This is a genomic window from Thalassoglobus sp. JC818, from assembly GCF_040717535.1.
Lineage (GTDB): Bacteria > Planctomycetota > Planctomycetia > Planctomycetales > Planctomycetaceae > Thalassoglobus.
This window is the reverse complement of sequence record NZ_JBFEFI010000002.1, coordinates 461,374-519,044: the sequence shown is the minus strand read 5'-3', so window position 1 is coordinate 519,044 and position 57,671 is coordinate 461,374. Positions and strand designations below refer to the sequence as shown.

The window sequence follows — 57,671 nt, the reverse complement described above, 5'->3', positions numbered from 1 at the left end:
GATCGCTCAGTCACAACATCGCCGGCATATTTCGTCGATTTCGCAACATGCCATGCAATCCGATGCATCCGGTGGCCAACTGATCGGACAACTCGGCTCGATGATGCGGCCGCTCAACCAGGAACAAGCTGCCCGACAACTTGCTGATCTGGCTCTTCAGTTTCGCATGAATGGCGAATGGGACCTCGCCGAGCAAGTCTACACCCAACTGCTGCAGGACTACTCGAATGAACCGTGTGCCAGACAATCGATCTTGTGGTTGGTCCCTTTCTGGACGAGTTCGGAGTTGGGCTGGCAACGTCTCAAGTCCATCTCGGCGACCGACATCACAGCTTCGACGGATCGTTCAATCCTTCAGGCGAACTTTCAGTATCTGTCTGAACTCTCAGATCGAGTCACAACACCTGACAGCATCGAAGAAGACCTGAAGCTGTTGCAAGACCCTTCCACACAAACCAGCCAGGCCCGCGTTCCAACTCTTGGAAATAGTCCGATGGCTGTTCTCGGCAATTCAGAGCGTGGGAATCAATTGCAAATGCGCCAGACGAGGTGGCAGGAATTGGCTGGAGTTGTTGCCGAAGCGGCCATGGAATCATCGCCGCAGTTGAACTCGGTCGACGACCTGCAATTCACGCTCGCTGCCCTCTACCGAAAGACGAACAAGAGCAAGCGAGCCGACGCGATTTACAATCGATATCTCCAGCGTCTGAATCCCGACGATCCATGGTATGTCGCTGCTCAGGGAGAAGCATCGCTTTTGAAGCGAGGCGCGCTTTCGCCGAAGCCGATGCTGAACTGCAAGATGACATCTTTCCCACCAGTGCTCGATGGAGAATTGACGGACCCCTGCTGGGCAGAAGCGATTGAAGTCCCGCTCGATTCCACTCATCAGGCGGAAGCATTCATTGGAACCGAAGGACAATCACGACGGACTCAGCGATCGCCACAGCTTCGCCCAATTGCTTTCTTTTCTCACGATGAAGAGTACTTCTATTTCGCGATGAGTATTCCGAAACACACGGAAGTTCCGTACGCAGAGACTCAAACCACTGGCCGTCCGCGAGATGGCTCGCTGGAACGATTCGACAGGATCTCGATTCAGATCGACACAGACCGCGACTACTCCACGTTCTATGAATTCGAAGTCGACCAGCGAGGCTGGACACGAGAGCGATGCTGGGACGATCTTGGATTCGATCCCAACTGGTTCGTCGCAACTCATCAGGACCGCGATAGCTGGACCGTCGAAGCAGCGATCCCTTTGAGCGAACTCGCGCCGCCAGAACTGACGTTCGGTCAGACATGGGCTGTTGGCGTCACACGAATCGTTCCAGCGAAGCAAGTTCAAACCTGGACCGGCGCCGGCGGAGAGATTCCGTTGGCTCCTAAATTCGGGCTAATGAATCTGATTTCCGCACCGGTCACGAACTAGAGCAAGTTGCTCTCTCCTGTGCACTCGCTTGACTTGTTTCACAAGTTGAAAGGCTGAGTTTGCTCGTGCGAGATCGTGCACACCAAATCAAAAAATGCTCTAACCAATGACTAATTGCATCGTCGCGAGCTGACAGTCTTCAGCACTTCTTAAAACGTTTCGGTCGCTTCACGAAAAAAACGCCGCAAACTGAATTTCAGTCTGCGGCGTGATTCAAACCCTCCGCCTGTTGGCGCAGGCAGGAACTGCTGCGAGAAGAGCGATGATCAGGTCATGTCAACATGCACCTTTAACGATCACGGCTCACGCGATGGGATGGTCCCCCGGCGAACGAGTTGCGGTAGGGTTTGTTCTCAGTCTGTCAGATCGAGGTTGCGCACAAACCATGTGACCAAAATCCGACAGAAATCTGTCTTAGGAATTGTATTCATCCGCCCTCAAAAACCAGTCAAAGTTCCTGGTGACGGGGCGAAGAAACATCGCTCTTTATTTCGGTTCTGTCAACGTGCATATTGACAGTTTGTCACAGAAATCTGGTGCCATCCGACAAAACATCTGACTCACTCACAATTTGTGAATTGGAAACAAACATTGTGAATCGTCTGAGTCCGCGAAACCGGCATTGACCAGTTTTGTTGATTCCCGATACAAGCCCACTACTGTCTTGGCAGACGGTACCCGTGCGGAAGTCGCATGATCCGCCGGTTCCTCCATCTCCTCACGAATGCACGCCCTCGAACCAACGGATTGGAACGAGCCATGACGCGAACGACATCGCTTTTTCTCGGACTCGCACTTCTCGCTGGATGCGGTGGTTCGGAGACTCCACAGCAGACTGTGGACTCTTCAGTCAAACCTTCCGCTGCACCAGCTGCAACTCCTGCCGCTGAGAAGACCGCAAGCTCCGCACCAGAGAAGAAGGTCGTCACTTACGATCAACTGATTCAGGCAGCAGACACGCTCATTGACAAGCGTGACGCGAAGAACGCAATCAAAATTCTGACCACTGCGATCAAAGCCAAGCCGACGCAACCGGAAGCTTACATCAAGCGAGCCGCTCTTCTGGCAGAGGCAAAACTCTTCAAGCAAGCGGTCGGCGACATGTCATCCGCCATCGGTGTTGATCCTGAGAACAGCAAGTACCGCAACACACGCGGCTACTTCCTGCTGATGCTGCAGGACTACGATGCTGCTGAACGTGACTTCAACAAAGCCATCGACATCGATCCCGAGTACCCACAGGCGTACAACAATCGAGGACTCGTGTTCATCGGCCAGAACGAGTACATCAAAGCACTCAACGATTTCCGAAAAGCCAGCGATCTGAAAGAAAACTACGTCGACGCGTTGAACAATCTCGGATTCGTTTTCCTTCAGATGGAAGAAGCTGACCCAGCCAAAGCTGTCGAGACGTTTACGAAAGTTCTCGAAATCAACGATGGCTACCTCAACGCCATCTCCAATCGCGGACGGGCTCACCTGGCACTGAAAGATTACGACAGTGCGATCAAAGACTTCAGCCGAGCAATCGAACTGCAACCACAGAATCAGCAGTATCGCATGCATCGCAGCGAAGCCTACCGTGCAGCTGGCCAGTTTGATCTCGCGAGAGAAGACGTCAATCAAATCGCACGCGAACGACAAATTGCAGAAGTGAATCACATGATTCGCAACAACCCACGCCGCAAAGAACTCTGGCTGACCCGCGCCCAACTTCTGTTGCAATCTGATCGCACAGAAGAAGCCAAAACCGCGCTCGACAATGCCATCAAACTCGACGGCACATTCATTCCCTCACTCTTGAGTCGTGCACGTCTTCACGAACTCGAGCAGGAATACGATCAGGTGATCGAAGTCTGTTCGAAGATTCTCGATCTCGAACCAAACACCGAAGCTCAGTCTCTGCGTGGTGACGCATACATGCTGGTCGGCAAAATCGACGAAGCAATCGCTGACTACGAAGCAGCCCGCCGGTTCGATACGAAAATCGTGGAAGCTTACCGAGCCCGCGCTGAACAGCGAGAACAAGCTGGCGAAACTGATCTCGCCAAAGCTGATCAGGAACGAGCTGACAGCCTCGAAACTCGCCTCACAGCGGGACCACCGACATCCACTGAAGACGCCAAACCACGTGAAATGGTTGTGCAACCTGTCAGCTTCGAACAGGTCGCTGAAGAAGAAGGCCCTGAGACCAAATAGTCTCTGCTTGGCCTACACCGGAATTTTCAATAGGCACCGCATGTTGTCGAACATGCGGCGCCTTTCTTTTTGGAATTCGGTCAACGCCACAACACTCAACAGACACAGCAAGTTGTAGACTGATCAAATCTCGATTATATAAATAGGTGATCCGTCGGAGACTTTCTGCCGGTCAAACCAAAACAGATCCTCAATTTATCACCAAAGTTTCCGTCCGTTCTTCCGAGACTGGAGCGGTCACTACTTCAAACAATTTGGACAGGCATGCGAACAATGCAAATGATCAAACTCTTCATCGCCACACTTATGATTCTGGTGATGCAGTCATCCGGTCAGGCGGCGGATCTGAAAGCACTGATCATCGATGGTCAAAACAATCACGGCGACTGGCCGAAAACAACTTTCATGATGAAGCAGTATCTCGAAGAAACCGGGCTCTTCGACGTCGATCTGGCACGGACGAAATACACCTGGAAGGGAGAACAACACCTGCCAGAGTATTCGATTCCAGGATTGGAAACCGAAGCATTTCCGGAACCGAAAACCGATCCCGACTTCAGCCCTGACTTCTCAAAATACGATGTTGTCGTTTCGAACTTCGGCTTCAACGCAGCTCCATGGCCAAAGAAAACCCAAGAAGCTTTCGAAGAATACGTGCGTAACGGTGGAGGACTGGTGATCGTGCACGCTGCGGACAATTCATTCGGAGACTGGACAGAGTACAATCAAATGATCGGCCTCGGTGGCTGGGGTGGCCGGGATGAGAAGTCCGGACCGTATGTCTACCTAAATGATCAGGGCGAAGAGGTTCGCGATGAGTCACCCGGACGCGGTGGAACTCACGGACCACAGCACGAGTTCTCCATCGTCATCCGCGATAACACTCACCCCATCACGAAAGGGCTTCCAACCGAGTGGCTCCACAGCAAAGATGAATTGTATTCCTTGCTTCGAGGCCCTGGTCAGCAGATGCGGATTCTCGCGACAGCTTACGCAAGTCCAGAATTTAACGGCACCGAACGCCACGAACCGATGCTGATGACAATTAAGTACGGCGACGGCAAAGTCTTCCACACCCCGATGGGACATGCGGACTACTCGATGGAGTGCGTCGGATTCAAGACCTGCCTGCAACGTGGAACCGAATGGGCAGCGACAGGCAAGGTCACTCAGGACATTCCCGACAACTTCCCAACTGCTGAATCCGTGTCAGCGGAGCCTTACGCCAAATAGTGCAGTCCAAATGCTCTAAGCGAATTTTCCTTGATGCTTTTTCAACGCTGCTCCGAGGAACTCACGGAAGAGCGGATGCGATTCCAGCGGGCTTGATTTGAACTCTGGATGGAATTGGACAGCCACGAACCATGGATGGTCCGGGACTTCGACGATTTCAACCAGATTTCCGTTCGGGCTGGTTCCAGTCGGCTTGAGACCAGCTTCAACGAAACGGTCTCGATAAGCAGGGTTGAACTCAAAACGGTGTCGGTGACGCTCTGAGATCTCACCGACGCCGTAGGCATCGATCGAGTGAGAGTTTTCGGTGAGCACACATGGTTGCGCTCCCAGCCGCATCGTCCCCCCCTTGTCCGTGATCGTTTTCTGCTCTTCGAGCATACAAATGACTGGATCGGGAGTATCTTCGGCGAACTCTGTGCTGTTGGCTTCGGTGAGACCGAGAACATTACGGGCGTATTCGATCACAGCACACTGCATCCCGAGACAGATCCCGAAGAACGGAATCTTTTTCTCACGAGCAAATTGTGTCGCCAGGATTTTCCCCTCGATCCCACGGTATCCGAATCCTCCGGGAATTAGAATTCCGTGAACGCTCCCCAGCAGATGTTCAAGATCCTGATGCTCACACTCCTCTGCTTCGATCCGCTTGATCAGAACGCGAGTTGAATGCGCGAATCCCGCGTGAATGAGAGACTCGTAGATCGATTTATAAGCGTCGCGATGCTCGATGTATTTTCCGACGACGGCAATCGTCACTTCATGCTGCGGATTGCGAACCCGATGCATCAGGTTTCGCCAGTCATCGATATCCAGATGCCCTCGCGACAAGCCGAGTTTCCGCAGAATCAGTTCGTCGAGTTTGTTCTCAGCCAGCCCGAGAGGAACTTCATAGATCGAAAACTCTTTGTCTGTTTCCTCAATGACCGCATCTGATTCGACATTGCAGAATAACGCGATCTTCTCGGCGTTCTCGCGCCCCATCGGCCGTTCGGTCCGAACGACGAGAACATCTGGCTGAATCCCGATCTGTCGCAGTTGACCAACGCTGTGTTGTGTCGGCTTCGTTTTCGCTTCGCGAGCTGCTTTCAGATACGGGACCAAAGTCAGATGGATGAACAGGCAGTTTTCCTTGCCAACATCGAGTGGAATCTGACGAATCGCTTCCAGAAACGGGAGCCCTTCGATATCGCCGACTGTTCCTCCCAGCTCAGTAATCACCACGTCGACATCGTCTGTCGCCAGTGCTCGAATGCTGGTTTTGATTTCGTTGGTGACGTGAGGAACAACTTGGACGGTCGCTCCGAGATACTCACCTCGACGTTCCTTCTCGATCACCGTGCTGTAGATTCGCCCGGTGGTGAAATTGGACTTCGCCGAGAGCGGACTTTTGGTGAATCGTTCGTAGTGTCCCAGGTCGAGATCGGTTTCCGATCCATCGTCGAGAACATAAACCTCACCATGCTGGTAAGGACTCATGGTTCCCGGATCGACATTTAGATAGGGATCGAGTTTTTGCATGCGAACTCGGAGTCCGCGACGCTCCAGGAGAAACCCGATCGAAGCGGAAGTCAGTCCTTTTCCGAGGGAACTGACCACACCTCCGGTGACAAAGATGTGCTTCGTCATTGTCTTACTTTTCCGTCAACAATTATGTGTCCACTGAGGGAAGCAGCCCCTCAGCCTAAGCCTGTCCGCGAACATGACATCTCGATACCGAAATGCCTCAATTGGACTCCGCACGTGAACGTTCCCTCGCGACGAACGCAGCATAGTCTGCAGCGGTATCAATTCCAACGGACTGGTGATGAACAACTTCGACAAGAATTGAGGCTCCCGCTTCCAAGGCGCGAAGTTGCTCAAGGCGTTCCAGCTTCTCAAGTTCTGACGGGGGAAGTTGCGTCAAGGCGAGCAAAAACTCTGGTCGATAAGCGTAAATTCCCAGATGAAGAAGCCACGGACTCCGACGGAAAGCGGCATCTTCCCCGGTCGGTGTCAGCAAATCAGACGGAGTTCCATCCCGATAAAACGGAATTGGCGATCGACTGAAGTAGAGCGCTCGGCCATCTGCTGCCCGAACAACTTTTACGCATCCAGTATCATTCAACGTCGCAATTGAATCGATCGGAGTCGCAAGAGTTCCCATTTCAACGCTCGGCGAGCGGTCCATCCTCTCCACAAGTGCATCAATACAGCTGGATTCCAATTCCGGTTCATCACCCTGAATGTTGATCACCAGCGAGACATCCTCAGAACACGCGCGGACAACCTCGGCGATTCGATCGGTTCCGCTGGGATGTTCTCCGGTCATCACGCATTCAGCACCGAAGTTCTGGCATGCAGTCACGATCGCTTCGTCATCAGCCGCGATGATCACTCGGTCGAGTCGCTCCGCTCGACACGCTGATTCCCACGCGTACTGAATGAGCGGTTTTCCGGTCTCCTGCAGAAGCATTTTTCCAGGCAATCGCGACGACTGCATCCTCGCTGGAATCACTCCAATCACTTGTGACATCTCATTCGTTCCGTCAATCATTCCCGAAACAGACCTGACAACTTTCAACACCGTTCACGGCAGACTCTCGCCAATCGACAACAAGACATCAAGCCGGAATCACATTAGACTTTACCGATCAATCCCGGTATCAAACGGGTACTGTATCAAACTGCAAAGTCTTGGGTTCCCCGAAGCAAGGTGACAAACGATGAGACGAATCCGACCGATGCTGATGTTCGGAATTCTATTGCTGACGACCTCTCTGTCCGCTGCCGAGGAACGCCCCAACATTCTGTTCATCCTCACCGACGATCAGGCTCCGTGGGCTCTCGGACTTTCCGGTCACCCTCACGCTCACACGCCGCATCTTGACGAACTGTTCCAGTCCGGAGCTTATCTTCCCAACAGCTTCACGGTCACACCCGTTTGCAGCCCGTCACGGGTCAGCACATTGACCAGCCGTTACGGAAGTGAAATGGGAATCACCGACTGGTTGAATCCGAGAGTTGAACCCGATCACGGGATCGAACCCGGAATTCCGACATGGCCGGAAGAGCTTCGAAGAACTGGCTATCAAACAGCTCTCATTGGCAAGTGGCACCTCGGGCTGCTCGACTCACAGCATCCCACCCAATTCGGATACGTCGACTTCATGGGCTTTCGTGGCGGCGGAACGTCTCCTTTCCGACCGACATTGGAAGTCGACGGTTCCACCCAGACAGTCAATGGCCTCACGACAGACATCCTCACCGACGAAGCCATTCGCTGGCTGCGATTGTACGACAAGAAGGATGGCCCGTTCGCGCTATCGCTTCACTACCGTGCTCCGCATGCCCGCTGGCTCCCCGTGCGAGATGAAGACTGGGAACCGTTTGATGGACTCGATCCGGAACTTCCTCATCCTGACTATCCCGACCTGAACGTTGAATACGTCAAGCGGCGAACCCGGGAGTATCTGGCGAGCGTGGCGGGAGTCGACCGAAATGTCGGCAAGCTTCTTGAAGAACTCGAACTCCTGCAGCTTCACGAAAACACCATCATCATCTACACCAGTGACCACGGGTACAACATGGGTCACAACGGAATCTGGCACAAAGGAAACGGACACTGGATCGTCAACACCCCTCCCCCCGCCACTGAAAACATCCCGCGTGGACAACGCCCGAATATGTACGATCACTCCATTCGTGTCCCAACCGCGATTTGTTGGCCAGGAGTCATTGAAGCAGACACCGTCATCGACGAAACCGTCTCAAATCTCGACTGGTTTCCAACCATCCTGTCCATGGCGAACATCCCTGTCAGCGACGATCTCATGCTCCGCGGCCACGATCTCACTCCGCTGCTGAAAGGCGACGAAGCGGAATGGGACAACGACTTTTACGGGGAATACACGACAAAACATCAATCACAGACTCAAATGCGGATGTACCGCACTCCGCGCTGGAAGCTTGTCCGAGATTTCCGAAACCCTGAACGAGACGAACTTTACGACCTCCAGAACGACCCCGAGGAACGAACGAATTTGTACGATTCTGACGACCCGAAAATTCAAGAGACCATTCGTGATCTGTCAACGAAAATGTCCCGCGAAATGCAGGCTCTCAACGACTCCGTCTGGTCGGAAAAACAGAATTGAGCTCGAAGCCAGTCTGAATGAGTGAAGTCCCAAGCATTCATTCTCCCAAATCGAATTGGCTTCTGTTATCTTTCAGGGACGCCGTTTTCTGCGGAAGTTTGCGACAGAAATTTTCCTTCGCACACCATTCTCACCTACAATTCCAGCAAGACAAATCGACTACCTCTCAGGAGAAACGTGTGGCCGACGAGAACAAAAAAGCTGCAAAATGCTTCCAGCATGGGAACAAAGCAATGCAAGCAGGTAACTGGGATATGTCCGTCCAGATGTTCAGTCAGTGCGCCAAACTCGTCCCGCACAATCTGACCTATCGTCAGTTGCTGCGGAACAGCACGAAAAAGAAGTATGACGAGAATGGGAAAGGGGCTGGAACGATTGCCAAAACGAAGCTCATTTCGCTTCGAAGCAAAGTCAAAAAGCTGAAGAAAGCTGAAGAGTGGGAAGAGGCCATGGCACTTGCCGAAGAGGGCCTCTTGTTGAATCCGTGGGACGCTCAATTGAATGTCGATGTCGCAGAATGCAGCATGCAACTCGACATGGGAGAGATCGCACGATTCGCTTACATGGAAGCAGTCAAAGCAGCTGAGAAGGACAAAGACATCCATCTCGCATTCGCTGAGTTGCTGGAAAATCGAGGCGAGTTCTCTGAAGCATTCAAAATCTGGGAACGCATCGGGAAAATCGACCCGAAAGATGTCAACGTCAGTCGCAAACTCTCAGCACTGGCAGCTCGTCAGGCCACTGCTGACGCGAACTTCGAAGGAGCTGAAACAGCGAGCGAGGCAGCTCTCCACAAAAACTTCGCCAAAGACTCTCGCTCCACTCATGGCCAGGAAGGTGATACCGAAACCGCACTCCGCCATCAAATTCGCCGCGAGCCTGAACAGGTTGAGAACTACATCAAACTCGCTCGACACTTGAAGCAGTCCAAGAAGTACGAAGAGTCTTACGAAGTCACAAAGACCGCGCTCGAAGTCTCCGGCGGCGATCCCGGCATTCGAGAGCAACTCGAAGACGCAGAACTGCTTCTCATGAAGCACAACGTTGATCTCGCCAAAGAGCGGGCAAACGAAACCGGCGATCCAGAACATCGCAAACAGGTCGCCGAACTCTCCAAAGAGTGGCGAGCCCGAAGAATCGAAGTTCTCTCCGCTCGAGAGCAGCGGCACACTCAAAACATGAACATCAAGATCGAACTCGCCGATCTGGTCATGCAGCTGCAGGAGTGGGCGCGAGCGATCCCATTGCTCCAGAAAGCGAGTCAGGACCCAAGACTGAAAACCCGCGCACTCGTGATGCTGGGCAAGTGCTTCATGTATGACAACAAAATGGCACTGGCAAAGGGGCAATTCGAAAGAGCTGTCCCAGGCCTGAATGCAGAAGCACAGCCGGAGACCTACAAAGAAGCTCATTACCTGCTGGCACGCGTCTGCGAAGAAACCGGCGACAACGAAAAAGCCATCAACCATTACGGGGAAGTGCTCGTCGTCGATTACGACTACAAGGATGCCAACGCGAGGATGGAGAAACTGCAAGCGAGTTAAATCAGCTCGTGCTTCGATGAGTGATTCGGGAAGACTCTCGATCGAACAGCGTTTCTGTCCGTGACTGAAAGGCGATTTGCGTCTTGCCCTGGATGCTGACAGAATCGAACACTCATCTACCAAGACAAAATGGCCGACCGCGTGCAACCTTATCCACTTCGCTTTATCAGGAACGTTAATCGAGGTCGCGAAATTGCGACCGTCCTGCTGAATTACGGATTCGGCGACGTTTTGGAGCGGCTCGGTCTGCTCAAGTATCTCAAGTGGGGCCGCCGCGTACTGATGCGGTCGCCCGACGAAGAGATCGAAGCCCTGACAACCGCTGCGAGGATTCGGCTCACCTTTCAGGATCTCGGTCCGACGTTCGTCAAGTTTGGCCAAGTCCTCAGCACTCGTCCCGACCTTGTCCCGAACGATGTGATTGCCGAACTCAAACAGCTGCAGGAGCAGGTTCCTCCTTTTTCTTCAGAAGAATCACACGCGGCCGTCCTTCGAGCATTCAAGAAGTCGACCGCTGAGCTGTACGCATCGTTCGAAGAGACTCCTCTCGCTGCTGGTTCGCTGGGTCAGGTCCATTGCGCAACCGACTTCAATGGGCGAAAGTTCGCGGTCAAAATTCGTCGCCCCGATGTTCAGAACGAGATCGAGCGCGACCTGTCACTCATGTTGGAGATCGCTCAGCTTCTCGAAAACCACATCCCCGAATCAAAAGCGTTTGACCCGGTTGGGCTGGTCAATCACTTCTCTCGCACTGTTCGACGAGAAATGAATTACCAGCGTGAAGCCCGCACGATGCGCGAGTTCAAGAAGCTGTTCGAAGAAGACTGCCGCTTAATCATTCCGGACGTCGATGAAGCCCGTTCGTGCGATACCATCTTGACGATGGAATTCATCGAGGGAGTCAACGTGACCGACGTCGATGCGATTCGGGCGCTTGGACTATCACCCTCAGATGTCGCGACTACCGGTGCTGACATCTTTATGAAACAGGCGTTCGAATACGGCATCTTTCACGGAGACCCACACCCCGGCAACCTTCGTGTTCATCCTTCCGGAGCCATCATCCTCCTCGACTACGGAATGATCGGATTTCTCTCGGAAGAGAAGCGAGATTTACTCATCGACCTGTTGCTTGCAGTAACTCGAAACGATGTTGAGTCCGCAGTGTCCATCATCCTCGAACTCGGCCAACCGACTCAGGAAGTTGAGGAACATCTTCTCAAGGCGGATGTCCGCGATTTCATCGACGCATATTACGGAGTCGACTTAGGGAAGCTGAACATCGGAAGCTTGCTGAACGACTTCGTCACGATTCTCGCCAATCACGGGCTGCGGTGCCCGGGTGATTTGATTCTTCTCATTCGCGCCATCGTGACACTCGATGGCATCGGCCGGCAACTCAATCCAAAGTTCAATCTGGCCAACGTGCTAGCTCCGAAGATCGAAACGATTGTCAAGAAGCGTTACGACCCAAAACGGATCGCGCAGCGGACAATCGCAGACATGAAGAAGCTCTTTCTGGTGGCCCACAACATCCCCATCCATCTCGGACGAACCCTTCAGAAGGTCAGCCAGGATGATTTGAAGGTACAATTTGAGCACAAGGGGCTCGATCGGTTGATCACAGAGTTCGATCGATCCAGCAACAGAATTGTTGTGGGAGTCGTCATTTCGTCGCTGGTCGTCGCTGCCGCACTCATCATCCGGACGACGAGCCAAGCGTCGCTTTGGGTCGCTGTCCCGATGTTCATGACCAGCGGATTCCTAGGCCTGTGGCTGGTCTGGGGTATTCTGCGAAGCGGACGGCTGTAATTCTAGATTGCAGATAGTCAGCAGGTTCAACTGACTTCGCAACATAAGTTGCGGATCAAATCAATTGCTGCAGTAGTCTGTTTCGATGTGCCGTTCGTGGTCGCGAATCTGCTCGACCTTCTCCTTTAAGCTGGAGACGTTCTGACGGAAATTCTCGACAGCCAGCCGAAACTGCTTTTGATGTGACAGCCAGGTTCGGCCGTCACGTTCTTCACTCATCAGTCGACTCAACTCGAGAATCGCTGCTTCGAGTTCCTGTTTGACTTGTTCAACAACTTCTCCAGCGATTCGCTCTCCATCTTTGGCGAGTCGATGCACAATCTCTCGATCTTCATACCGTTGCTGAGGAGTCAGAACGAGTTTCTTCTCGACCTCTTTGTTCTTTCTCTCGACGTCTTCCATGTTCACAAGTCGACCGAACGGGTTGTGACTCTGCTTGGCTTCATAGGCCTGCTCTTCGGCCTTCCTCAGCCCGACGACTGCTTTCTTGAAGTTCGGTTTGAGCTCGACCGCCCGCCGGTAATTCAGAATCGCCTGGCTGTGATTCTTCATCTCGATGAGAACATTGCCCAGATTGAAATATGCTTCCGCCATCTCGGGATCGAGGCGAATGGCTTCCTTGTAAGCAGAGACGGCCATCGAAAACTGATTCAACCCCTTATGAGCGATTCCGAGATTGTAATACGCTTCGGGAGAACGTCGGTCACGGGACAACGCACTTCGCAGAGTCTTCACCGCTTCCTGATAGTTCTTCATCTTGTTGTAGACCGCGCCAAGATTGATCATCGCAGCAGAGTTCTTGGGGTCTAACCGCATCGCACGTTGATAGAGTTGAATCGCCCGTTCGTAATCTCGTGTCAGAAAACAGAGGCCGGCGAGATTCTCGTGTGCGACGACCAGATCGGGATCGATCTCGATAGCTTCTTCCAGCAATTTGATCGCTTGCCGGGCGTTCTTTTCCGACAGGCACGCATTCGCCTGGGCACACAGATCTTCTGCCGTCGACATGACCCCACCCTAATCTTGATATTACGAAACCGGGTACGCAGTCCTTTCCTTCGGCCACGAGTAATCCCGCATTACACGCAGTCTCAAACGTCGAAGCTACTGGTCTTTCGAATGCATCTCGACGGGGTAACACTCAGCATCGTGCTCCCTGTGCACATGAGTGTGATGTCTACCGCGCCGAGAAACGCATCGTAGAATAAAAACTATACCCTGTTTGTCAGTACGAGTGCAAAGTCAATTACTGAGTTGCTGATCGCACCTTCCGATGAATCCCAGAGTTTGGAGAACCTGGAGCACTCTGAGTGATCGTCTTCGCCAACAGTTCAAGGCATTGTGCTAACGAGAACAATCTGTCGACACTCAACCCTGCGGGGTCGACTCTGTAGACGAACCGTCCTGCTCGACTTTCGTTGCATTCGAGGTGCCGTCAGAGTTTTTCTGATGTGGAACGAATTCTCCATCGAGTTGCGCGAGGGCATTGCGAGCAGCGCGTTGCTCGGCGACCTTCTTACTCGGTCCCCAGGCAGGAATAAATTCTCGATCTCCTACGACGGCTGTCACCTGAAAGCATTTCGAATGATCCGGACCTCGTTCGTCCATGACGGTATACACTGGAGTCTCCCCCAACGATTTCTGCATGCGCTGTTGAAAGAGACTCTTGTAATTCACCCCAATCGTCGACTCAGCAGCATTCGAAATATCTTCGTCGAGGACCCATTCGATGAACGAACAGGCCGCTTCGTATCCCCCATCCAGATAGATCCCTCCGATGATCGCTTCGAAAGCAGTTGCGAGCACGGAATTCGGAACCGACGAACTCGTTGTGATCCCTTTTCCGAGCACGAGGAAGTCATCGAGTTTCAATTGGCGGATCAATCGGGCGCACGTCGCTCGACTCACCACGACTGACTTGATGCGAGTCAGTTCCCCTTCTGATGACTCCGGAAATCGCCGAAAGAGTTTTTCGCAAACGGCAGCCCCCAGAATAGCATCACCCAGAAACTCCATCCGTTCATTCGATTCCAGCCGGGTGCGTGCTGCGGAAGCATGCGTTAAGCAGCGGATGAGCAATTCCTGATCCTCGAACCGGTATCGCAAGACATTCTGACAAGCTGCCAGTGCATCTGACTCAGGATCTTGAGGGGCCGGTTGAGAAGACATCAATCATCAACATCAAGAACGTTAGGATTGAGAAGCCAAGTCTATTTCGCCTTTAAGTAGACTGTCAATTCGGCAAGCATCGAACGTGCACAGCGCCTGCACTGGAGCCACTTAGCTCGACCGAAAGTTTTCGCTTTGCCCTTCTTGCGAATAAGGAATGATCATCTCCGCTTTCCAGTAACTCTTTAACCTTTCCACAAGATCGACAAAGTTGCCAACGTCCACTGGTTTGGTCAGCACGCCCTGCACGTCCATGGCCCCAAACTCTGCTCCGTCTGCAGGAGTCGTCTCGCCAGTCATGATCACGACGGCGATCCGCTTCAAGTGATCCGTCGATCTCATCAGCTGAAGAATTTGCCGACCGCTCAGCCCGGGAAGATTCAAATCGAGAAGAACAAGATCAGGTCGTGGAGCGAGTGAAAACCGGCCCTCCTGAAACACAAAGCTCTTCGCATCATCACCGTGACTCATCCACGTCAGACGATGTCGGATTCCGCTGCGATCCAATGCTCCGATCGCAAACTTGGCAGCAACGAGGCTGTCTTCGACCAGCAGGATTTCCATAGGACGACCGACGGCAGACTGCAGAGCTGCTGCTTCATCGCTGCTGTCGTGTCCTCCGAGAAATCCAGTCACTCTCGCCTCCTGAGTCCGGTCTACCCTAAATCATTGAGGATGTCATCCCAATGCGATGACGAAACTGGAGCCGGTTCAAAGGTCTCGTTTTCGGAAACAGTTCCGACTTCACGAGACTGGAATGCATTATATCCGTCGAAACGATACTCATGCAAAAGGGTATTGATCCGCATTTCGATCTTTGTCAATTCCGGTCCCTGCTCCGGAGTGACGAACGTGAATGCGCGCCCATGAAAATCAGAGGAGAGTCGACCAGTTCGGCCAACGCGGTGGATGTAGTCGTCTGCACTTTCCGGGATATCGAAATTCACGATGTGTGAAATCCCGGAGATGTCGATTCCCCGACCGACAACGTCCGTCGCGATCGCCAGTCGGACTCGACCATCGCGCAGCTGTTTCAGAACACGATCCCGGGTCTTCTGTGGAAGATCTCCATGAATCGCTGCCACGTCCGGCAGCTTCTTTTTGATCTTCGCATAGATCTCATGAGCTTTCCGCTTTGTCCGGCAGAAGACAATCGCCTGCGATGGACGCTCATTCAACAGCAGCTTGATCAGCAAACCGTATTTCTGTTCGTGCTCGACCGTGCAATAAAACTGCTCGATCGTATCCACCACAACGTGATCTTCTGAAAGATCGACGAGTGCCGGTTCTTTCATAAATCGTTGAGCCAGTCGCTGCACCGGTTCGGCCAGCGTCGCTGAGAGCAACAACGTTTGCCGGTCTTCAGGACAGGAACTCAGAATTCGTTCGATGTCTTTTCGAAATCCGATATCGAGCATTCGATCCGCTTCGTCCAGAACTGCGAAGCCCACCTTGCTCAAGTCAAGTTCTTTCCGCTGGAGAAGATCAATGACTCGACCCGGAGTTCCGATGACGACCTGCGGACACTTTCGCAGCGCTGAGATCTGCGGACCGAGCGGACGACCACCTACCACGAGCACGGTGTCGCAGTTGGATTTCCCAGCGAGCGACCGAAACTCGCGATCGACTTGTTCACTCAACTCACGAGTCGGTGCCAGAATAATCGCCTGGACGGCTTCGCTTCGACGCTCAAGCTTTTGAAGGATCGGCAGTGCGAAGGCTGCGGTCTTTCCCGTTCCCGTGCGTGCCTGCCCGATACAATCCACGCCAGTGATAGCGATGGGAATAAATTCCGCCTGAATCGGCGTGGGCTTCTCAAATCCGAGTGTATCAAGCGTTCGCAAAATCCGCTGATTCAGCCCAAGCCCTTTGAAGGAGAGTGATTCGACATCAGATGTCATACGTGCGTTCAACCAATTCAGCAACCGGCCAGTCTTGGAAACAGGTGACAAACCGCTGGTTGCACTAAAGAAAGTTCAATTACGACAACAGTTTACCGAATCATACGCGCGCGTGGCAAAAATCGCTATCGACCTGTGGAAATGTGCTAGGTTTTAACGTGAAACGATCTAGGTAAACCATCACAACAAGGACATATGAACAGCCGTCAACTGAGCGCTCGGATTGAATCGGTTTTAACGGACTTGCACACTCTACGTGCGGGAACATCTGGTCGAAACCATTCACACGAGCGATCCGAAGAACACCAGCTGCCTTCGTCGGTCCCAAACTCGCTGAGTCACCAGCTTGCCCGATGACAGATTCCCCCGAAAACAACGATCGATTCCTGGCCGCACAACAGCGTCTGCAGGACCTCCTCAATTCGGTGGAGTTGCAGTCGAGCTCTGAAGAGATTCTGCTGGAAGAGGGCTCCGGATTTTCGGAGATGTGCCCCTCTTGTGAATCAACAGAGGACTGGGGAACGAGTTCCTGGTGTCCAAATTGCGGCTACTATCCGAAGACTGGGAAATCCGTTTTTGACGATTCCGCAGTCGAAGGTCTCGAACTGGACCTTGATGACGGCGGAAGCGATCACGAGAACGAACTCGATGAGGATGAGTCCTCTCACATTCTGATCACCGGCATCATGCTGGGACTTTTGGCTTCAACCGGGTTGGGCGTTTACTTCTTCGCTCCGCAGCTTCTCCCAGAAGGGTTACGACGAAACGCCTCAGTTGCGGTCGTAGAGACCGACGAGCAACCGGTTGAAACGATTGAGGACCAACCGAGCGAAGAGCCCGTAATCACAGAAGTCGAAACAATCGCCCCGACAGAAGCCGAAATTGCCTCTGTAGATTCCGAAGATGACCCGTCACTGAGGGCTGAAATCGAAGATGAACAGCCCGGTTATTTCGAAACGTCGGAAGGGATCGTCGAAGACAAGATCTATCAGAATGACTACGCAATCATCGGCTATTCGACGAACGCAGACGGAGAGCTGCGATCCGTACTGCTGGCGGGCATTCACGCTCGGACTAAACGCCCCGCATTTGCTGGCAAATTCTCCATCAGTGTCCGCGACCCGAAATTCCTGACCGCGTTACAGGAGTCTCTCGACAATCATCGAACGAAGAAACCACCCGTCCCAAATCCGTACAACGCACGCTGGACGACTCCCTCGATCTTCTGCACGATCCACCACAACGGAGTCACCCCCGATGGACGAATCCTCGAGGGCCAAATGACTTCGTTTCGTGACCGAACTCTAATCCCGGCCAACAACGACTCAGAAACAGACACTTCAGCGCTGGGAGACTCGAGTGCCGGATCGCAAGCAAGCAAGACTTCCGAATCCTCGTAGGTAGAGACGACCGTTCGCTACTGCTGGAGTCGAGTACGAGTTGTCACCCGTCGGGCTTTTCCCGTACAGATGGAATTTCGGCGATGCATCGAGGACGACAACATCTCCTTCTTCTGAGATGCAATAGAGCTTGCCATCAATCAACACAGGCGAGCCACTGAAGTTTCCGCCGATCCGCTCCATCCATACGTTCTGCTCCAAGTCTCCGGACAGATCGATACAGCAGACAACGCCGCCATCGTTCCACAGGAACAGATGACCTTCGTGAATAATCGGAGTCGGCACGTACGGCAAATTGCGTGTTCGCATGTTGACGACTTCACCCTTGCCGTCCGCTTTCACAAGTGCCAGCGTCGTTCCACGTCCACCCTTTCCGCAAATCGCTGTCAGCAATCCTTCTCCATAAGCAGGTGAGGCCACCGTTCGATCGGGAAGTTCACCGGATGCCCACAGCTGTTTTCCGGTTTGTGGGTCCATTCCCGACAGCCCCAGCGCACCGCTCAAGCATACGAGTTGATCTTTTCCGTCGATGTTGACGATCAACGGAGTCGCGTAGGACGTCCTGCGGAAGTCACGTTCTGACTCCCACACCTGCTCGCCGCTGGCCACGTCGAGAGCGACGATTTTGCTCGGCCCCATCTGGTCATCAGGCACGATCACTTTTCCGTCGTAAACAATCGGAGAAACTCCCTGACCATGCTGGCTCGTGAACGAACCAAGATCGCGTGACCAGATTCGTTCTCCGGCGAAGTCGTAAGCCAGAATCGTGTAGTGATTGTCGTCGGCGAAGACCACAAAAACCCGCTCTCCATCGACAGCAGGAGTCCCTGAAGCGTAGCTGTTCTTCTTGTGAAGATGATTCGCAGCCAGTTGAATTGAGTCTTCCCAGCGAATCTCGCCAGTCATGGCATCAACACAAATGACGATGCGCGTTCCGTCGTCCAAGCCTGCCGTCAGAAACAGAGAATCATTCCAGATCGCAGGCGATGAGTGCCCTTTTCCGGGAAGCTCGACGACCCAGTCATAATCCTGCATTTCCCATTTCGTCGGGAAACCCTGCTGCGAACTCTTTCCCTCACCATTGGGGCCACGAAATCGGGTCCACTCCTCAGCTTCGACCGAAGTCGGTGCTGCGAAGATGACGAGCATCGTGAAGACAAGAACAGATGAGAACAGATTCGCGACACAAATACGGGGCATGGGAAACCTCATTCAAATAGTGCGCACAACCTCACGCATTGCACGTTAGGATCGACGTTGAAGCTGGAAGGCAATTCGGTCGAGAGCTTCGCCCTCTGAAATCCATCCAGCATCATGAATCTGAAGCCGTTACGCAATGATACCTATCAGAAAAATCGGTTCCCACAAATAGCAAGAGACGCGGCGTTTTGTACGCCGCGTCTCTTGAATTTCATGTTAATCACGATTTTCGAAACGACTCTTTCAAGGAAGCAAGCTTCGCGAAAGAGTGATGTTCCTACTCACCGTAGAACTTCGTCAGTTCATCCGTCGTCAGCGGTTCAGGGACAGATTCACTTGTCACCCGTGCTCGGAATCGCATATTTCCAGGAGTCTTGCTCGCGACGCGAACACGGAAGGTCGCAGTTTCTCCCGGTGCGAGTTCTGGAGTGGTGCGGAAGATAACTTCATTCCCTTCGCTCACATGAGCGGCCGGTCCTTCAGCATGAACAAACGCAGTTCCCTGTGCGAGTTCACAAGTCAGACCAACATCTTTCGCAGCTGCGGTTCCTTCGTTCTTGACTCGAACTTCGTAGACAGCTTCTGTTCCGACTTCGACAGGATCGTCGAGATCGACGACAGCCACCGACAGAGACGAAGCTCCTTCGATACGGCAATCGAGCTCGGCATCAGCCAGCGTTCCGTGCTCCGAAGTTGCACGAATGAGGTGCTTGAATGCTCCAGACTTTTCAGCCATCAGTGTCACGTTCAACTCTGCCGACTGTTTGACATCGAGACGACCGACAAACCAGATCAGCATTTTTGCATTGCGATCGAATTGAACTCCACGGTCCGCCGAGACGAACTTGAACCCGTCAGGAATCTTGTGCATCAACTGCACGTTGTTCGTGGCTGCCTGTCCGTCGTTCTTGACGGAGAGCTTGAAGGTTCCTTCGCGCCCCAAATATCGCAGACGAGGACCACTCACTTCAGCCATCAGGTTTGGTGCAATCACGTGGACCGCTGAGCTGATCTGTTCATCGAGGCCATTGTCAGCCACAGCATGAACCATCACATCGTGAGTTCCACCCGCAACAGCTGACATCGCCAGTCGAACATGACGTGATTCACCGGGATTCAGAGATCCGATCTCCATCAGCAATCGTTCACCTCGAATGTGCTCAAGCCCTTTAGGAATGAACGCTTCGACGCGAACGTTTTTCGCAACTCCGGTTCCTGGATTCGTAACGATCACAGAGTGAGGAACACTGTCCCCAACGTGAACTTCCTGAGGACCTGTCAATTTCAAAGCGAGCATCGGCTCGGCGACTTCGAAGACACCGCTTGCTGTGCCTGAGAAACGAACACTCGCATCGGCGTTGACGGCACCGCGTTGAAACGGAATCATCGAGACCTTGATGGTCTTTTGTTGTCCCGGCTTCAATTCCGCGAATTCCCATCCCAGGAATGTTTCACTCTGATCAGGTTTGGGTTCGGTATCAACTACGCGAACGTTCTGCGGCAAACGAGCCTGAACTTCAACTCGCGTCGCTGTCGCTTTTCCGTTGTTCGAGATCACGAGATCGCAGTCGAACTGTTGACCGACGTTGATTTCCGAGTTGGTCTTCCATTCGATCGTCAAGCTTGGAGTTTGCGGTCCTTGAAGATCGCGGCCAGTGACGACCGATGGAGTTCCAAATGTATTTGGAGCGACGGGAGCAGTCAGTGACCGTGCGGACGTTTCTTTTCGTTCCGGAGCCCGAGTGATCGTCAGCGAGCCTTTTGGAGTGGTCTTCGCAGGCACACTCATCTCTTCGGGAACAGCCGCTGCCGCCTCGGGTGAAGCAGTTTCGACACTCACTGGTTTGCCAGGAAATGGTCGGACGTCGCCCAACTCTCCGCTGACCTGTTGAATCGTTGGACCAGTTTCCGTTGCTTCAGCTTGAAATGCCGCTGGAGTGACTCCGCTGCCAGCAGAAGCGTCGACTGTTGTTTCGAAGGTAAATGCTGGTCGGGCAGGCTCTGCCTTCTCAGCTGTTTTCTGTGTGGATGTTCCAATCGCCTGACCATAGAAACCCGGAATTGGCGAAGCCTCTTCGGTGTTCACTGGCTTGGGACCGCCTGACTCTGCAACTGGAGTGGCTTGGTCCGATTCGGAATTGATGAATCGTAGCCCTTTCGGTGCGGGCTTGCCGGACTCGGCAGAAGGTCCGAATGAACTCTGGGCGTTGGCACTCGATATTCCCAACCCGAGAATGGCCAGTAAACATGCACTCCTTCGCATGACAGTCTCCGTAACGATGTGAGGGGGTCCAAAATGGATTGGAGCGATCGAAGACTCACTGAGCTGCGACAGAACGTCACTTTGACCGTAGGATGGGCGATTGGCTCAGCAAGAAGTTTGATTTCAAGATGCGTCAGTGACGCTGTGGAGCGCGGCACATGGGCTATCGTTGAAATCGACGATGTTCTTCCGTGAACATGAGGAAATTGGACGGGTTGTCCGGTTTTACGCGAAGTTTTTCCCTGATTTGCTCGGCGAGAGAACGAATTCGCTCAAGAGAAACGATTCTTCCGTTTCGAATCAAGATGAATGCATTTCTTCGCTGCGATCAGCGATCAGAATGGCAATTATTGCCTGAGAAATCAGCTTCGCAGCACTGAACAGCCCAGCCCATCAGTGCAGCGGAAACTCTTGCAGATTTACCGACGAGAGCTCGACGCGGTGACTGAATCGCGTCGTCGTTGAGAGCCGGCCTCGCCTGCCCCAAGTTGGTGGTTCAAAAACACTGGCCACACGCAGATGCTATTCGCTTCCGCCCTCTGCGTCGGCCTTCGGTGGCTCTTTGGGTCGGTTGTGCTTGTTCGGTATGAGTTGATCCAGCACACCGTTGACGAATTGGGCTGACTGAGCGTTCCCGAACTTCTTGGCCAACTCGATCGCTTCATCGATGACCACTCGCGGTGGAGTGTTCGTTTTCAACAACTCGAAAGCTCCCAGTCGAAGCACACTCCGATCTGTGGCAGCCATCCGGCTGATTCGCCAGTTCTGGGCGACAGCCTGAATTCTTTCATCGAGTTCAGCGCGACATTCCATCACTCCGCCGAACAGCGACCAAGCGAAGGTTCTCAGGTCCGGATCCTTCATACGTTCGGCGATCATCTCACGAATCGAATCCATTCCAATATCTGGATTCAGATCCGTCTGATACAGCATCTGGAGTGCAATTTGTCGGGATTTGCTGCGTCGAGCCATTCAGTTTTGCTCTATCGTTTTGTTTCTATCGGGTGGAATCAAAAGTTGCTGAAAATCGTGTGGTTCGCTGCCATCTTCTGCGTCATGGAGACCACGGCCAAAGACAGTTATCTCTTCGTGCGAGTGAGCTCGTCCTTCCGGTTTCGACCCGGCAGTCTGCCTGTTTCCCGCTCAGCGATTCGGTAAATCAGCGTGGAGGAATCAGTGTTGAGAATGTTTCCAAAGCGATCTTAATGTCGCATTTCATTTCCTGAGACATTCTTTGGTGTCAAAGATGTCCGAGACACGCTCCTGCACATCATTCCAACAATGAGTGTACGTGCCATGATCAAATGATCCGTTTCCGCCGACCGAGCGACTCGGCGCTGTCCAGGATGCCTGCCCCGTGGCTGTCGGAAACTCATGTAGTCGCCAGAAGTGCCCTTTCGATGGGACATTTCGTCGATTTGCTACAAACCTCTGAACACCAAAAGTCTGAACTCAGTCTTCCTGATTTCAGGGCGGACAAACTGCTGCCCGAGGTGTTCAGGAGATCTGTCTGAGGACGTCGAGTGTTTCGATCGCTGCCAGCGCAGCTTCGGCACCTTTGTTCCCTGCTTTTCCGCCAGCTCGGTCCAGAGCTTGCTCCATCGTACGACAGGTCAACACACCAAACAAGGTGGGGATTGAGAACTTCTGCGACACGTTCATCAATCCTTGAGCGACAGCATGATTGATGTACTCATGGTGATCTGTATCTCCCTGAATGACCGCTCCCAGAGCCAGCACGGCTGACACATCTCCTTTGGCAGCCAGCTTTTCCGCAACCACAGGAAGCTCGAATGCCCCAGAGACCCAGAAAACGGAAATCGAGTCTTCGGCAACTCCGTGCCGGGTCAGTGTGTCGATCGCTCCCGAGAGAAGTTTTCCCGTGACCAGATCGTTGAATCGGGACACAACGATTGCAAAACGGTCGTTAGAATCTGCGATCAGTTTCCCGGAAGTTTGCTGCACCATAATTTCCGCTTCGTCATCACAAAGAGAATTAAAGGCCGCATTCTAGGAGGATCACCTCGTTCGTACCACTATTCTTGTGTTCTCTGTTCGGTAACGCTCGAGGCGGATTCTTCCTTCGAGGAATCGTCGTCATCGAAGGCCATTTCCGCAGGCGGGTTCTCCTCAGGATCAAACTCGCTCGACCCATCTCTCAGGAGTTGACTCAATGATCGATACGAAATCACGGCATTCAAAGTGAGCACAAACGCTGCGCCGATCGCGAGATATGAAACGATCGACAGCGTATGAAACAGCAACAGCGACACAATGACTAAAACGAGCGTCACGCCCCAACCCATCAATGCCGTTTGCTTCCACTGCTCAAATCGCAAGCGTTCCCGGTCCGCCATTGAGTTCGCGACTGCTTGCCGGGCAGAGTGATTCGCGACAGCACGAAAGGAATCGAGTTTCTGACGAAGTTCCTTCCGATCTGAATCGGATGGCCGAGGACTGGCTGCTTTGTTCGTCGGTTCCCTGCGCTTTTGTTGTTCGGAATTTGCCTGACGACTGACCGCTTCCGCCTTTTGGGCTGACTCGACCTTGGATTTTGATTGAGTCGACTTGCTGGTTCTGGAGAGGAGCCGCTCCATGTAGGAGTCAATCGAGATTTCTTCCGAATCCTCAGCTGGAGCGTCCTCAAAACTCGATTCGTTTGACGAACTATCGTCTGAGCTCCGACTTTCAGTCTCTGAACTCGATGAATCATAAGCCGATGGCGAAACTCGATTCCCGGATGTACTGCTGCTGTCAGACCTCGGCGAAGCGGGATTTGCCCCCATTCCGAATGCCTGACTTAACTCCGCACGGAGTTCTTTTGCACGCACTTCATCGTCGCTGATCATTTCCTGGCCCTCAGTCGATTGTGTCTTCGAGGCATCATCGCGAGCATCGTCATCTGCCTCAGATTCAGCGAAATCGTAGATCAGCCCTGAGGCCTCCTGACCTTCAGATTCGTCGTTCGACTCAATTCCGTCCGTTGCATCCGCGAAACGTTCTGCAAATTCCGTAGCATCCGGAGAATTCACAGAGTCATCAACATCGTCGTCAGCTTCCGAATCCGAAGCCTGATCATGGACGACTTCAATCTGAGTTGAAGCGAGTTCCTCAACGAGACTCTCGAACTCATCGTCCTCCAAAATCGGACCACCTGCGACCGGCCCCGAAACATGATCCTGAGCTGGGCCAACATCAAATCCGTCCCACGAACTCGACCAGTTATTCTCTTCGGGAGATTGACCGTTCGCGATTTCATCTGCATCGACTCCCATGCGAAATTCCATTTCACCGAGAATCTGTTCACGTCGTTCGAGTTCTGCAACACGATGAGCAAGATGTTCTCGTGAGTGCTCTATACGGGCAGCGAGCTTTTCAATCTCAGTCTGTTCGACTCGCAGTTGATCTGCCTGCATCGCCAGAGTTGCCTGAGCTTCTTCGAATTCCGCACGCCAACCTGTCGGTTCAGAAGTTGACGCTTCACCAGCTCCGGACGCTTCGCTCGACAACTGCAACAACGCAGATTCTTTAGCTTCGAGTGTGTGACTCCAGTCGCTCAGATCAGCTGCGAACTTGGCGAGATCACCCCGTTCCTGTTCTAGCTTCCCTTCTGAGTCGGCAAACTTGTCAAGTTCTGCCCGCAGCAGTTGCTCCTCCTCTTTGAGAACTTGCTCGATTTCACCGAGTGTCCGCCGGTCACGGTGAAGCTCTTCCAGTTTTTGATCCAGATTCTCTCGTTCCGTAGCAAGCGTTGCACGTACTGCTTCCAGTTCGTCCCGCTCTGTGAGAACGGTCCACAACATTTCCTCCAATCGCCGTTGCTGAAAGGCGACCTCAGCCTGTAGCTGTTGTTCTCGCGATTCGAGATCTTGCGACTTCTCGACAGACGCGTTCTCGATTTCCCCTCGAAGCGACTCTTCCCGATCTTTCAGTTGTTGCATCGCTTGTTCGAGTTGATTGGCCTTCTCCGCCAACTCGTCCCGTATCGCTGCGAGTTGCTGTTGCTCATTTCCGAGAGCCTCAACTTCTGATTTCAATCGATTGCGTTCGTCCTCCAGTTCCTGCTTCGATTGATCAAGATTCAGTCGCAATTCTTCGAGCTGTTTTGCTTCTTCAGCCAACCGTTCTTCTTCGCGTTCGAACTCCATCTTCCGCTGCGAAGCATCTTGAAATGCTGCCTGCTGCGCTGTTTCAAACTCAACAAGCTGCGATCGGAGTTCGGCCTCTGATCTCTTCAGTTCACGAACCAGTCGAACGAGCGTCTGGCATCGACTTTCGAGCTCGACGTCGCGCGATGTGAGTCCGGAATCGCTGACGGAAGGCAAGACTTGTTGAGTGGCTTGCTGTTGTCGCTGTTCGAGGTCGCGCTCCGCCTCGCTGAGTTGCTTTTCACGTTGTTCGAGTTCAGCTCTCTCAGCTTGAAGCGTTTCCGATTGGCGAGTCAGTTCTTGTAATTGAATCTCGGCTTGAGTGCCTCGAGAGTTCAACTCCTCTTCTCGGCGAGAGAGTTCGACTTCGCGCTCTTGAAGATTTTGAAGAGCAACATCGATTTCGCTTCGGCGCGTTGTCCAGTCAGCCGCATCTTGATTCAAGCGACCTTCTTTCGCTTCGAGCGAAGCTTTCGCCTCTCGCTGCTCTTGTGCTTTCGCCTCCAACTCGGCACGGAGTGACTCGACCTCGGCCTTCTGTTTCAGGAATTCTTCACGCTGTCGAACGAGTTCCTGCTTCTGTTCGTCGAGTTCCGCTCTGACTTCTGAGAGTTGTCCGGCCTCTGACTGACTCTTCGAACGTTGCTGTTCGAAGTCCATTTCTCTGGAACTGAGAGCCTCTTCACGATTCGCGATTTCCTGTCTTGCAACTTCTAACTGAGCAAGCTGGTCCTGCAATTCAAGGCGTTGTGATTCGAAAGTCTTTCGCTCCGCCTCCAAGTCGTTTTGGTTTCGATCGAGTTGTTCCTGAAGGAGTCGCAGCTTCTCATGAGCCTCCTGAGTGTCATCTGTTTCTGAAACCTGCGAGCGACCCTCTTCGCCTGCTTCAAGCGGTTCATCTCGCTCGGGCTGAGGACTGACGATCGATTCGCTCTGCGCAGCTGAGCTCGTTCGCCCTGAAAAGAGAATGGACTTCAGGAGATCTCCGATGTCGGACGCCAGAAATCCGCCGGTCGGATTGTCACTCTCGCTGCTCTGTGCGGCTGGCCCTTCGACGAGAAACTCAATCGGACCAAGGGCAATTCGATCTCCAGCTGATACGGTCTCTTCGTTAACTGCTCCGTCGTTGACCCATGTCATCGGTGAATAGGCTTGCAGGATCGTGCGTTTCGCTCCAATCACAAGCAAAGCGTGCTTCTCAGCCACACCGTCGAAGTCAAAGACCAGATCGCAGCCTCGCCCTCTCCCGAGCAAATACCGACCGGGAGCCAGATTCACAGGATCGAGCTCCCAGTTCGAACGGAGCGGTTTCAAACAGAGGACTGCTGCATTCGAAGAAAGCTTGTCATGGTACGTAGCGGTTTTGCTGCTGGGGATGGAGGGGTGTGCCATTTATCGTTACTCCTGGGGTAGGGCGACATCGACGTACCGACTCCTCGCCGATCACTCTGAGAATCACCCTCAATGGCATATACCTCACGAAATTCATGCGGTCAAAACCCGGAACGCACCTTCGCAGCATCCTCGCAACGAATCATTTCGGCTTCCGATTTTGCGGTGTCGAATGCCCCAGAATTCGCGCAACCTTCGCATCCGCAGACTCGCGTGCAGCCCATTTAGATCGCAGAATCGATTCGTTCTCACTCAGATTGCCGCCGTTCCTCAAGTTTTCCGCGCTCAAATCGAATCGCGGACCGGTGGGTTGAAAGCATCCGAATCGTTGTGAGTGTCGCATGAATTTGCGAGACTTTAGCGATCAAACGGAACACCAAGGAAACATTCCTATGACGTGCACAAACCGAAGAATGATCGCAATTTGGGGCCTGTTGCTGATCGTTGCTTGGAGCCCGCTGGAGCTATTCGCACAGCCAGCACAAACGGACACTCCGAACGCCACGCAGCGTCCCGCGAATCGGGAAGCAGTCAAGGCTTTGAAAGACCTCGAATACGTCCCCAACGGGCACGAACGGCAGCGTCTCGATTTGTACCTGCCCGCGAACCCCAAAGCGGACAAACTCCCGCTGATCGTTTTCATTCACGGCGGGGCCTGGAGAGCGGGAGACAAAGCTGGCGGTCGCGGACAAGTTCAAGCCGCAGTTGCTTCCGGTGAGTTTGTCGGCGCTTCGATCAATTATCGCCTCAGCGGACATGCAATCTGGCCGGAGCAAATCAAAGACTGTCAGGCTGCGATTCGATGGCTGCGAGGAAACGCTAAGAAGTACGGAATCGATCCGGAGCGCATCGGAGTCATCGGAAGTTCCGCCGGCGGACATCTTGTCGCCATGCTTGGCACTTCCGGAGATGATGCTAACTATCCCGACCCGATTGGCGAGCACACGTCTGAATCGAACCGCGTCTCCGCAGTCGTCGACCTGTACGGACCCACGAATTTTCTGACGATGAACGATTTCCCCGGAAGAATGGATCACGATGCTCCGAATTCTCCGGAATCGCTGCTAATCGGTGCCCCAATCCAAGAGAATCCAGACAAGGTCCGCGCAGCTTCTCCTCTGAAATACATCTCGAAAGACGATCCCCCATTTCTCATCATCCATGGAACTGACGATCCCCTCGTTCCGATGGATCAGTCAGTCCAACTTGATCGAGCATTCGATGAAATTGGTGTCGAGTCGACACTCGTCCGTGTGAACGGCGGGGGCCATGGCGGATTTCAGAATCCGCAGATTCGAACAATGATTCTGGACTTCTGGAAAGCCAAACTGAATGGTGGCGAATGGGATGTCAAAGATTCCGAAATCGAGAACCAGGTTCGAGAGAACTGATTGTTCGAGTAGATTCCCCTTCCATTGTCCACTAAATTTCACGGATTCAGTTGTCTCGGAGGCCCTCAACCGGACGCTCAGCAGTTAAATCGCAAGAGAATTCCAGCCTCCGAAGTGTGAACGACTTCGCGAACAACGAAGAATCACACGACGAACATTCCGCATGAAGATTGCGGTCCACCCCAAGAGACTTCCCCTGCCGAATCGAAATCACCCAGCCTTTTGAGAAGCGATTCCTGAACTTTGAGTCGTTTTTGGGAACCGTTTCCTTCAGGTTTATCAGTTTGGTTTTGCAAGTTCGATTGAGCGAACTGCATAAAATCCAACCCTAATATTCCAAGCCAACCGACAGACCAGAGCTCTATGCTCTCAAAGCAGCTGGCACATCGATCCACCGACGCCGATCGGTTTACTGAGAGGAAATTCCACTGTGAACGCTAAAATCGTCCTCCTTCCCGGAGATGGAATCGGACCTGAAGTGATTGCCGAAGCCAAGAAAGTGCTTGAAGCAGTCGGCACAAAGTTCGATCACGATTTTCAGTTTGAATCGCATCCAATCGGTGGGATCGCGATCGACGAAACAGGCGATCCCCTTCCCGAGCCAACACTTGCAGCATGTCGAACCGCAGCTGGAATCTTGCTCGGTGCTGTCGGTGGTCCAAAATGGGACGATCCGAACGCCAAAACGCGTCCAGAAGCTGGCCTCTTGAAGATTCGCAAGGAATTAGGTCTGTTTGCGAATCTGCGACCAATTACCACTCACGAGTTTCTTATCGACTCGTCTCCACTGCGACGGGAAATTGTCGAAGGCACAGACATTCTGTTTGTGCGTGAGCTGACCGGCGGCATCTATTTCGGTCCATCCGGACTGGAAAAACACGACGACGGGACCGAAACGGCTTCGAGCACGATGGTCTACAGCACTCACGAAGTCGAACGTGTTGTTCGTATCGCAGCTGAGGCAGCACGCAAACGATCCGGCCGCCTGACTTCGGTCGACAAAGCCAATGTGCTTGAAGCATCACGCTTGTGGCGAAAAGTGGCCGAACGCGTTGTTCGCGAAGAATTCCCTGATCTGGAATACGACGTCGTCCTCGTTGATGCGATGGCAATGCACTTGATCTCCCGACCGTCGACGTTTGATGTGGTTGTCACCGGAAACATGTTCGGCGACATCCTCACGGATGAAGGCTCCATGCTTCCTGGATCGATGGGACTCCTCCCGTCAGCGTCTCTCGGAAGCGATGGCCCTGGGCTCTACGAGCCAATTCATGGATCAGCCCCGGATATTGCGAACAAGGGAAATGCGAATCCTCTGGCAACAATCTTGGCAGCCGCCATGATGCTGCGGCACTCGCTGAATCTCGAAGCGGAAGCAACTGCCATCGAAGCTGCGGTTGATGCCGTCTTGCGATCGGGAGCACGTACCAAAGATCTCGCACGCGGCGGCGAATCTTCGCTGACCACGATCGAGATGGGTGATCGAGTTTGCAAAGAGCTGACCGCGTAATTGAGGTCAGCCTGACTCTCATTTCCAAACTTACGGCTCGCGAACTGCCGAGCCCTTTCCAAAAGTTTGACATCGCTGAAGGAGTTTGAACGATGCACAACCGACTGCTAACCCTGCTTGCAATTGGACTCATTTGCTGGATGACAGGGTGCGACAAAGCATCAGAAGACCCCACTCCTCCGAGTCCGGAAGTCCCGGAAGCAGGGAGTGCAATTACCGAAGAACCAGAAGAAAGCGGAGCCCCAACGCCAGCTCCAGCGGGACAGAGTGAAGAGACAGGCGAAGAGTCAGGAAGTTCTGAGTCAGAGCCCGAAGCAACGTCTGATTCAACACCCGTCACACTCGAAACGATGAGTTGGGACGACACGCTGAAACTAGTCGATCAGGAGCAGGGAAAAGTCGTCGTCATGGACCTCTGGTCCACTTCATGCCCGCCATGTCTTGAAGAACTTCCTAACCTCGTCAAACTTTCCAAAGAATTTCCCGATTCCGTAACCTGTATCTCGGTCTCATTGGATTATGCTGGATATGAAGATGAACCTGTTGAAAGCTATCGAGATTCGGCGATGACCTGGCTGGAGAAGTTCAACGCCGACATTCAGAATATTCTCTGCTCGACCGACTTCAATATCATCTTCGGCGAGAAGATTCCCCATGCCTCGCTGCCGGTCGTATTCGTCTACAATCAGCAGGGAAAACTCACCGGACAATTCCCTGACCCCAAAGATCCGTCAGAGTTTACCTATCAAGAAGACGTCATCCCCTTCGTCAAGAACCTGATTGATCAGTAAAGTTTCCAAAGACAGCCCGAGTACAAACAGCCGATCTGAACTTTAGCCCCCCTGTCAGCGCAGCGTTGCGTTCTTGTTGAATTGGGTTGGTCGAGATTAACCAGTGATCCGAATGAGGCCTGTGGTGGTATCAACGAATCTCGAGGATCGTGTTTCCTCGCCTCCCTCGAGCCAGAATGACCACGACAGGTTCCATCGCTTCCTGCTGACCAATCAACAGCCGATCATGGGTGACCACGACCAATCACACCTTCCACCTCAGCATCGATCGATGAACTGGCGATCGAAGATTGCCTGGTGGTACGACCCGCGCCAATGGGTGCGAGCGATCCTGCTTCTGCGTGACACTCCGCACTCGATCGCCCTCGGAACAGCCATCGGAATCTTCATCGGGCTGACACCGACGTTCGGAATCCAGATGATTCTCGTCATCGCATTGGCATTCCTCACACGCAAACTCTTCCGATTCAACCGCTTTGCAGCACTCGTGGCGGTCTATGTCTCCAATCCCTTCACAATGCTTCCAATTTTCTGGTTCAATTACCGGGTCGGGGCGCTCTTCATTCACTCTGAACTGACTTGGGAAGAATTTTCAAAAGTCTTCCAATACAACGGAATGCGTGAGTGGTGGCACTCCTTCCTGAATGCGTTCCACCTCATCGGATTGCCACTCATTGTGGGTTCTCTGATCGTCGCTTCTGTGTTTGCAATTCCCACCTATCCGTTGATGAAACGTCTCCTGGAGAACGTTCAAAAACGTCGCAAACTGCACGCAGCCCGCAAACTCGTTCCCAGTGTCGACGCCGAATGTTCGACAGCCCCTTCCGAGTCGCCCAAACTTCCGCTCTCTTAACGCATCGTTCATGATGGTTGAGAACGAATTCCAAAACAAACTCTTCAGGAGCTTCCGCCTGAGATGTTTGAATTGGTTGACGTTCCGTTTGCTCGTGAGAATCGATGCATTCCCAAAATGAAGATGCTCAGAGCAAGTTGCTCTTTCCGGTGCACTCGCTTGTGTTGTTTCATCATCAACAAGGCTGTGATTGCTCGCGTGAGAGAGTGCAAATCAAACTTGAACATGCTCTAGAAAGAGGGTTCCATGAAGCCGTCGCAAGTCTCGTGCGATGTCGTTTGCCTCGGGCTGATCGTGGCGGACCATGTTTGTGCTCCGATCCGCAAAATCCCCGCACCGGGAGGATTAATCACGACCCCGGAACTGCGGCTGACGATCGGTGGCTGCGCTGCGAACGCCAGCACGGACATGGCAAGACTTGGGCTCTCTGTCGAACTCGTCGGTTGTGTCGGAGAGGACCCGTTCGGCAATTTCGTGATTGAAGAACTTTGCTCGAGCGGTGTGAACTGTGACCACGTCAAACGCCTCGCCAGTCACGCGACCGCCGCAACGATGGTCATCAATGTTCAAGGAGAAGACCGACGCTTCATTCACGCAGTCGGGGCGAATACACAACTCACCGGAAACGAAGTCTCGACCGACCTGCTGACCGGTGCGAAGGCACTTGTCGTGGGAGGCTTCGGGCTAAACTCGAGTCTCTCTGGTGAGAACGTAAGAGACCTCTTTTCTCGAGCGCGACAGTCATCGGTCGTTACGGTGCTGGACGTCGTTCTCGACGACGTCGACATGTGCCGAACAATGCTCAAGGACGCTTTGCCCGAGACTGACTACTTCCTTCCTAACTCCGATGAAGCCCGCCTGCTGACCGGCACTCCCGACATTCAAGAGCAAGCCCGGATTCTGCTCTACTGGGGAGCACGTGCGGTCGTCATTACACAAGGGGCTGGCGGTGTCGTCTTGGCGGACCAGACTGGAGCCGTGACCGAAGTACCGGCGTTCTCAGTCAATCAGGTCGATGGAACCGGGGGCGGAGACGCATTCGTCTCCGGGTTCGTCTACGCACTTTTGAATGGACATCCCCCGCAGATGTGTCTGCGCTATGGGGCTGCCATGGGAGCCAGTTGTGTCCAGCATTCGGGAGCAACGACTGGTGTTTTCAATGCACAGCAACTTGAAGACTTTATCTCCTCGCAAAACGAGGGCGGTGCTTGAAGGCAAACATCTTGACACCCATCAACGTTTTCCACTATTGAGACTCGCCCCCACCTCGGAGAGTCTGACATGAGCCGATGGATCATGATTCTTCTTGGGCTGAGCATGGTCATTTGCGGGATGACCGACACCTCTCTCGGAGGCGATTTGCAGCAAATCGAAGACTCAGTCGAAGGGAATTCCTCAAAAAACCGAAAACGCGATTCCGGGAACCCTGACGACTGCGCACCCTCTTCATCGGAGTGCGAGTCCGATTCCTGGACGACCCAGATCATCGTCGACGTCTTTGGCCCTCCGCTTTTCTACGCTGTCACTTCGCCGTGGTGGGTGCCGGCAGCGATCATTGAGGAGGACGGCTTATGCGAAGCTTCCTATCAGAAGTATCCTTACGCAGCAGAGGATAGCGGCTTCCTGCTGATCAATACCGAATCCCCGACGGTGAAACCGTTTACGTTACAGCTTGGCTCTGAATACGCCACCGATTTTTCAGGCTTGGAGCGAATTGGAAACCGGATTCAGTGGGACACCTCATCGCGCTTTGGCGTCGACACTGAATGGAACTATTGGAACGAGACGACTCCTCACGGCAACGACACATTGTGGAACGGCGACTTCAACCTCACCTACCGCTTCGCTCAGTCGGAATCGGTCCAAATGTACTCGGGGATCGGCGTCAACTGGTTGAGCGGAAGCAGCAGCGACGCTGGTGTGAACTTCACTTACGGCATCGACCTGTTTCCCAGTAACCCTTTTGTGATCCGCGGCGTCATCGACGCAGGGACGATCGGCGATGCTGACCTGTACCACGCAAAAGCTTCGTTCGGCTGGATTTACAAACACCTCGAAGTCTCAACGGGCTATGACTTTCTGCATATCGGGGATTCCAATCTTCAGGGAATCACACTGGGACTGACTCTTTGGTTTTAATCCCAGTTTGGGTGTTTCAAGAACTGACGTGCTTACGTTTATGTCCATTTACGATGCGTGCTGCCGCTGTCCCATCAGGCCGCATGAATGCGTCTTTCTGTTCCGTAACGAATAACTCGAAAAACCCATCTTCAACTGAGAAAACTTGAAATAAGTTGGCTCAGCGAATCGTGTTGCGTAGATCTCGTTAAGATCTCAGAACCGCAAACTCTCAATTATTGACTTTCCCCCAAATTCGACGAAAACTTCGACGCCCCTCCCGGGTTTGACTTGTAGGGCCCGATATCGTGGAGACTCTCCAGAGCCTCTCTCCCCCCGACATTCCATCCGACCCCTCTGACGCGCGGTAAGAGGCAAGGAAAATCGTCCAGACTTCGACCTGAATGCGACCTTCACAATCGATTCTCCGAAACATGTTTCTCCTTGCGCTCATCCTCTTCAGCGCAATCGGAGGTCTTTATTGGGTGGAAAATTCGCAACCACTGGCAGCTTCAAAGTCAGTTGGTGAGCGTACCCCTTCGTTCAAACTCGAACTGTTCGAACAGTTCGAGCAGACCGTCGACTATGTGACACTCGCCCCTCGCGCGCGCGATAATTTGAGCATTGAGCAATCAATGCAGCTCAAGCTTGCTTATCAATTCTTCAATGACTTTCTCGCCACTTGGGAATCAGACCCTGCCCTCTCTTTTGAAGTGGCCCGCGCCCATCAGCAGATCGGCAAAATCTGTTTCGCATCTCGTGACTACATTCTTTCGCTTGAGGCTTACGACGCTGCCCTGGCAGCCGTTGCAAACGAGAGCCATGACGATTTCAGCTCCCGCTACTTCACGGCCATTACGCGAATCCTGAAAACAACCACATACGCGATGACCGGTCGCGATGCTGAAGCACTGGAAAGCACGCGACTTGCTATCCAAGAGCTTCGATCACTCCTGCAGGAATCGCCCGACGACTACACCTTCACAACCTCCCTTGCCGTCGCTCTTCGAAATCAGGCCATTCTTCTCGAATCCGTCGGCCAGCCGTCCGGAGAGATCGCTGCTGATAGCGTTGCAGTTGCCGAGTACGCTGCTGAAATCGCCCCTAATCCGTTTCAGGCGATTGATCTGATTTTCAATGCGATGGGCATTCAGGCAGAGCTTGCTGTCAGAAACAACGACATCACCCAAGCCACTGAAACCGCTCGACGTGCGATTGACCGACTCAATGATTTCATCGCGATTATCCCCGATGTGAATCGTGACGGAGAAAATCTCTATCCGCTACAGCAGTACGAACGAACCTTGCTCAATTTTAAGGAGCTTCTCTACACCCTGAGCAAAACGACTGAAAGCGATCGCCCAACAGTCGCTGTCGGACTCAACTCTCCTCTTCACTCATGGCGTGCCTATTTAATTGCCCCAAGACCGGCAATCACACTCTCCACGACGCGTTTTCAGTCAGGGCAACTGTTCCCCGATCATGACCACCAGGACTTGCTTCTCCTCGCCTGGCATGACTGGTGTGCGAAAGAACTTTTAGAAGTCATCTCCGCCGCTCAGAACCATATCCGAATCGCAGTTCTCGTCTCGGATATGGAGACACGAAGATTCCTCGCGGGTCGATTGAAAGGCGGCATCAAAAGCCGCCGGATTCAACTCGTAAACGTGGAAACCGACACTCCCTGGATTCAGGACTATGGCCCACAATCTTTCCAAAGCGTCTACGGAGAACCGACCTGGTGTGATCCCAGCTACTCCAACGCACTCACGCGCCCTCACTACCTGGACGATGAAACTCCGAAGACTCTTGCAAGCTTCTACAATCTTCGACGCATCGAAACACCGGTGCTGCTTGAAGGAGGAGCCGTCGTCGGCAACGGGTCTGGTATCCTGCTCGTCAGCCAACAGATCCTCGATCGCAACGAGGGACTCGGCATCACTCGTGATATGGTCTCGCGAACGCTTCAACGAGTCTACGGTGGAACACAGATTCAATACATCGAGACATTACATCGCGACCCAACCTCTCATGTCGACTGGTTCGCGACGTTCCCTTCCACGGATACAGTCATTTTGGGAAGCTATGGCTCGGACGATCCCGAAAATCGAGCACTCCTTGATCGACACTCAGCTTTGCTGCGAACGCTTCAAACTCCGAGCGGTTCATTAAAGGTCAAACGGATTCCCATGCCTCCGCACAAAGCCGACTTCTTCGGCGGAAGCTATACGAACGTTGTCTATCTCAACGGGCTCGTTCTCGTCCCTTCATGGAAAAACGCACCGCGTTCGATGGAAGCCAGCGTTCAGGCAATTTACAGGGAAGTTCTTCCGGGTTGGGAAGTTCACATGATCGACTCCACCGCACTTGGTCGTCGCGGGGGAGCACTGCGATGCATGACCAAAACTGTCCGCGTGCCGGAGCGCGTTATCGACTCGCTGTTTGAAGAGAGTTAATCTCTCAAGTCGATCGTCTTCGAAAATCTTCATGGCTTCGCTTCAGATTTGATGTGAGCATTCTTTGCAAACGCTTCACTGAAGTTCCTTGGGCAGAGCGACAGGTCTCGATCGAACAAACAGAAGCTCGTCTACAATTCGGCCTTCGCTGCGCACCCTTGACCGTGGCCTATGCGAGTTTTCTATGATCTTGGGATCTCATTTCTTCTTGAAGCCGCTTGGACCATTCCGATGATCATTGATGCGCATCAACACTTCTGGCAACGCTCACTCCCCTTCGACTACGACTGGCTGGACACCCCGCAGCACAAGCCGATTAGTGGCGATTACCTTCCCGAAGACCTTGAGAAGGAGATGGCGAAAGTTGGCGTCGATCAATCAGTCTTCGTCCAGACGCAGCACAACATCGCAGAGAATCGCTGGGCACTCGAATTCGCCAATCACTATGACTTCATCGCCGGAGTCGTGGGCTGGGTCGATCTCGCCAGCCCGGACTGCGAAGAACAACTCGCGGAATTTCAAGAACACCCGAAGTTCGTCGGAATTCGACACGTCACCCAAGACGAACCCGACGACGATTTTATTATTCGTGAACCAATCAAACGCGGCCTCGCGGTTCTTCAGAAACATCAAGTCCCCTTCGACCTGTTGTTCTACGTCAAGCACCTCAAGCACGCGAAAACTCTCGCTGAAGAGTTTCCCGACTTGCCGATGGTCATTGACCATCTCGCCAAACCACGCATCAAGGAACAGGTCCTGGACGACTGGGAAGCCAATTTCCGAGCTGCTGCGCAATACGAGAACGTCTACTGCAAACTCTCCGGCATGGTGACTGAAGCCGACTGGAACGAATGGAAGGTCGACGACCTGCGTCCATACGTCGATGTCGCACTGGAATGTTTCGGCCCAAAGAGATGCATGTTCGGATCAGACTGGCCGGTCTGTGAACTCGCTGCGACATACTCCGAAGTCTTTCATGCATTGAGAGAACAGACCTCGCAGCTCAGCGACTCCGAACAAGCTGACATTTTCGGAGAGACGGCGCGTCGCTTCTATAAACTTGGCTGAACGGTTTTCCGACGCTCCGTTTTGCAGCTGCTTCCCGAATTCGAACTCACAGCGTGACTGGGTCGACTTCTGTCGTCGTCCAGAAGCATGCGCCAAAAATGAATTCGAAAGTGCCGGCTGACCGATCAGTTTCGATTGTCTCATACGGCTGATACACTACGGAACCTCAATAAGCTTTCCCCCACGGACGTGGCCCTGTGAGTGTTGAATCCCGGTGGATTCGACCACGCACAGCAACACTCAATGCACGGACCGGTTTTTCCTCAACTCACTTTCGAGCCTTCACCATGAAACTCGTCGTTTGGGGACTCGTCGTCCTCCTGATCATCATACACCAGGACTTTTGGCTCTGGGATGACCCCACCTTGCTGGCCGGGTTCTTCCCGATCGGCCTGGCTTACCATTTCGGAATCTCGCTCGCTGCAGCATTCACGTGGTATCTCGCAACTCTGTTCTGCTGGCCTGTCGAACTTGAGAGTTCAGAAGACAACACTACTGCGACCGGAGAGGGGGCTGCAGAATGATTCAGCTCATCATTGTTTGCATTTACCTCGTTCTCCTGCTCTTGCTGGGTGCATTCGCCAGTCGAATGTTCCGAGGAACAAGTCAGGACTACATGCTCGCCAGCCACTCGATCGGTCCGTTCCTACTTCTTATGTCGATCTTCGGAACGACGATGACAGCTTTTGCTCTCGTCGGTTCGAGTGGAGAAGCTTACAAGGAAGGTATCGGCGTCTACGGTCAGCTCGCTTCCTCGAGCGGAATCATTCACTCGCTCTGCTTCTTCCTGATCGGCGTCAAGATTTACTCCTTCGGAAAGAAGTACGGATACACCACACAGATTCAGTTCTTCCGCGATCGTTTTGAGAGCGACCGAATTGGAATCCTTCTGTTCCCAATCCTTGTCGGCCTTGTCATCCCTTACCTTCTGATCGGCGTCATGTCGGCCGGAACAGTCGTCTCGAACATCACCGAAGGTGCATTCACGAACATCTTCGCCAGCTACGACTACGGAGTTCCTCCGTGGCTCGCTTCTGGTGTGATCTGCATTGTCGTGTTGCTTTACGTCTTCTTCGGCGGGATGCGAGGAACAGCCTGGGCCAACGCGTTTCAAACCCTCGTCTTCATGGCTTTGGGAGTTGTGACGTTCTACATGATCTCATCACGCTTGGGCGGTCTCGAAGCAGCCAGTCAGAAAGTTGCCGAGAAGCATCCGACCAAGCTCATGCGAGCAATCGCCGAGGCGGAAGCGGACGACTACGAAACTCAGCTTGTGGAATGGAAGAAGCGCGCGGCCTACAACTACGCCGTCGATCACGGAATTCTGAAACTGACTCCTGAACAACTCGCAGAAGCTCACGAGTCAATGCGTCCAGGACCTCCCTGGCAACGGCAGTTCCTCGAGCGGATCGCTGAGTCCAACTTCGCATACGCTCACGACCTGATGCCGGAGTTGACTCCCGATCAATTGAAGATTGCTGAGATCGAACAAAACGACCGAGTCGTCCCCGATCCACTGCCCGAGAACTTTCTCGAAAAGCCGATGCATGATTTCCCCGAGGACAACTGGGCACCGAAAGCGATGGAGTACTTCTCAAGCATGATCGGTCACCCGAAGGAAGAGGGGAAAATGACCATCAAGCAGGCTCTCGGACGCTATCGTGCAATGCGCTGGGCTCCCGAAGCTCCTCGCGGCATGGATCAACTCGCGTTTTTGACCTACCTGTTCATTCCGCTTTCAGTCGGAATGTTCCCTCACCTGTTCCAGCACTGGCTCACGGCCAAAAGCGCGAACAGCTTTAAACTGCCGGTTGTTGCTCACCCGATCTTCATTGCCATCGTTTGGGTACCTTGTGTGCTCGTCGGTGTGTGGGCGACTTCAGCCTCAATGCCAGACAATCCGAACGTGGCACTCGTTCCGTCTCACTTCAATCCGAACGGCGTGTTGGCTTACATGGTCGGCCAGTTGACTGGGGATGTCCTCTCCGGATTTTTGACAGCTGGAATTCTGGCAGCGATCATGTCATCGCTCGACAGCCAGTTCCTCTGTATCGGTACGATGTTCACAGAAGACATAGCGATCCACTACGGCGGTAAGAACCGGTTCTCTGACAAACAGATCGTCCTCATGGCTCGGTCCTTCATCGTCGCGATCGTGTTCATCACCTACCTGTTCAGCCTTCTCGAAGTACGTCGAGTCTTCACTCTCGGAGTTTGGACGTTCAGTGGATTCTCAAGCTTGTTCCCATTGATCTTCGCCAGCTTGTACTGGAAGCGAATGACGAAAATGGGGGCTTACGCCTGCATCCTCGCTGCCTTCGGAACATGGGTGTACCTGTTCAAAGAATCGGGATACGGAGAAATTCCGGACTTCACCTACTTCCGGATGCAACCCGTCGTGACCATGATCGTCGCGTCAACTGCTGCACTCGTTGGCGTTTCACTTGTGACTCGTCCACCGAGCGATGAGACATTGGCCAAGTTCTTCCCCAAAAAGAAGGAAGCCTGAGTCTCATTCTGGCAGCAGCCAACTTGCTCCCCATGAGTGACTTCGCTGACCTCAGCGAGTCGCTTTGAAGGACAACTCAATAACGCTGAAAGGCCCCGCGCGACCAGTGGCACGGGGCCTTTCTCATTCTCAAACTACGCATTCGAGTAACTGACAATGTGGACGACCGTTGAAATTTCTGGACGACCGGCAGACGTATTCCTTCCTCAAACTGAAGCGGGTACAGAAGCACCGACATTCGCGGGAGCGGTGATCTATCTTCACGCTCATGGAGAAGAGAAGCTGTCGGAGAAACCGGAGTTCACCGAGATCTTTGAGCAGCACAAGTTGCCGATCGTTTGCCCTCGCGGAGCCAAATCCTGGTGGCTTGATGTCATCTGCAAAGACTTCGACGATGAACTCACCCCCATGGAATTCGTTCGACGCGATGTCACTGCCTGGATTGAAGAACAATGGGGGATCACCTCACCTCGCATCGCACTCCTGGGAATCAGCATGGGAGGCCAAGGGGCACTCAATCTTTCCTATCGACATGCTCTGAAGTTTCCGGTGGTCGTCGCCATTTCCTCTGCCGTTGAGCTGCACAAAGCATATGGATACGGGTACCCAATCGACCACATGTTCGAGAGCGCAGAAGACGCTAGACAGCAAGCTCCACTACTTCACCTACATCCGCTGAACTGGCCACGATTTCAATTCCTTGCGTGTGACCCCATCGACCCAACCTGGTTTGAAGGAAACGAAATTCTCGCCAGTAAGCTCGCTTCGTCCGGAGTTCCATTCGAGAACGACTTCCAAACGTCACTCGGTGGACACACTTGGGAGTACTTCACAGCCATGACGGCCAAAGGAATGACCTACATCTCAACGGCACTTCAGAAGCTGAGAACTTGAAGCAACTCTTCTCGATAGAGTCTGCGTCGTTGATCTTCGTGTCGACCGTTCAATCGACACTTCGAAGAACTGGTTTAGTGCTTGCTTAAGATCAGGCAATCGCCTGATCTCATGCGATGAGCGCAAAAAAGAACGAGCAAACCAGGATTCCCGATTTGCTCGTACTGAACATTCTGTTCCAGCTCGAAAGCTCACTACCGCTTCTTTGTAGCTTTCTTTTTGGTGGCTTTCTTTTTGGGAGCAGCCTTCTTCTTTGTGGCGGCTTTCTTCTTAGGAGCAGCTTTCTTTTTGGTAGCTGCCTTCTTCTTAGTCGCCGCTTTCTTTTTCGTAGCTGCTTTTTTGGTCGCTGTCTTCTTAGTTGCAGCTTTCTTCTTCGGAGCAGCTTTCTTTTTAGGAGCTGCCTTCTTCTTAGTGGCTGCTTTCTTCTTAGTTGCAGCCTTCTTAGTTGCCTTTTTCTTGGCCACGGAAACTCCTCCTTCCAAGAGTTTCAGGGTTGTGGAATCAAGCCGATGCTACTGGGCAAAAACGGTTGATATTTCCACGTTGCCGAATCCATCCCGATCCGCCAACCGTGGCGAACCGACTGTTGTCGTTCTGAACCAAGCTTTCAGAAATGAACTGAAACGCAAAGACATAGCGACAACAATGACTTGCGGCAAATGTTACGAAATCCAAAAAACCTTGCAACCCTGATTTGTACCGTTTTGACGACAACCATCACTCGCTGAACAGAAGAGATCACGCGTATTCGCAGCGCTGGCGATCAAGTTGAGTGCGCATTTGATCACAGACTGTCGTATTCGCCGAGTCACTCAACGCCGACTCATCCCGATCAGATTGATACACCGATGCTTTGAAGACAATCGAGCAAATACAAATGCAGCCCGTATGCGCCTGGCAACACGTTGATCGAACACAATTTGGCTGCATAAAAATCCACACAAAACAACACGAGCATCGCCGCTGAGAGTTGACGAAATCGCTTCACCGCTTCCACCAGATGTTGAACTCGATCAATTTCATTTCCGACTGTGAACGAAACCGACAATCACAAGCTGCACTCTGCGAAAGAAAACAAGCAAGCTGACGAACATCAATCAGCGCGACGTTGAACACTCATCGACCAATTTCTGCACTCAACAAATTTCAGCCGTCAAAAAACAAATTCCTAAACTCGACACTTTGTTCGAGACACGAAAGTCTCATGAGCAACGAAAGTCATCAGCTCTTGCAGAGACAAACTCGCAGACCTCGCCAATGACTTGAGCAACTCAGGCGATTGCATGCGCACGAAAAGCATCGTGCAGAAAGAGTCGATCAACTCATCGAAGTTGAAGCTGACTAGTCGCAGCGAGCGCACTGCTCAATGAGCTCAAGTTGCTACTCAAGGCGGAACAATTCTCGAGTGTTAGACGTTACCTGTTCGGCAAACTGATCGTAAGTCAGCCCATGCACGTCCGCAACACACCTGGCTGTGTGAACAACATTCGCTGGCTCATTCCGATTTCCTCGAACTGGAACAGGAGCCAAATACGGAGAGTCTGTTTCGACCAAGAGTCGATCAAGCGGAATCGACTTGGCTACGCTTCGCAGATCATCATTCTTCTTGAACGTCACCATACCTGCGAACGAGATATGCATACCCAGACTCAAACACTCTTCAGCTGTCGCTGTTGTCCCGCAAAACGAATGCATCACACCACGTAGCTGACGTCCCGCAGTGGTCTCTTTAAGTACTTCCACCACGTCATCTTCTGCATCTCGACAATGCACAATGAACGGCAAGTCGCGATCAATCGCCAATTCGATATGGCGAACGAAGTACTCCTTTTGAAGGTCCAGCGGCGCGTGATCCCAATAGCGATCGAGACCCGTTTCGCCAATCGCAACAACCTTGGAGTGACTCGCGAGAGACTCAATTTTTGAGAAGTCATCGTGCTGAGCTTCAGCAACGTAGTTCGGCTGAATTCCAACAACGGCGAACAGTTGTGAGTGCTGTTCCGCCAGACGAACCGCTGCTTCACTGGTGGATCGAGAGATCCCAATCGTGAAGATCTTTTCAACTCCAGCTTCGAGGGCCCTGGCAAGCACCCCATCCAAGTCAGTCTCAAACGACTGCTCGTCCAGATGGGCGTGTGTATCGATGAGCATGGTGCACTTCTCGAACCGGTCTTAAGAATTTGCACGAAAGTACACAGCGAACTTCGAAGCTGATGTGCAGGATGTGAACTCAACAGCGTCCCGCAGAATGAAGCCAATCTCGCTCCGAAGCGACCACTGTTTCAGTTCGACGAACTGACTTCGGAATTTGAGATCTTGAATTCGGAGAGCGACTTCACAACGTCTTTCTGTACGCCAATGGCGTCCTGCACAACGTCGAGGCACTCAGAATCGTCAGCCAATTGTGACAACGCCGATTCCAATTCACCCAGAACCGCAGCTTCGCTCTCGCGAAGTCGATTCAGAAAGAACCCCAGCGACACGAAATGGAGACTCGTGTATTCGTAAGGATAGACACCAAAGTCAATCGGGTGTTTGCGTTCTTTCAGAAACGCGACCATGCGTCCGACAACTTGTTCCTGACGACGGGCGGTCATCAGCAGGTGTTGCTCAGTGTCGAGATCGTTCAACGCTGCCCATGGCCATGATTCCGCAGCGTATTGCAGTAAGCTGCGATGCACCTGCACCAACAAATCATTCACAATTGAATTGGAAGAATCCATGCCATCATCTCATTCTGGTCGTGATCGACTGGCTTACTGAAACAGGGAGGCTGCAACGTATTTGGCTGTCGCAGTTAAGTCACCCTGAAGGGAAGACATTCCAAGAGCAAGAATTGGAATCGTGACCAGCAGGACATAGGCTCCGGCCATTCCGGGAACTTCCACAGGCGAAGCATCAGCTTCAGGCTCACTGATAAAGGCTGTCTTCAGAACGTTCAGATAATAGAAAAGACTGAACACAGTGTTGATCGCACCGAAGCCAAGAACAATCCACAAAAACCAGTGGGCATTGCCCGCTTGCAGTGCACTGTAGAAGATCATCATCTTAGCAAAGAAGCCACCAAATGGAGGCATTCCGACCAAGCTGAAAAAGCTGATCGCCAGACAGACACAAAGAATTTTGGTCGCTGCACTTCCGCTGACAATCCCTTTATAGCTTGAGATATCTTCGCGGAAAGTTTCATTCCTCAGAAGAGCGACAACCGCAAATGCTGAGAGATTCATGAACAGGTAGACCGCGACGTAGTACATCAAACCTTCCACGCACGTGGCTGCCTGACCAACTCCAACTTCCGACGTTGGCGAGTTCAGAATCACAAGCATGGCGGAAACTGCCATCACCATGTAACCGGCGTGAGCAATGGTCGAATACGCGAGCAGACGCTTCACATTGGTCTGACTGTAAGCCGCTAGATTTCCAAAGGTCATCGTGATAATGGAAATCGTTCCCAATGCGACACCGAACAGGATTCCAAGTTGAGAGAGCGACTCATCTGCTCCCTGGAATGCCAGAACAAATCGCACGAGCAGAGCCAAGGCAGCTGCTTTCGAGGCGACAGACAAAAATCCGCAAACTTCTGCCGAAGCCCCTTCGAATGCATCCGGACACCAGAAATGGAACGGGACCAGCGACAGTTTGAATGCCAGTCCGATCAGCACCATCATCATGCCCAGCACCAGTGTGAGGGCAGTTGTGTTCGACATCGTGAAGAATTCACCCTGCATCAGAATTGCAAAGCGTTCTCCAAGCTCAGGCATACTGGCTGTCCCGAGCAGGCCAGCGATCAACGAAATCCCGTAGAGCATCACACCAGCGATACCGGCTCCGTACACGACGTACTTCAGAGAGGCTTCCCCCGCCTGCTTGCGTCCCTTCTGGAAAGCAACCATGACGTAACTCGGGACACTCATCATTTCCACGGAGAGGAAGAGCATCAACAGATGATTCGCACCGACTGCCATCAACATTCCGACAGTGGAGCCAATCAACAGCGTGTAGAAGTCCTGACCATCTTCCGAATCTGGAATGCCAGTCAGAATTGTTAGAGCGATCACCAGAACCAAGAACAGCGTCAGCACGAGTCGGAAAAAGACTGCGAACTGATCGTGAACTAACAGCCCTGTGAAGTAAGGACCAATCTCACCCACACCTGACGGACTGAGTCTCCATTGGTCGAACAGAAATTCAAGACCACCGACACCAGCTCCGCCGGTCTTCAGATACATGAACTGCGCAAACACTCCGAAGAACGCGATCAGCGAACCGAAGAGAGCCACCCAGCATGTAGGAATCCGTTGATGCAAGTTCAGCATCCGCCACAGCAAGAGCAGCACGACGGTGGCGCACAACACGAGCTCGGGAGCAAAGATCTCCAATGAACGAGGGAGATCTTCTCCAAGAACGTGATTCAGAATCGAATGAACAGACATCGTTTGTTTTCGTTAAGGTGCGTCAACAGGATTCGAAGTGATGACCACGTTGTGGAAGACGAACTAGCGTGACAGCTGAGTGACAGCAGTCACAGTTTCCTGAACGGCCGCGTATCCCTCTGAGAGAGAAACCGTTAACTGGGCGATCGATGCATCCATCAAATTCAACACCAGCTGGTATGGGAAAATTCCGAGCAGAACCGCCAGGACAGCCAGCGATGCTGCAACTGTTGTTTCCCGGCTTGTGATCGGAACGATCTCTTCTTTGTGAGGACCTTTGTACTCTGGACCGAGGTAAACCCGTTGAATCGTCCAGAGAATGTAACCGGCTGTCAGAATGACCGCAGAAGCTGTGATGATCGCCAGAAGCGGGCTGTAGCTCCAAATGCTGAGCACCACGAAGACTTCCCCGATGAACCCACACAAACCGGGAAGTCCAAGACCAGCGAAGAAGATGATCACAGCCAGTCCACTGTACAACGGCATCAGCTGCATCAGTCCGCCGAATTTGTTCAGATCACGATGGTGAACTCGGTCGTAGATCACACCCACCATGAAGAACATACCGGCCGAAGAAATTCCATGACCGATCATCTGGAACATGGCTCCAGCCATTCCGAGTTGCCAGAAGTTCAGATTTTCAGTTGCACCAGTTTCGCTGATCTTCCAGACAGCCATACCAACGAGAACGTATCCCATGTGACTGACGGAGCTGTAAGCAACGAGTCGTTTGAAGTCTGTTTGAGCCATCGCGGCGAAGGCACCGTAAACAATGCTGAAGACTCCCAAAGCCACCAACGCGTAAGCTGCGTACTGTGTCCCGTATGGGCAGAGTGGCATAGCGATTCGCAAGATTCCGTAGCCACCCATCTTCAAGAGGACACCGGCCAGGATCATCGAGATTGGAGTTGGTGCTTCCACGTGAGCATCAGGCAGCCACGTGTGAACCGGGAACGAAGGAAGCTTAATCGCGAAACCGATGAAGAGCAGAATGAATGCAAAGATCTGCATTGTCGCATCGAACCCGCCAACCTTGGCGATCTCCGCCAACTTGAGTAGGTCGAAGATACTCTCGTTGCCAGCGATTTCTGAAGACGCACTGTTGAAGTAGAACATCAACATCGCGATCAGCATCAGCACTGATCCGAACAGCGTATACAGGAAGAATTTGATCGCAGCATACTCACGCCTTGGACCACCCCAGACGCCGATGAGGAAGTACATCGGCAAGAGCATGACTTCCCAGAAGACATAGAAAAGGAAGAAGTCGAGTGCGAGAAAGACACCCATCATCCCTGTTTCCAGGATGAGGAACAGCATGAGAAACCCGCGAACCTTAGTCTTGATACTCCAGGACGCCAGGCACGACAACATGCTGATCAAACCGGTCAACAAGACTAGCGGCAGACTCAGACCGTCGACCCCCAGCTGGTAGTTGATATTCCAGGTCGGAACCCAGGGGATGGACACAGCCATCTGGATTCCACCTTCCGAGCGATCGAACTGCTGAAGGATCAACAGAGTCAATCCAAATGTCACCGCAGTGATCACCAACGCAAAGTTGCGCATTGCGTCTTCAGCCTTCTTATCGAAGACCATCAGAAACAGCGCACCCAGCGTGGGCAGAAAGATCGTTGCGCTCAGTAAAAATGCTGGATTAGACATGGCTTGATTTATTCAGTGAATCTGGCAGACCGGAAGGTCGGAAGTAAATCGCAAACAACCTATCGAGGCAGGTAAGCAAACAACACAAAAAACAGCATCACAACACTGACAGCAATAAACATGACGTATTGACGGAGCCGCCCTGTCTGGACATACCGCAACGATCGTCCGACTGTTGAAGTCGCTTCTCCGACGGCATTCACCAGTCGGTCCACAACAGCTTCATCGAATCGTCGATCCCAATTGGAGATCGACACGACCATCCCGGCGAGAAATCCGAGGAAACGGTCGAGTACGCAGCGATCAAAAGCCGCTGCCCACGTCGCCACAACTATGGTCGGACGAACCCACATCCATTCGTAAAGCTCGTCGAACATCCACTTTTCTCGGAGGAACTCGTGAACGCCCCCGAACTGTTTTTGCATCGATGCGGTGTCAACGACACCAAGTCCGTAAAACAGATAGGCCAGGATTGTCCCACCGAATGCGACCAAGAGCGCGACAGCACCGGCACTCGCATGGAACTCATGAATCTGATGATGTCCCGGAAGGTTTAATCCGATGTGACCGGCTTCCATGGCACCTTCCGCAACATGGGCTGGCTCAGTCGTCAGAATCAATTGAGCCAGCGGACCGTTCTCGCCACCGATCGCACAAAACATCGCGAAGAACGACAACACCAAGAGTGGTGTGGTCATGACGCGAGGTGATTCGTGAGCGTGGTCGTAAACGTGTTGATCTTTTGGTTTCCCAAAGAATGTCATGAACCACATTCGGAACATGTAGAACGCGGTGATTCCCGCAGTGATCAATGGCACGAAGAACAGCAGCGAGTGAATTGGGTTCAGCGAGGAGAATGTCATTCCCGCAGCCACGATCGCATCTTTCGAGTGGTAACCCGAGAACGCAATCGCTCCCAGTTTCGGAATGCCGAGGAATGGAATCGCGAGTCCGCTAATCGCCACGACGCCGATGAACATTGTCCAACAGGTGATCGGCATTTTCTTGGCCAGGCCACCCATCTTCGTCATCTCTTGTTCGTGGTGACATCCGTGAATCACGCTTCCCGAACAGAGGAACATCAACGACTTAAAGAACGCGTGAGTGATCAGATGGAAGAGCCCAGCGAGCCATCCACCGACTCCCAATGCCAGCATCATGTAACCGAGCTGACTGATTGTTGAATAAGCCAGGACCTTTTTGATGTCGGTAGCAACCACAGCAATGGTCGCCCCAACGAACAATGTGATACAGCCGGTATACGCAATGACGAGCAGAACTTCCGGTGTGAACATCGGATAAAATCGACCGACGAGATAGACCCCAGCTGCAACCATCGTTGCAGAGTGCACGAGTGCAGACACCGGAGTCGGACCTTCCATCGCATCCGGAAGCCAGGTTTGAAGCGGGAACTGGGCACTCTTACCAATACACCCTCCAAAGATTCCCAAACCCGCTGCGACGAGAAGGAAGTACGGAATCGTTGGCTGATGGTTGCCACTCTGTGTGTGAATTCCCTGCTGAGCCTGGAGGACAACGACCTTTTCACGACCTTCGCCGTGTGTCTCAAGTTCGCCATCGGCATTGCGGACCATCTGGAACAGTCCCGCTGATCCGACTGTGTCTGGATTCGTTTCAGCGAACTGAAACACGCCGAACCAGGTCCAGAGAATCATCAATCCGATGAGAAACCCGAAGTCTCCCACGCGGTTCATGATGAAGGCTTTATTCGCAGCTGTGCTGGCCGACTTCCGCTCGACATAGAATCCGATCAGCAAGTAGCTGCAGACACCGACGAGTTCCCAGAAGATAAAGACCTGGAAGATATTCCCGGCCAGTACGAGACCGAGCATTGCGAAACAGAAGAGTGACAGGTACGCAAAGAAGCGATAGAAACGTCCGATGCGATGAAAATGCCCGCCATCATGAGTGTGCACGAAGTGGTCTTCGTAGTGTTCTGTCAGCTCATCGCTCATGTAGCCGATTGCAAAAATGTGAATGCAAGTCGCAATCAAGGTGACCATGGCAAACATCGCGACGGTCAAGCCGTCGATGTACCAGTCAAGAGTGATGTCGAGTGAGCCGTACTTCCCGAGACGGTAGAATGTTCCGGCGAAAGCTGTCTTGAACGGATCATTTGCATGGGAAACATGTCCCCCGTGGTGGTCGTCACCATGTTGATCATCGTCATGGTGAGCGTCTGCATGATCTCCATGAGCGTGTGAATGATCATCGTGATCATGGCTGTGAGCGTCATCATGCCCTGCTTCGGGAGCATCGCCTTCGTGATGAGCAACAACAGCTTCCGTATCTCCGAAGTGCCACAGGTTGAGGTCAGCTGCGTCAACCCAGGTGAAGAGAGCGACGAGACTCAACAGAAAACCAGATCCGATACAGCCGACTGCAAGATAGGCCGGTGTCTTGCTGGTTCGTTCGCTCCAATAGCCACCGAAGATTTCGATCACGAACCCCAGCAGCGGCAACAGCCAAGCTGCGGTGAGCAGCCACATCAGCAGATTGCCAACTTCACTATAAAATTCAGGAGACATCATTTGTCGCTGTGGTCAGTCGTTTTGGTGGTCAGTAAAAACTGTTTCAGTCGCAGGAACACTTCATCGCCACTACAGCTAAGCAATGACGGGAGTGCCTTGTCATCCTTGTAGATCGGTTGCCTGATCGATGTCGACGGTCATGTGATTGTTGTAGAACGCAAGAACAATCGCCAACGCCGCAGCTGCTTCGGCAGCAGCCAGAACGATAACAAACAAAGACATCACCTGCCCATCAAGCCCGAGCGATCCATACCGAGAGAACGCGACGAGATTGAGATTTGCCCCATTCAGCACAAGCTCAACGCCCATCAAAACACCGATGGCATTTCGCTTCGTGGTCATACACACCACACCGCAGACGAATAAGACCGCGGACACAGCGAGAAACATTTCCAGACCGACGTTTTCCACAATGTTCTCCCTCTGCTGTTAAGCATTCTCAACGTCGACACGTCGCTTGGCACGGGCCAGATAGGCAGCACCGACGAGGACAACCAACAGATGCACGGAAACGATCTCGAACGGCAACAGATATCCGGCACTGACTTCATGGTTGCCATGAGTATGTCCGTGATCGGAACCGTCTTCAGACTCCAGCGAAAGATCCTTGTCGAAACGCACGCCCAACAGCGCTGTTCCCAAACTTCGCGTTGTGTTTCCAGATTCGTCAGGATTGTAGCCACGCTCAATAGCGCCATCTTCGCCCTCATGAACATGACCATGATCACCATGGTCATGGGCAGCTTGATGTGCTGCATTCGCGAGACGCTCTTCGTTCGCCTGCCAGTTCACAGACAAAACTGTGGAAGCAACGAGAGCCAGAAAGGCCATCCCGATAATTCCTGCCTGAACAACTTCAGCAGGTTGACTTTTAATCGTTCCGTAAGGACCGCTTGACGTCAGCATCACCCCGAAGATCAGCAGAACAACTGTGCCGCCAACATAAATCAGAAGCTGTGTCGCTCCGACAAAATCGGCACCGAGCAGAAAGAACAAACCAGCCACTGAACTCAGAGAGATCACCAGCCAGAAAGCCATTCGCACGACATTTTGGCTCAGGACGACAGCCAGAGCGCCCCCGCAGGCAGCGAGAGCATAGATCGTAAACAGTACTGTCGACATTATTCTGCCTCTCCCGTTGAGAGACCCGCTGTCACGAGAGAGTCCCGATCATTCCATCGAATCATTGCCGTTTCGTCCCCCTCAACTTCAGCGGAAACCTGAGGCTCCCCAGAACGTGGCGAACGTGGCATCCGATCACCAACTGGTGACCAGATCGATGTTTGTCCGATCGCAGCTGCCAGAATCAGTGGCCACATCACAGCCCCCAGGAACAGGAAGCAACTCATCGGCACAAGATATTTCAAGCAGGTGGTCATCACCTGATCGATTCGTAGTCGTGGCAAAGTCCAGCGAATCCAGATCTGCACAAAGACCAGAATTGCCGCTTTCACCATCAGCACTTTCAACCCGAAGACTCGAAGAAGATAGTCACCGCCGACAGAAGTTTGAGCAGTCGAAAGCAACCAGTCATCAAGCGGAGGAATCCCCGTCCACCAGCCACCGAGGAACAGAAGTGCTCCCAGTGCACTAACGAAGAACATGCTTGCGTATTCAGCAAGAAAGAAGAACGACCATCGCATTCCGGAATATTCAGTATGAAATCCACCGACGAGTTCACTCTCAGCTTCCGCGAGGTCGAATGGGGCCCGCTTGTTACTGGCGAGTGTGACTGTGAAGAAGACAAAGAAGGCGAGGAACGCAAACGGGCTACTGAAAATCAACCAGTTTTGAATTCCGCCTGACTGCAGGGCACCGATCTCTCCGAGATTCAGAGTCCCAGCTACGACCACTGGAATGACAACGGTAATCCCCAGTGGAACTTCGTAGCTGACCATCTGGGCAGCTTCACGCATTCCACCGAACAGAGACCACTTGGAACCACTCGCATAGCCAGCGAGCACGATTCCCAGAACCTCCAAAGAGAGGACTGCCAGAGCGATAAACAACCCGGCATCCATTGCAACTGCGACGAGACCTGCACTGAATGGCAGGAACATGAATGCAGAAAAAGCTGCAATCACAACAATGTAAGGAGCCAGCCGAAACAGCATCACGTCGGCGGCATTTGGAGCGAGATCTTCTTTCTGAATCAGCTTCACACCATCGGCGAGAGACTGCAGCCAACCGAACCGGCCGCCGACTCGCGTCGGTCCCAATCGGTCCTGAATTCGACCGGCAACTTTTCGCTCTGCCCAGATAAAGACAAAGGCCGGAAGACCAAAGAAGAGGCCAACGAGTGTCGTATGGACAATCGCTGCCCAAACCGCAGCAGGCAACACAGACAAGGGCCAGAAACTGACCGAGTCAATCCAATTTTCGATTGATGTTGCCAAGAGAAAGGGATTCATTCAACGGTGCCTGTTCGAGTCCTGCAGCCACTTCGAGAAGGAAATTCTCTGCGTCAGCACGGATTCAGCGAGTCAATCTCCAACAGAAGTCCAGAGTTATGACAGATGCGACAGGTGACTTCAAGCGACCCTATCGCCGTTTCCGGTGTTGGGAAGAGAGTTTCCCAGACTCGCCCGAATCAAACACTACTGCTGAGGTTGGAAAGAATCTGCCCAGACCTTTTCAGCTGCCTCTTCACCACTTTTGATACAGTCTGGAATCCCGACGCCAATAAATGCGTTCCCCGCCAAAGCGATTCCCTGAAGCTCATCAACCTGACTGCGAATACGCTCAACCCGTTGCAAGTGACCAACTTCGTATTGAGGCATGGCACGATTGTATCTGACAATCTTCATGAAGTCCGGTCTTCCGCGCACTCCCAGAATTGACTTCAGCTCGATCTGAACTGTGTCCATGATCTGATCATCGGAAAACTCCACCTCGCCGGGCTGCATTGCTCCTCCGACGAAGGTGCGAAGAACGACTCGCCCATCAGGTGCGCGATCGGGAAACTTTCGGCTCAGAAATGAAACCGCGAGAATCCGCCTTCGCTCTCGATGCGGGATCACGAGCCCGAACGCATCAAGCGGATGCTCAATGTCGTCAAGCTGATGACCAGAAACCACAATCGCGCTACTCGCGTAGTCAATCTCACTCAAGCTTGAAGAAAGCTCCGGACTGGCTGACTCGAGAATTGATGCACTCAGATAGGCAGGCAACGCCATGACAACTGCGTCAAAGGTGCGAGGGGGCGATTCTTCAAACTCAATTCGAATTCGACCGCCATCCGGACGAACTTCGCTCACCTTAGTCCCCAGTTCAACCGTTGCTTTCTCTTCGACCTTCTCCAGCAAGGTGTTGAGCAAGTGCTGCATTCCATTCGCAGGAGTGACGAAGAGTCCGTACCTGGCACCACTCGCCGGACCGGAATCTTGCTTCTGCTTTCGAAGACCGCGAATTACGCTTCCGTACCGTGCTTCGAGTTCCAGAAAGCGTGGCAGTGTCGCCTGTAGCGAAAGCCGTTCCGGGTCAGAGGTATAAATCCCACCCACCATGGGCTGCACAATATTGTCGAGCAACTCTTGCCCGAATCGCCTGCGAACAAAACTCGCGAGGCTTTCATCTTCGTTACTGGCTTTTCGACGAACTAAGACCTCTTGCGCGACGCGCAGCTTGGCTGGCAGCGACAGCAGCGGCGACTTGATCATCGGCCACAACTCAGCTGGACCGAGCAATTGAAAGCCCGCCGGTGTTTCGATCGGTTTCCCCCGACGCAGAATCAGTGACCGGCGAAACTCAGAATTCGTCGAAATCAACTCATCCTGAATTCCCAGGCGTTCACACAAGCGAACTCCCCATGGCTTATTGGTGACGAACGAGTCCGCTCCTCTCTCAATTCGGTAGTCCCCGATCTGCTCGGTCCCGAATGCTCCTCCGATTCGCTCCGCAGCATCAAACAGCGTGAGTTTGACAGGTTGAGATTTTTCCTGACTCAGTTCAATCAGACGGTAAGCAGTCGCCAAACCGCTGATCCCCGCACCGATGATGGCGATTTCTTTCGCGGGGACGTCTGATTGTGAAGATGACGAAGAGTCCGAGTCGTTCATGGAAGTTTCAGTTCGTGAGTGCGAACGAGTTTTTTGCATCGCTGAGACGGAACGGCTTGAGGGTTCGGTCGGTTCATCGAACTCTCTGTTCCGCTCTCATTTCGGGAATCGGCAACCTCATTCAGGCGATCGGCCTCCCCCGACGAATGAGTATTCTTGCCACCATGGTCTCCACGGACAACTTCTGGAACACGCATTTCTCGCCGATTGCCACGTGCGGACTCCTCAGTTCGCAGTACAACAATTGACGTGATTGCCGATAGAAAGGTAACAAGACGATCTCGATCTCCAGCTTGAATCGATTCGCGCTCGTCAACGCTCCCCTCATCGAACGGATCAAGTTCCGTCGAGAGCAATGGAACGATGCGATTTGTCCCACATTCGCAGTCGGCTGGAGGTTTCTTGTTCCCCAACCACAACGCAGTGCATCATGCAACGTCGAATTGCCGTTCTGCTTGTCATGGGAAGCCTATTTGCGATTGCGGGTGAATCCGTTTCCCGCGCCGAAGAATCTCAAGCTGAGTGGACTCCGCAACACGCACTCAAGCAGTATCAGTCACAGCTTGTCTACGATCCAAACCGAGCTGCTGCCAACACTCGCCAGAGTTCTGCATCTCCAGCGACTCGAGAAGATGACATTCCAGAACTGGAAAATGCTCCCGTTGATGTTGCGATCGGAGGAGTTCCTGACCTGATCCCTTCGGACTTCCCACCAAATCCAAGAGATCAACTGAATGCTGTTCCGAATCCGTATTCCACACATCATCCTTCCTCGCTGACAAGCGATCCGTGTTGTCCGCCGACGAACGATTCCAAATGGTTCGCCAAGGAATTCTCGCTGTTCGGAACAACCTGGAACAAACACCTGTTCACAACCAGCGTGATTCCCGCTTCGGAAGATGGAGTTGGTTTCACATCCCTGGAAATTGGAACGCAGATCTTTCCAAATGCTTTTCCGCTGCTGCGAGTCAGCCCGCGGTTCGCGTGGCACTCTGTCGACCGTCCCGACTCAATCGACCTTCCGGCCAACGTCTACGACACCGCCGTCGATATTGCCTTGTTTCTCCCCTTCAACGAACAGTGGTCGTTCTTCGGAGGGGTAGCTCCGGGGCTTTACACCGATTTCGACAATACTTCCTCTGACGCATTTCGAGTGATCGGTCGCGCACTGCTCTTCTACAAACGATCCGAATTCCTGAAATACGCGTTCGGATTTGTTTACCTCGACAGGGAAGACATCTCGGCACTGCCTGCTATCGGGGCCATCTGGACTCCGCAGTCGACTCCAAATCTGACGTTTGAGATCATGTTCCCCAAGCCTCGTATTAAATACGTGCTTGAAAAGTGCGGCGAAGCAGAGAACTTCGTCTATCTGGGTGGCGAACTTGGTGGCGGAACCTGGGCGATTCAGGAACGAAGCGGAAGAGACACCATCGTCACCTACAACGACCTCAAACTGGCACTTGGATATGAAAAGTCCAACCCCGAAGGTCTGACTTGGTTCCTGGAGACAGCGTACGTTTTCGATCGATCGCTTGAGTACCCGGATCAGCCGGAGGTTGATCTCAGCAGTTCCGGAATGGTTCGCGTCGGCCTGAAATACTGACCCGCGCAGAATCTCTTCGACGACATTCGACGCAAGAACTGCTTGGGCTGAGGAAGAACGATCTTGCGATCGAAATCGCGGTATGGGATAAGAAAGTCAACGGGTGATCTTCAACTGCTGATCGATTATGCAAAACACTGAAACCGAATTGAAGCCTTCAATCTCTGGTCCAGAGAGCCAGACGAAGGACGATCAGACGGCCGCAAAAACGAAGACGCCCACGCATCCACTTGTCGCCAGCATCGAACAGATGATCATCATCGTCGGATTCTACATCCTCTCGATCGGGCCCATGTACTGGCAGTGGATTGCAGCCAAAGACGTCGACGGATTCCATTTCATCGAAGTGCTCTATCGCCCACTCTGGGTTCTCGCTGGAGAAATTCCCGCTCTCGCAGACTGGCTGAACTGGTACGTTCGGCTGTGGATATTCTAAGGAAGCAGCACGGTACTCGGCCTCACGACTTTTCATCTCTCCAATCGTCACAGAACGGTCGCACGCTCTCTGATCTGACGAAGGTCTCCGCTGAGATCAACAGACCTGTTTGCCGACAAATCAACATCTGGTTATAAGTCTCAGTAGTCGTGCAACCTTGTTTCTGATTGCTGAGAATAATGGCCATTGATCCTGCATCTAATCTTCCTGAGACAGAGCCCCTTGATACGGTCCCGCCGGAATTCGACCAGGAATTGAATGAAGGAACTCTGCCCCCGCCAAAAACACTCGGCGGAATTCTGCGTCAATTGGGTCCGGGACTTGTCGTTGCTGGCAGCATCGTTGGATCGGGAGAGTTGATCGCGACGACCAAAACCGGTGCTCAGGCGGGCATCGCTCTGTTGTGGCTCATCGTGGTGGGCTGCCTGATCAAAGTCTTCGTTCAGATTGAACTCGGGCGTTATTCCATCTGCAATGGAGAGACCACGCTCAATGCATTGAATCGTGTCCCGGGCCGCATGGGACCAGCCAACTGGATCATCTGGTTCTGGTTCTTCATGATGCTGGCCGGAATCGCGCAGCTTGGCGGGATCGTCGGTGGAGTGGGTCAGTCCCTCGCGATTGCGATTCCCTTCACCGGAGACTATCGCGAAGCCATTGCTGTCCCTGAGCAAAGCGAAATTGCTTCCTATCTCGCATGGACTGAGATTCTCAACAGCGAAACTGTGGAGTTGACCGACGTTCCTGAGGAAGAGCTCACTCGAATTCAACTCGGCCACAAGCGCATCGGCGATGCTCTCGGAGAGTTGGGCGAACGGGGAACTCAAGCACTCGAAGCCGTCAAAGCTGGCGAAACACTTAAAGACCCGCACACCTGGGACGACAAGTTCTGGGCATTGATCGTCGGACTGATCACGGTCGCACTCCTTTACAACGGACGCTACAGCGTCATCCAGAACATCTCGACAGTTCTCGTGATTGCATTCACGTTCATCACAATTGGAAATGTTGCCTCGCTTCAAATGACCAAAGAATGGGCCTTGTCGTGGGACGATATCGCGACAGGTTTCTCGTTCGGTCTCCCGAAGACCGGTTACAATTGGGATTCACTGGCGTCCTCGGAAGTCCTCTCTCGGTGGGGAGAGACTCTAAAGACGGGTGACAAATGGGATTCACTGGCGACAGCGCTGGCGACCTTCGGAATCATCGGAGTCGGAGCGACTGAGTTGATCACCTATCCCTACTGGTGTATCGAGAAAGGGTATGCCCGCTACACCGGAAAACGCACGAACGATGAAGATTGGGTGACGCGCGCTCGCGGCTGGATGAAGGTCATGCACTACGATGCATTTCTGTCCATGGTCGTCTACACAATTGCGACGATGGCATTCTTTGTGATGGGCGTAGCTGTCCTCTACCGAGAAGGACGCGATCCCGGCGGAATGCGAATGGTGAGCACGCTGGCATCCGCATATGTTCCAGTCTTCGGAACGTACGCCAAGTGGCTCTTTCTGGGAGGAGCCATCGCTGTGCTCTATTCAACGTTTCTCGTCGCCAATGCGGGTCACTCCCGAATGTATACCGACGCGATGAAGATCTTCGGATTTATCCCCCGCAATGATCAGAAAGCTCACGACAGAACTCTAACGACATTTTGCGTCGTCCTTCCCATTCTGTGCGTGGCGCTGCATTGGACGGGGATCGATCCTGCTTCCGCTGTTTTGTTATCGGGGATGATGCAAGCCACAATGCTCCCGATGATCGGACTCGGAGCCCTTTACTTTCGGTACACATCCACTGATCCGCGACTTGCACCCAGCAAGCTGTGGGACTTAATGCTGATTCTCTCGTTCCTCGGCTTGCTCGTCGCCGGTGTCTGGGGCGTTTACCTGCAGATCCAGAAACTCCTGTAGAGCAAGTTGTTCTTGCCTGTGCACTCGCTTGTACTACTTCACCCAAAAACAGGCTGCGCTTGCTCGTGCGGGGTGAATGCAAACCAGAACTGAAGATGCCACAAAAGCACAGTCATTTCAGGATCGCAGTTGCCCGTGAGCGCATTCGAAGAATGACGTTTCGACGGGTGACGAAATCGCCGGAAAACAGGGTCAAAAGATGACTGTACTGATGCCGGCCATCACCCAATGATTGACCATCTCGACAGGTGAGAATTTTGAGTGCGCGGAATAGACGGTGATCTCAACACCGGCATGCCCAAGAGCATCCAAAGCTGCCTGACCTTCTGCGTCGTTGACTTCTTCGAGGATCAGAAGACGTCCTGAGTGACTGCTTCGCAACGGCGGTAGAAACTCAGTCCATCGCTTGGGAAGTCGGCTGCAAATCACGCCTCGAACACGTGTCAAATCGTATTCGCTGGAGTCCTGCAAAATTAGTTGTTGGAGCCCGACAACTGCTCCTTCACCTTCGCCCAGAATGTGGACGCGATCGGTGTGAATGTTGAACTCTGACTGAGCAGCACGAACGCAATCTCGAACAGTCGCAAGA

At 52.9% G+C, this 57,671-nt stretch carries 43 protein-coding genes (2 of these 43 only partly in view); 21 read left to right on the top strand and 22 right to left on the bottom strand.

What is annotated here, in order from left to right:
* The 3 genes from AB1L42_RS06465 to AB1L42_RS06455 form a co-directional block, all read left to right on the top strand.
* On the top strand, nt 1-1,432 hold the 3' end of the coding sequence (locus tag AB1L42_RS06465; RefSeq protein ID WP_367052605.1) for a YCF48-related protein. Its footprint begins 1,862 nt before the window's first position; the window shows 1,432 of its 3,294 coding nt (coding positions 1,863-3,294); the start codon falls outside the window, past its left edge; its stop codon occupies nt 1,430-1,432.
* Between the two features lie 759 nt (nt 1,433-2,191).
* Nucleotides 2,192-3,631, top strand: a complete 1,440-nt coding sequence (locus tag AB1L42_RS06460) for a tetratricopeptide repeat protein (RefSeq protein WP_367052603.1) — start codon at nt 2,192-2,194, stop codon at nt 3,629-3,631.
* A 273-nt stretch (nt 3,632-3,904) separates the two neighbouring features.
* Complete coding sequence (locus AB1L42_RS06455) at nt 3,905-4,864, top strand: ThuA domain-containing protein (protein ID WP_367052601.1); 960 nt, start codon at nt 3,905-3,907, stop codon at nt 4,862-4,864.
* Between the two features lie 15 nt (nt 4,865-4,879).
* Here AB1L42_RS06455 and AB1L42_RS06450 read toward each other — a convergent pair whose 3' ends face one another.
* A complete protein-coding gene (locus AB1L42_RS06450) occupies nt 4,880-6,493 on the bottom strand; it encodes a CTP synthase (RefSeq protein WP_367052598.1) in 1,614 nt (537 codons plus the stop codon).
* Nucleotides 6,494-6,590: 97 nt separating this feature from the next.
* Nucleotides 6,591-7,379 (bottom strand): 3-deoxy-manno-octulosonate cytidylyltransferase, encoded by a 789-nt coding sequence (gene kdsB / locus AB1L42_RS06445; protein WP_367052596.1) that lies wholly within the window; start codon nt 7,377-7,379, stop codon nt 6,591-6,593.
* A gap of 190 nt (nt 7,380-7,569) precedes the next feature.
* Between kdsB and AB1L42_RS06440 the strand changes: the two genes are divergently transcribed.
* The 3 genes from AB1L42_RS06440 (at nt 7,570) to AB1L42_RS06430 (ending at nt 12,356) form a co-directional block, all read left to right on the top strand.
* Nucleotides 7,570-9,000 carry a sulfatase-like hydrolase/transferase gene (locus AB1L42_RS06440; RefSeq protein ID WP_367052594.1) on the top strand — a complete coding sequence of 477 codons (1,431 nt, stop codon included), beginning with the start codon at nt 7,570-7,572 and terminating at the stop codon, nt 8,998-9,000.
* Nucleotides 9,001-9,233: 233 nt separating this feature from the next.
* Nucleotides 9,234-10,544, top strand: coding sequence for a tetratricopeptide repeat protein (locus tag AB1L42_RS06435; RefSeq protein ID WP_367052592.1), 1,311 nt, complete (start codon nt 9,234-9,236; stop codon nt 10,542-10,544).
* Between the two features lie 129 nt (nt 10,545-10,673).
* Nucleotides 10,674-12,356 carry an AarF/UbiB family protein gene (locus AB1L42_RS06430; RefSeq protein WP_367052590.1) on the top strand — a complete coding sequence of 561 codons (1,683 nt, stop codon included), beginning with the start codon at nt 10,674-10,676 and terminating at the stop codon, nt 12,354-12,356.
* 60 nt (nt 12,357-12,416) lie between these two features.
* Here the strand turns inward: AB1L42_RS06430 and AB1L42_RS06425 are convergent, their stop codons facing one another.
* The 4 genes from AB1L42_RS06425 to AB1L42_RS06410 all read right to left on the bottom strand — a co-directional run bounded on the left by AB1L42_RS06425 (nt 12,417) and on the right by AB1L42_RS06410 (nt 16,426).
* Nucleotides 12,417-13,364: a tetratricopeptide repeat protein gene (locus AB1L42_RS06425; protein WP_367052587.1), complete on the bottom strand. Its 948-nt coding sequence runs from the start codon at nt 13,362-13,364 to the stop codon at nt 12,417-12,419.
* 360 nt (nt 13,365-13,724) lie between these two features.
* Entirely contained in the window at nt 13,725-14,525 is an 801-nt protein-coding gene (gene rnc / locus AB1L42_RS06420; RefSeq protein WP_367052585.1) for a ribonuclease III, read from the bottom strand.
* A 111-nt stretch (nt 14,526-14,636) separates the two neighbouring features.
* Nucleotides 14,637-15,161 carry a response regulator gene (locus tag AB1L42_RS06415; RefSeq protein ID WP_367052582.1) on the bottom strand — a complete coding sequence of 175 codons (525 nt, stop codon included), beginning with the start codon at nt 15,159-15,161 and terminating at the stop codon, nt 14,637-14,639.
* Nucleotides 15,162-15,181: 20 nt separating this feature from the next.
* Complete coding sequence (locus AB1L42_RS06410) at nt 15,182-16,426, bottom strand: DEAD/DEAH box helicase (RefSeq protein WP_367052580.1); 1,245 nt, start codon at nt 16,424-16,426, stop codon at nt 15,182-15,184.
* 353 nt (nt 16,427-16,779) lie between these two features.
* Between AB1L42_RS06410 and AB1L42_RS06405 the strand changes: the two genes are divergently transcribed.
* Nucleotides 16,780-17,826 carry a hypothetical protein gene (locus AB1L42_RS06405; RefSeq protein ID WP_367052578.1) on the top strand — a complete coding sequence of 349 codons (1,047 nt, stop codon included), beginning with the start codon at nt 16,780-16,782 and terminating at the stop codon, nt 17,824-17,826.
* On the opposite strand, the gene AB1L42_RS06400 is transcribed toward AB1L42_RS06405, so the two are convergent.
* The 5 genes from AB1L42_RS06400 to AB1L42_RS06380 form a co-directional block, all read right to left on the bottom strand.
* Nucleotides 17,767-19,026 (bottom strand): PQQ-binding-like beta-propeller repeat protein, encoded by a 1,260-nt coding sequence (locus AB1L42_RS06400; RefSeq protein ID WP_367052576.1) that lies wholly within the window; start codon nt 19,024-19,026, stop codon nt 17,767-17,769. The two genes, AB1L42_RS06405 and AB1L42_RS06400, sit on opposite strands and share 60 nt — an antisense overlap.
* A 277-nt stretch (nt 19,027-19,303) precedes the next feature.
* A complete protein-coding gene (locus tag AB1L42_RS06395) occupies nt 19,304-21,289 on the bottom strand; it encodes a hypothetical protein (RefSeq protein ID WP_367052574.1) in 1,986 nt (661 codons plus the stop codon).
* Between the two features lie 522 nt (nt 21,290-21,811).
* The gene (gene nusB, locus AB1L42_RS06390) at nt 21,812-22,261 is read right to left on the bottom strand and encodes a transcription antitermination factor NusB (RefSeq protein ID WP_367052572.1); all 450 of its coding nucleotides are present in this window, start codon (nt 22,259-22,261) and stop codon (nt 21,812-21,814) included.
* A 525-nt stretch (nt 22,262-22,786) separates the two neighbouring features.
* Nucleotides 22,787-23,257, bottom strand: a complete 471-nt coding sequence (gene ribH, locus AB1L42_RS06385; RefSeq protein WP_367052570.1) for a 6,7-dimethyl-8-ribityllumazine synthase — start codon at nt 23,255-23,257, stop codon at nt 22,787-22,789.
* A gap of 68 nt (nt 23,258-23,325) precedes the next feature.
* The gene (locus AB1L42_RS06380; protein ID WP_367052568.1) at nt 23,326-26,829 is read right to left on the bottom strand and encodes an FHA domain-containing protein; all 3,504 of its coding nucleotides are present in this window, start codon (nt 26,827-26,829) and stop codon (nt 23,326-23,328) included.
* 392 nt (nt 26,830-27,221) lie between these two features.
* Here AB1L42_RS06380 and AB1L42_RS06375 point away from each other — a divergent pair, with 392 nt between their 5' ends.
* The 11 genes from AB1L42_RS06375 to AB1L42_RS06325 all read left to right on the top strand — a co-directional run bounded on the left by AB1L42_RS06375 (nt 27,222) and on the right by AB1L42_RS06325 (nt 40,419).
* Nucleotides 27,222-28,220 (top strand): alpha/beta hydrolase, encoded by a 999-nt coding sequence (locus tag AB1L42_RS06375; RefSeq protein ID WP_367052565.1) that lies wholly within the window; start codon nt 27,222-27,224, stop codon nt 28,218-28,220.
* A 430-nt stretch (nt 28,221-28,650) separates the two neighbouring features.
* Nucleotides 28,651-29,730, top strand: a complete 1,080-nt coding sequence (leuB, locus tag AB1L42_RS06370) for a 3-isopropylmalate dehydrogenase (RefSeq protein WP_367052563.1) — start codon at nt 28,651-28,653, stop codon at nt 29,728-29,730.
* A 92-nt stretch (nt 29,731-29,822) separates the two neighbouring features.
* The gene (locus tag AB1L42_RS06365; protein ID WP_367052561.1) at nt 29,823-30,521 is read left to right on the top strand and encodes a TlpA disulfide reductase family protein; all 699 of its coding nucleotides are present in this window, start codon (nt 29,823-29,825) and stop codon (nt 30,519-30,521) included.
* Between the two features lie 124 nt (nt 30,522-30,645).
* A complete protein-coding gene (locus tag AB1L42_RS06360; RefSeq protein WP_367052559.1) occupies nt 30,646-31,374 on the top strand; it encodes a DUF2062 domain-containing protein in 729 nt (242 codons plus the stop codon).
* Between the two features lie 246 nt (nt 31,375-31,620).
* Nucleotides 31,621-32,586 carry a carbohydrate kinase family protein gene (locus AB1L42_RS06355; protein WP_367052557.1) on the top strand — a complete coding sequence of 322 codons (966 nt, stop codon included), beginning with the start codon at nt 31,621-31,623 and terminating at the stop codon, nt 32,584-32,586.
* Between the two features lie 69 nt (nt 32,587-32,655).
* Nucleotides 32,656-33,513: a hypothetical protein gene (locus tag AB1L42_RS06350; RefSeq protein WP_367052555.1), complete on the top strand. Its 858-nt coding sequence runs from the start codon at nt 32,656-32,658 to the stop codon at nt 33,511-33,513.
* A 413-nt stretch (nt 33,514-33,926) separates the two neighbouring features.
* Nucleotides 33,927-35,948 carry an agmatine deiminase family protein gene (locus AB1L42_RS06345; protein WP_367052552.1) on the top strand — a complete coding sequence of 674 codons (2,022 nt, stop codon included), beginning with the start codon at nt 33,927-33,929 and terminating at the stop codon, nt 35,946-35,948.
* 231 nt (nt 35,949-36,179) lie between these two features.
* Complete coding sequence (locus AB1L42_RS06340; protein WP_367052550.1) at nt 36,180-37,016, top strand: amidohydrolase family protein; 837 nt, start codon at nt 36,180-36,182, stop codon at nt 37,014-37,016.
* A 197-nt stretch (nt 37,017-37,213) separates the two neighbouring features.
* On the top strand, nt 37,214-37,540 hold the full coding sequence (locus tag AB1L42_RS06335) for a DUF3311 domain-containing protein (RefSeq protein WP_367052548.1): 327 nt from the start codon (nt 37,214-37,216) through the stop codon (nt 37,538-37,540).
* On the top strand, nt 37,537-39,525 hold the full coding sequence (locus AB1L42_RS06330; RefSeq protein ID WP_367052546.1) for a sodium:solute symporter family protein: 1,989 nt from the start codon (nt 37,537-37,539) through the stop codon (nt 39,523-39,525). Before AB1L42_RS06335 ends, AB1L42_RS06330 begins: the two co-directional genes overlap by 4 nt.
* A gap of 156 nt (nt 39,526-39,681) precedes the next feature.
* Entirely contained in the window at nt 39,682-40,419 is a 738-nt protein-coding gene (locus AB1L42_RS06325) for an alpha/beta hydrolase-fold protein (RefSeq protein ID WP_367052544.1), read from the top strand.
* 194 nt (nt 40,420-40,613) lie between these two features.
* On the opposite strand, the gene AB1L42_RS06320 is transcribed toward AB1L42_RS06325, so the two are convergent.
* The 10 genes from AB1L42_RS06320 to hemG form a co-directional block, all read right to left on the bottom strand.
* Nucleotides 40,614-40,883, bottom strand: coding sequence for a hypothetical protein (locus tag AB1L42_RS06320; protein WP_367052542.1), 270 nt, complete (start codon nt 40,881-40,883; stop codon nt 40,614-40,616).
* 916 nt (nt 40,884-41,799) lie between these two features.
* Complete coding sequence (locus AB1L42_RS06315) at nt 41,800-42,570, bottom strand: TatD family hydrolase (protein ID WP_367052540.1); 771 nt, start codon at nt 42,568-42,570, stop codon at nt 41,800-41,802.
* Between the two features lie 131 nt (nt 42,571-42,701).
* Nucleotides 42,702-43,142 (bottom strand): hypothetical protein, encoded by a 441-nt coding sequence (locus tag AB1L42_RS06310; RefSeq protein ID WP_367052538.1) that lies wholly within the window; start codon nt 43,140-43,142, stop codon nt 42,702-42,704.
* A gap of 33 nt (nt 43,143-43,175) precedes the next feature.
* On the bottom strand, nt 43,176-44,852 hold the full coding sequence (locus tag AB1L42_RS06305) for an NADH-quinone oxidoreductase subunit N (protein ID WP_367052536.1): 1,677 nt from the start codon (nt 44,850-44,852) through the stop codon (nt 43,176-43,178).
* 63 nt (nt 44,853-44,915) lie between these two features.
* Entirely contained in the window at nt 44,916-46,517 is a 1,602-nt protein-coding gene (locus AB1L42_RS06300; protein WP_367052534.1) for an NADH-quinone oxidoreductase subunit M, read from the bottom strand.
* A gap of 59 nt (nt 46,518-46,576) precedes the next feature.
* Complete coding sequence (nuoL, locus tag AB1L42_RS06295) at nt 46,577-49,069, bottom strand: NADH-quinone oxidoreductase subunit L (RefSeq protein ID WP_367052532.1); 2,493 nt, start codon at nt 49,067-49,069, stop codon at nt 46,577-46,579.
* 99 nt (nt 49,070-49,168) lie between these two features.
* Nucleotides 49,169-49,480, bottom strand: coding sequence for an NADH-quinone oxidoreductase subunit NuoK (nuoK, locus tag AB1L42_RS06290; RefSeq protein WP_367052530.1), 312 nt, complete (start codon nt 49,478-49,480; stop codon nt 49,169-49,171).
* Between the two features lie 18 nt (nt 49,481-49,498).
* Nucleotides 49,499-50,191 (bottom strand): NADH-quinone oxidoreductase subunit J, encoded by a 693-nt coding sequence (locus AB1L42_RS06285; RefSeq protein WP_367052528.1) that lies wholly within the window; start codon nt 50,189-50,191, stop codon nt 49,499-49,501.
* On the bottom strand, nt 50,191-51,480 hold the full coding sequence (nuoH, locus tag AB1L42_RS06280; RefSeq protein WP_367052526.1) for an NADH-quinone oxidoreductase subunit NuoH: 1,290 nt from the start codon (nt 51,478-51,480) through the stop codon (nt 50,191-50,193). Before nuoH ends, AB1L42_RS06285 begins: the two co-directional genes overlap by 1 nt.
* A gap of 186 nt (nt 51,481-51,666) precedes the next feature.
* Complete coding sequence (gene hemG, locus AB1L42_RS06275) at nt 51,667-53,127, bottom strand: protoporphyrinogen oxidase (RefSeq protein ID WP_367052524.1); 1,461 nt, start codon at nt 53,125-53,127, stop codon at nt 51,667-51,669.
* A 430-nt stretch (nt 53,128-53,557) separates the two neighbouring features.
* On the opposite strand from hemG, the gene AB1L42_RS06270 reads away from it, so the two are divergent.
* From AB1L42_RS06270 to AB1L42_RS06260, 3 genes are all read left to right on the top strand, one after another.
* Entirely contained in the window at nt 53,558-54,733 is a 1,176-nt protein-coding gene (locus tag AB1L42_RS06270) for a DUF6268 family outer membrane beta-barrel protein (RefSeq protein ID WP_367052522.1), read from the top strand.
* A gap of 127 nt (nt 54,734-54,860) precedes the next feature.
* Nucleotides 54,861-55,169: a hypothetical protein gene (locus tag AB1L42_RS06265; protein ID WP_367052520.1), complete on the top strand. Its 309-nt coding sequence runs from the start codon at nt 54,861-54,863 to the stop codon at nt 55,167-55,169.
* A gap of 179 nt (nt 55,170-55,348) precedes the next feature.
* Nucleotides 55,349-57,082, top strand: a complete 1,734-nt coding sequence (locus AB1L42_RS06260) for an Nramp family divalent metal transporter (RefSeq protein WP_367052518.1) — start codon at nt 55,349-55,351, stop codon at nt 57,080-57,082.
* Nucleotides 57,083-57,274: 192 nt separating this feature from the next.
* Here the strand turns inward: AB1L42_RS06260 and AB1L42_RS06255 are convergent, their stop codons facing one another.
* Nucleotides 57,275-57,671 carry the 3' portion of a hypothetical protein gene (locus AB1L42_RS06255; protein WP_367052516.1) on the bottom strand. It continues 329 nt past the right edge of the window, so the window shows 397 of its 726 coding nt (coding positions 330-726); the start codon falls outside the window, past its right edge; it ends in the stop codon at nt 57,275-57,277.

Excerpts from the sequence above, each read along its gene's own strand:
- AB1L42_RS06395 (WP_367052574.1), bottom strand. The coding sequence starts at position 21,289 with ATGCGAAGGAGTGCATGTTTACTGGCCATTCTCGGGTTGGGAATATCG.
- nusB (WP_367052572.1), bottom strand. The coding sequence starts at position 22,261 with ATGGCTCGACGCAGCAAATCCCGACAAATTGCACTCCAGATGCTGTAT.
- AB1L42_RS06285 (WP_367052528.1), bottom strand. The coding sequence starts at position 50,191 with ATGTCGACAGTACTGTTTACGATCTATGCTCTCGCTGCCTGCGGGGGC.
- AB1L42_RS06265 (WP_367052520.1), top strand. The coding sequence starts at position 54,861 with ATGCAAAACACTGAAACCGAATTGAAGCCTTCAATCTCTGGTCCAGAG.
- AB1L42_RS06460 (WP_367052603.1), top strand. The coding sequence starts at position 2,192 with ATGACGCGAACGACATCGCTTTTTCTCGGACTCGCACTTCTCGCTGGA.
- AB1L42_RS06260 (WP_367052518.1), top strand. The coding sequence starts at position 55,349 with ATGGCCATTGATCCTGCATCTAATCTTCCTGAGACAGAGCCCCTTGAT.
- AB1L42_RS06375 (WP_367052565.1), top strand. The coding sequence starts at position 27,222 with ATGACGTGCACAAACCGAAGAATGATCGCAATTTGGGGCCTGTTGCTG.
- AB1L42_RS06435 (WP_367052592.1), top strand. The coding sequence starts at position 9,234 with ATGCAAGCAGGTAACTGGGATATGTCCGTCCAGATGTTCAGTCAGTGC.
- AB1L42_RS06430 (WP_367052590.1), top strand. The coding sequence starts at position 10,674 with ATGGCCGACCGCGTGCAACCTTATCCACTTCGCTTTATCAGGAACGTT.
- AB1L42_RS06440 (WP_367052594.1), top strand. The coding sequence starts at position 7,570 with ATGAGACGAATCCGACCGATGCTGATGTTCGGAATTCTATTGCTGACG.
- AB1L42_RS06340 (WP_367052550.1), top strand. The coding sequence starts at position 36,180 with ATGATCATTGATGCGCATCAACACTTCTGGCAACGCTCACTCCCCTTC.
- AB1L42_RS06400 (WP_367052576.1), bottom strand. The coding sequence starts at position 19,026 with ATGCCCCGTATTTGTGTCGCGAATCTGTTCTCATCTGTTCTTGTCTTC.
- AB1L42_RS06410 (WP_367052580.1), bottom strand. The coding sequence starts at position 16,426 with ATGACATCTGATGTCGAATCACTCTCCTTCAAAGGGCTTGGGCTGAAT.
- kdsB (WP_367052596.1), bottom strand. The coding sequence starts at position 7,379 with ATGTCACAAGTGATTGGAGTGATTCCAGCGAGGATGCAGTCGTCGCGA.
- rnc (WP_367052585.1), bottom strand. The coding sequence starts at position 14,525 with ATGTCTTCTCAACCGGCCCCTCAAGATCCTGAGTCAGATGCACTGGCA.
- hemG (WP_367052524.1), bottom strand. The coding sequence starts at position 53,127 with ATGAACGACTCGGACTCTTCGTCATCTTCACAATCAGACGTCCCCGCG.
- nuoH (WP_367052526.1), bottom strand. The coding sequence starts at position 51,480 with ATGAATCCCTTTCTCTTGGCAACATCAATCGAAAATTGGATTGACTCG.
- AB1L42_RS06305 (WP_367052536.1), bottom strand. The coding sequence starts at position 44,852 with ATGTCTGTTCATTCGATTCTGAATCACGTTCTTGGAGAAGATCTCCCT.
- AB1L42_RS06345 (WP_367052552.1), top strand. The coding sequence starts at position 33,927 with ATGTTTCTCCTTGCGCTCATCCTCTTCAGCGCAATCGGAGGTCTTTAT.
- AB1L42_RS06325 (WP_367052544.1), top strand. The coding sequence starts at position 39,682 with ATGTGGACGACCGTTGAAATTTCTGGACGACCGGCAGACGTATTCCTT.
- AB1L42_RS06350 (WP_367052555.1), top strand. The coding sequence starts at position 32,656 with ATGAGCCGATGGATCATGATTCTTCTTGGGCTGAGCATGGTCATTTGC.
- AB1L42_RS06310 (WP_367052538.1), bottom strand. The coding sequence starts at position 43,142 with ATGGATTCTTCCAATTCAATTGTGAATGATTTGTTGGTGCAGGTGCAT.
- AB1L42_RS06315 (WP_367052540.1), bottom strand. The coding sequence starts at position 42,570 with ATGCTCATCGATACACACGCCCATCTGGACGAGCAGTCGTTTGAGACT.
- nuoL (WP_367052532.1), bottom strand. The coding sequence starts at position 49,069 with ATGATGTCTCCTGAATTTTATAGTGAAGTTGGCAATCTGCTGATGTGG.
- AB1L42_RS06450 (WP_367052598.1), bottom strand. The coding sequence starts at position 6,493 with ATGACGAAGCACATCTTTGTCACCGGAGGTGTGGTCAGTTCCCTCGGA.
- ribH (WP_367052570.1), bottom strand. The coding sequence starts at position 23,257 with ATGGTGCAGCAAACTTCCGGGAAACTGATCGCAGATTCTAACGACCGT.
- AB1L42_RS06365 (WP_367052561.1), top strand. The coding sequence starts at position 29,823 with ATGCACAACCGACTGCTAACCCTGCTTGCAATTGGACTCATTTGCTGG.
- AB1L42_RS06405 (WP_367052578.1), top strand. The coding sequence starts at position 16,780 with ATGACAGATTCCCCCGAAAACAACGATCGATTCCTGGCCGCACAACAG.
- AB1L42_RS06455 (WP_367052601.1), top strand. The coding sequence starts at position 3,905 with ATGCAAATGATCAAACTCTTCATCGCCACACTTATGATTCTGGTGATG.
- AB1L42_RS06300 (WP_367052534.1), bottom strand. The coding sequence starts at position 46,517 with ATGTCTAATCCAGCATTTTTACTGAGCGCAACGATCTTTCTGCCCACG.
- AB1L42_RS06270 (WP_367052522.1), top strand. The coding sequence starts at position 53,558 with ATGCAACGTCGAATTGCCGTTCTGCTTGTCATGGGAAGCCTATTTGCG.
- AB1L42_RS06380 (WP_367052568.1), bottom strand. The coding sequence starts at position 26,829 with ATGGCACACCCCTCCATCCCCAGCAGCAAAACCGCTACGTACCATGAC.
- AB1L42_RS06330 (WP_367052546.1), top strand. The coding sequence starts at position 37,537 with ATGATTCAGCTCATCATTGTTTGCATTTACCTCGTTCTCCTGCTCTTG.
- AB1L42_RS06355 (WP_367052557.1), top strand. The coding sequence starts at position 31,621 with ATGAAGCCGTCGCAAGTCTCGTGCGATGTCGTTTGCCTCGGGCTGATC.
- AB1L42_RS06425 (WP_367052587.1), bottom strand. The coding sequence starts at position 13,364 with ATGTCGACGGCAGAAGATCTGTGTGCCCAGGCGAATGCGTGCCTGTCG.